This is a genomic window from Lactobacillus delbrueckii subsp. bulgaricus (genome assembly GCF_046938665.1).
Taxonomy (GTDB): Bacteria; Bacillota; Bacilli; order Lactobacillales; family Lactobacillaceae; genus Lactobacillus; species Lactobacillus delbrueckii_C.
This window is the reverse complement of the sequence record NZ_JBKZCD010000001.1, coordinates 113,581-171,251: the sequence shown is the minus strand read 5'-3', so window position 1 is coordinate 171,251 and position 57,671 is coordinate 113,581. Positions and strand designations below refer to the sequence as shown.

At 52.6% G+C, this 57,671-nt stretch carries 53 protein-coding genes and 1 tRNA gene (2 of these 54 only partly in view); 47 read left to right on the top strand and 7 right to left on the bottom strand.

The window, feature by feature from the left end:
- From ACLUXO_RS00845 to whiA, 10 genes are all read left to right on the top strand, one after another.
- Positions 1–516 carry the 3' portion of an NAD(P)H-dependent glycerol-3-phosphate dehydrogenase gene (locus ACLUXO_RS00845; protein ID WP_412135934.1) on the top strand. 501 nt of this gene lie to the left of the window's left edge, so the window shows 516 of its 1,017 coding nt (coding positions 502–1,017); the start codon falls outside the window, past its left edge; its stop codon occupies positions 514–516.
- Between the two features lie 71 nt (positions 517–587).
- The gene (gene trxB, locus ACLUXO_RS00840) at positions 588–1,520 is read left to right on the top strand and encodes a thioredoxin-disulfide reductase (RefSeq protein WP_002879964.1); all 933 of its coding nucleotides are present in this window, start codon (positions 588–590) and stop codon (positions 1,518–1,520) included.
- A gap of 121 nt (positions 1,521–1,641) precedes the next feature.
- The gene (gene uvrB, locus ACLUXO_RS00835) at positions 1,642–3,684 is read left to right on the top strand and encodes an excinuclease ABC subunit UvrB (protein WP_412135933.1); all 2,043 of its coding nucleotides are present in this window, start codon (positions 1,642–1,644) and stop codon (positions 3,682–3,684) included.
- Entirely contained in the window at positions 3,674–6,532 is a 2,859-nt protein-coding gene (gene uvrA / locus ACLUXO_RS00830; RefSeq protein WP_412135932.1) for an excinuclease ABC subunit UvrA, read from the top strand. Before uvrB ends, uvrA begins: the two co-directional genes overlap by 11 nt.
- A gap of 95 nt (positions 6,533–6,627) precedes the next feature.
- Positions 6,628–7,170 carry an HdeD family acid-resistance protein gene (locus ACLUXO_RS00825; protein ID WP_412135931.1) on the top strand — a complete coding sequence of 181 codons (543 nt, stop codon included), beginning with the start codon at positions 6,628–6,630 and terminating at the stop codon, positions 7,168–7,170.
- Positions 7,171–7,284: 114 nt separating this feature from the next.
- Positions 7,285–8,088 (top strand): M55 family metallopeptidase, encoded by an 804-nt coding sequence (locus tag ACLUXO_RS00820; protein ID WP_412135930.1) that lies wholly within the window; start codon positions 7,285–7,287, stop codon positions 8,086–8,088.
- 8 nt (positions 8,089–8,096) lie between these two features.
- Entirely contained in the window at positions 8,097–9,155 is a 1,059-nt protein-coding gene (locus ACLUXO_RS00815) for a DmpA family aminopeptidase (RefSeq protein ID WP_412135929.1), read from the top strand.
- Between the two features lie 101 nt (positions 9,156–9,256).
- Positions 9,257–10,135 (top strand): RNase adapter RapZ, encoded by an 879-nt coding sequence (gene rapZ, locus ACLUXO_RS00810; RefSeq protein WP_412135928.1) that lies wholly within the window; start codon positions 9,257–9,259, stop codon positions 10,133–10,135.
- Between the two features lie 9 nt (positions 10,136–10,144).
- Entirely contained in the window at positions 10,145–11,164 is a 1,020-nt protein-coding gene (locus tag ACLUXO_RS00805) for a gluconeogenesis factor YvcK family protein (RefSeq protein ID WP_412135927.1), read from the top strand.
- A gap of 7 nt (positions 11,165–11,171) precedes the next feature.
- Positions 11,172–12,104 (top strand): DNA-binding protein WhiA, encoded by a 933-nt coding sequence (whiA, locus tag ACLUXO_RS00800; protein WP_270447526.1) that lies wholly within the window; start codon positions 11,172–11,174, stop codon positions 12,102–12,104.
- A 71-nt stretch (positions 12,105–12,175) separates the two neighbouring features.
- On the opposite strand, the gene ACLUXO_RS00795 is transcribed toward whiA, so the two are convergent.
- A complete protein-coding gene (locus tag ACLUXO_RS00795; protein WP_002879977.1) occupies positions 12,176–12,760 on the bottom strand; it encodes an ATP-dependent Clp protease proteolytic subunit in 585 nt (194 codons plus the stop codon).
- 185 nt (positions 12,761–12,945) lie between these two features.
- On the opposite strand from ACLUXO_RS00795, the gene ACLUXO_RS00790 reads away from it, so the two are divergent.
- From ACLUXO_RS00790 to ACLUXO_RS00775, 4 genes are all read left to right on the top strand, one after another.
- Entirely contained in the window at positions 12,946–14,442 is a 1,497-nt protein-coding gene (locus ACLUXO_RS00790; RefSeq protein ID WP_412135926.1) for an SH3-like domain-containing protein, read from the top strand.
- A gap of 358 nt (positions 14,443–14,800) precedes the next feature.
- The gene (trpX, locus tag ACLUXO_RS00785; protein ID WP_412135925.1) at positions 14,801–15,781 is read left to right on the top strand and encodes a tryptophan ABC transporter substrate-binding protein; all 981 of its coding nucleotides are present in this window, start codon (positions 14,801–14,803) and stop codon (positions 15,779–15,781) included.
- An 18-nt stretch (positions 15,782–15,799) separates the two neighbouring features.
- Complete coding sequence (locus ACLUXO_RS00780; protein ID WP_412135924.1) at positions 15,800–16,696, top strand: ABC transporter permease; 897 nt, start codon at positions 15,800–15,802, stop codon at positions 16,694–16,696.
- The gene (locus tag ACLUXO_RS00775; RefSeq protein WP_003614741.1) at positions 16,689–17,453 is read left to right on the top strand and encodes an ABC transporter ATP-binding protein; all 765 of its coding nucleotides are present in this window, start codon (positions 16,689–16,691) and stop codon (positions 17,451–17,453) included. The genes ACLUXO_RS00780 and ACLUXO_RS00775 overlap by 8 nt, the downstream gene beginning before the upstream one ends.
- 85 nt (positions 17,454–17,538) lie before the next feature.
- On the opposite strand, the gene ACLUXO_RS00770 is transcribed toward ACLUXO_RS00775, so the two are convergent.
- A tRNA-Arg gene (locus tag ACLUXO_RS00770) sits at positions 17,539–17,610 on the bottom strand.
- A 296-nt stretch (positions 17,611–17,906) separates the two neighbouring features.
- Between ACLUXO_RS00770 and ACLUXO_RS00765 the strand changes: the two genes are divergently transcribed.
- The 5 genes from ACLUXO_RS00765 to ACLUXO_RS00745 all read left to right on the top strand — a co-directional run bounded on the left by ACLUXO_RS00765 (position 17,907) and on the right by ACLUXO_RS00745 (position 23,094).
- The gene (locus ACLUXO_RS00765; protein WP_013439259.1) at positions 17,907–18,950 is read left to right on the top strand and encodes a sugar-binding domain-containing protein; all 1,044 of its coding nucleotides are present in this window, start codon (positions 17,907–17,909) and stop codon (positions 18,948–18,950) included.
- Positions 18,951–18,987: 37 nt separating this feature from the next.
- Positions 18,988–20,004: a type I glyceraldehyde-3-phosphate dehydrogenase gene (gap, locus tag ACLUXO_RS00760; RefSeq protein WP_201330120.1), complete on the top strand. Its 1,017-nt coding sequence runs from the start codon at positions 18,988–18,990 to the stop codon at positions 20,002–20,004.
- Positions 20,005–20,099: 95 nt separating this feature from the next.
- Positions 20,100–21,311: a phosphoglycerate kinase gene (locus ACLUXO_RS00755; protein WP_412135923.1), complete on the top strand. Its 1,212-nt coding sequence runs from the start codon at positions 20,100–20,102 to the stop codon at positions 21,309–21,311.
- A 21-nt stretch (positions 21,312–21,332) separates the two neighbouring features.
- Positions 21,333–22,091, top strand: coding sequence for a triose-phosphate isomerase (gene tpiA / locus ACLUXO_RS00750; protein ID WP_003618963.1), 759 nt, complete (start codon positions 21,333–21,335; stop codon positions 22,089–22,091).
- Between the two features lie 436 nt (positions 22,092–22,527).
- Positions 22,528–23,094 carry a GNAT family N-acetyltransferase gene (locus ACLUXO_RS00745; RefSeq protein ID WP_013439260.1) on the top strand — a complete coding sequence of 189 codons (567 nt, stop codon included), beginning with the start codon at positions 22,528–22,530 and terminating at the stop codon, positions 23,092–23,094.
- Here ACLUXO_RS00745 and ACLUXO_RS00740 read toward each other — a convergent pair.
- Together ACLUXO_RS00740 and ACLUXO_RS00735 are read right to left on the bottom strand one after the other, a co-directional pair.
- Positions 23,051–23,620, bottom strand: a complete 570-nt coding sequence (locus tag ACLUXO_RS00740) for an LURP-one-related/scramblase family protein (RefSeq protein ID WP_412135922.1) — start codon at positions 23,618–23,620, stop codon at positions 23,051–23,053. The two genes, ACLUXO_RS00745 and ACLUXO_RS00740, sit on opposite strands and share 44 nt — an antisense overlap.
- A complete protein-coding gene (locus ACLUXO_RS00735; protein WP_412135921.1) occupies positions 23,617–24,501 on the bottom strand; it encodes a Cof-type HAD-IIB family hydrolase in 885 nt (294 codons plus the stop codon). The genes ACLUXO_RS00740 and ACLUXO_RS00735 overlap by 4 nt, the downstream gene beginning before the upstream one ends.
- 161 nt (positions 24,502–24,662) lie before the next feature.
- On the opposite strand from ACLUXO_RS00735, the gene ACLUXO_RS00730 reads away from it, so the two are divergent.
- Genes ACLUXO_RS00730 through tsaE form a run of 3 tightly spaced genes read left to right on the top strand, consistent with a single transcriptional unit; the run spans position 24,663 to position 26,852 of the window.
- The gene (locus ACLUXO_RS00730; protein ID WP_412135920.1) at positions 24,663–25,346 is read left to right on the top strand and encodes a uracil-DNA glycosylase; all 684 of its coding nucleotides are present in this window, start codon (positions 24,663–24,665) and stop codon (positions 25,344–25,346) included.
- Between the two features lie 19 nt (positions 25,347–25,365).
- Positions 25,366–26,355, top strand: coding sequence for a phosphate acetyltransferase (gene pta / locus ACLUXO_RS00725; RefSeq protein WP_412135919.1), 990 nt, complete (start codon positions 25,366–25,368; stop codon positions 26,353–26,355).
- A gap of 11 nt (positions 26,356–26,366) precedes the next feature.
- Entirely contained in the window at positions 26,367–26,852 is a 486-nt protein-coding gene (gene tsaE, locus ACLUXO_RS00720) for a tRNA (adenosine(37)-N6)-threonylcarbamoyltransferase complex ATPase subunit type 1 TsaE (protein WP_412135918.1), read from the top strand.
- A gap of 74 nt (positions 26,853–26,926) precedes the next feature.
- Here tsaE and ACLUXO_RS00715 read toward each other — a convergent pair whose 3' ends face one another.
- A complete protein-coding gene (locus ACLUXO_RS00715; protein WP_002879997.1) occupies positions 26,927–27,460 on the bottom strand; it encodes a 3'-5' exonuclease in 534 nt (177 codons plus the stop codon).
- 124 nt (positions 27,461–27,584) lie between these two features.
- On the opposite strand from ACLUXO_RS00715, the gene murB reads away from it, so the two are divergent.
- The 20 genes from murB (at position 27,585) to ACLUXO_RS00615 (ending at position 51,249) form a co-directional block, all read left to right on the top strand.
- Positions 27,585–28,478: a UDP-N-acetylmuramate dehydrogenase gene (murB, locus tag ACLUXO_RS00710; protein ID WP_412135917.1), complete on the top strand. Its 894-nt coding sequence runs from the start codon at positions 27,585–27,587 to the stop codon at positions 28,476–28,478.
- A gap of 40 nt (positions 28,479–28,518) precedes the next feature.
- The gene (locus tag ACLUXO_RS00705; protein WP_412135916.1) at positions 28,519–29,607 is read left to right on the top strand and encodes an ABC transporter ATP-binding protein; all 1,089 of its coding nucleotides are present in this window, start codon (positions 28,519–28,521) and stop codon (positions 29,605–29,607) included.
- A 2-nt stretch (positions 29,608–29,609) separates the two neighbouring features.
- A complete protein-coding gene (locus ACLUXO_RS00700; protein ID WP_270447544.1) occupies positions 29,610–30,422 on the top strand; it encodes an ABC transporter permease in 813 nt (270 codons plus the stop codon).
- Complete coding sequence (locus ACLUXO_RS00695) at positions 30,419–31,222, top strand: ABC transporter permease (RefSeq protein ID WP_412135915.1); 804 nt, start codon at positions 30,419–30,421, stop codon at positions 31,220–31,222. Before ACLUXO_RS00700 ends, ACLUXO_RS00695 begins: the two co-directional genes overlap by 4 nt.
- Entirely contained in the window at positions 31,219–32,301 is a 1,083-nt protein-coding gene (locus tag ACLUXO_RS00690) for an ABC transporter substrate-binding protein (protein WP_412135914.1), read from the top strand. The genes ACLUXO_RS00695 and ACLUXO_RS00690 overlap by 4 nt, the downstream gene beginning before the upstream one ends.
- 31 nt (positions 32,302–32,332) lie before the next feature.
- The gene (gene cdaA, locus ACLUXO_RS00685; protein ID WP_412135913.1) at positions 32,333–33,172 is read left to right on the top strand and encodes a diadenylate cyclase CdaA; all 840 of its coding nucleotides are present in this window, start codon (positions 32,333–32,335) and stop codon (positions 33,170–33,172) included.
- Entirely contained in the window at positions 33,172–34,122 is a 951-nt protein-coding gene (locus tag ACLUXO_RS00680; RefSeq protein ID WP_412135912.1) for a CdaR family protein, read from the top strand. The genes cdaA and ACLUXO_RS00680 overlap by 1 nt, the downstream gene beginning before the upstream one ends.
- Positions 34,123–34,145: 23 nt before the next feature.
- Positions 34,146–35,498, top strand: a complete 1,353-nt coding sequence (gene glmM / locus ACLUXO_RS00675; RefSeq protein ID WP_412135911.1) for a phosphoglucosamine mutase — start codon at positions 34,146–34,148, stop codon at positions 35,496–35,498.
- A 147-nt stretch (positions 35,499–35,645) separates the two neighbouring features.
- A complete protein-coding gene (locus tag ACLUXO_RS00670; protein WP_003617322.1) occupies positions 35,646–36,458 on the top strand; it encodes a Cof-type HAD-IIB family hydrolase in 813 nt (270 codons plus the stop codon).
- A 51-nt stretch (positions 36,459–36,509) separates the two neighbouring features.
- On the top strand, positions 36,510–37,478 hold the full coding sequence (locus ACLUXO_RS00665) for a serine hydrolase domain-containing protein (RefSeq protein ID WP_412135910.1): 969 nt from the start codon (positions 36,510–36,512) through the stop codon (positions 37,476–37,478).
- A gap of 79 nt (positions 37,479–37,557) precedes the next feature.
- Entirely contained in the window at positions 37,558–38,001 is a 444-nt protein-coding gene (locus ACLUXO_RS00660) for a CopY/TcrY family copper transport repressor (RefSeq protein ID WP_412135909.1), read from the top strand.
- Positions 37,995–38,369 carry a cupredoxin domain-containing protein gene (locus tag ACLUXO_RS00655; RefSeq protein ID WP_412135908.1) on the top strand — a complete coding sequence of 125 codons (375 nt, stop codon included), beginning with the start codon at positions 37,995–37,997 and terminating at the stop codon, positions 38,367–38,369. Before ACLUXO_RS00660 ends, ACLUXO_RS00655 begins: the two co-directional genes overlap by 7 nt.
- Complete coding sequence (locus tag ACLUXO_RS00650; protein ID WP_412135907.1) at positions 38,369–40,285, top strand: copper-translocating P-type ATPase; 1,917 nt, start codon at positions 38,369–38,371, stop codon at positions 40,283–40,285. The genes ACLUXO_RS00655 and ACLUXO_RS00650 overlap by 1 nt, the downstream gene beginning before the upstream one ends.
- A 151-nt stretch (positions 40,286–40,436) precedes the next feature.
- Entirely contained in the window at positions 40,437–40,823 is a 387-nt protein-coding gene (locus ACLUXO_RS00645) for a fluoride efflux transporter FluC (protein ID WP_300615200.1), read from the top strand.
- A gap of 4 nt (positions 40,824–40,827) precedes the next feature.
- The gene (gene crcB / locus ACLUXO_RS00640) at positions 40,828–41,187 is read left to right on the top strand and encodes a fluoride efflux transporter CrcB (RefSeq protein WP_412135906.1); all 360 of its coding nucleotides are present in this window, start codon (positions 40,828–40,830) and stop codon (positions 41,185–41,187) included.
- Positions 41,184–41,933: a hypothetical protein gene (locus ACLUXO_RS00635; RefSeq protein ID WP_412135905.1), complete on the top strand. Its 750-nt coding sequence runs from the start codon at positions 41,184–41,186 to the stop codon at positions 41,931–41,933. The genes crcB and ACLUXO_RS00635 overlap by 4 nt, the downstream gene beginning before the upstream one ends.
- Before the next feature lie 229 nt (positions 41,934–42,162).
- Positions 42,163–45,708, top strand: a complete 3,546-nt coding sequence (locus ACLUXO_RS00630; protein WP_412135904.1) for an EAL domain-containing protein — start codon at positions 42,163–42,165, stop codon at positions 45,706–45,708.
- Positions 45,709–45,742: 34 nt separating this feature from the next.
- A complete protein-coding gene (locus ACLUXO_RS00625) occupies positions 45,743–49,957 on the top strand; it encodes an EAL domain-containing protein (protein WP_412135903.1) in 4,215 nt (1,404 codons plus the stop codon).
- Between the two features lie 83 nt (positions 49,958–50,040).
- Complete coding sequence (locus tag ACLUXO_RS00620) at positions 50,041–50,499, top strand: low molecular weight protein-tyrosine-phosphatase (protein WP_412135902.1); 459 nt, start codon at positions 50,041–50,043, stop codon at positions 50,497–50,499.
- A 96-nt stretch (positions 50,500–50,595) separates the two neighbouring features.
- Entirely contained in the window at positions 50,596–51,249 is a 654-nt protein-coding gene (locus ACLUXO_RS00615) for an NAD(P)H-binding protein (protein WP_412135901.1), read from the top strand.
- Positions 51,250–51,338: 89 nt separating this feature from the next.
- On the opposite strand, the gene ACLUXO_RS00610 is transcribed toward ACLUXO_RS00615, so the two are convergent.
- Complete coding sequence (locus tag ACLUXO_RS00610; protein ID WP_412135900.1) at positions 51,339–52,970, bottom strand: APC family permease; 1,632 nt, start codon at positions 52,968–52,970, stop codon at positions 51,339–51,341.
- A 259-nt stretch (positions 52,971–53,229) separates the two neighbouring features.
- On the opposite strand from ACLUXO_RS00610, the gene msrA reads away from it, so the two are divergent.
- Positions 53,230–53,757 (top strand): peptide-methionine (S)-S-oxide reductase MsrA, encoded by a 528-nt coding sequence (gene msrA, locus ACLUXO_RS00605; protein WP_236161122.1) that lies wholly within the window; start codon positions 53,230–53,232, stop codon positions 53,755–53,757.
- A 16-nt stretch (positions 53,758–53,773) separates the two neighbouring features.
- Positions 53,774–54,622 carry a patatin-like phospholipase family protein gene (locus ACLUXO_RS00600; protein ID WP_412135899.1) on the top strand — a complete coding sequence of 283 codons (849 nt, stop codon included), beginning with the start codon at positions 53,774–53,776 and terminating at the stop codon, positions 54,620–54,622.
- An 86-nt stretch (positions 54,623–54,708) separates the two neighbouring features.
- On the opposite strand, the gene ACLUXO_RS00595 is transcribed toward ACLUXO_RS00600, so the two are convergent.
- Positions 54,709–55,590: a metal ABC transporter solute-binding protein, Zn/Mn family gene (locus ACLUXO_RS00595; protein WP_412135898.1), complete on the bottom strand. Its 882-nt coding sequence runs from the start codon at positions 55,588–55,590 to the stop codon at positions 54,709–54,711.
- 106 nt (positions 55,591–55,696) lie between these two features.
- On the opposite strand from ACLUXO_RS00595, the gene ACLUXO_RS00590 reads away from it, so the two are divergent.
- The 3 genes from ACLUXO_RS00590 to comGA form a co-directional block, all read left to right on the top strand.
- Entirely contained in the window at positions 55,697–56,218 is a 522-nt protein-coding gene (locus ACLUXO_RS00590; protein WP_412135897.1) for a VanZ family protein, read from the top strand.
- Positions 56,219–56,300: 82 nt separating this feature from the next.
- Positions 56,301–57,029, top strand: coding sequence for a YebC/PmpR family DNA-binding transcriptional regulator (locus ACLUXO_RS00585; RefSeq protein ID WP_412135896.1), 729 nt, complete (start codon positions 56,301–56,303; stop codon positions 57,027–57,029).
- Positions 57,030–57,187: 158 nt separating this feature from the next.
- Positions 57,188–57,671: the 5' portion of a competence type IV pilus ATPase ComGA gene (comGA, locus tag ACLUXO_RS00580; RefSeq protein WP_412135895.1), read on the top strand. 488 nt of this gene lie beyond the right edge of the window; only the first 484 of its 972 coding nucleotides appear in the window; its start codon is at positions 57,188–57,190; the stop codon falls past the right edge of the window.

Below are 57,671 nucleotides of genomic sequence, written 5' to 3'. Positions count from 1 at the left end.
ATGCAGAAGATTTTTTCAAATGACTATGTCCGCTTCTACACCAGCAACGACCCAATCGGGGTTCAGGTCGGCGGGGCTGTTAAAAACGTCATCGCCATCGCGGCTGGGATCCTGGCGGGGCTGGGCTACGGGGACAATGCCAAGGCAGCCTTGATGACCCGAGGCCTGGCGGAAATCACCCGCCTGGGCGTGGCCTTTGGCGGCCAGCCTTGGACCTTCAGCGGCCTGTCCGGGATCGGCGACTTGATCGTTACTTGTACCTCAGTCAACTCCCGGAACTGGCGCTGCGGCTACCAGCTGGGCCAGGGTAAGCCCCTGGACGAAGTCCTGGCCAACATGGGCCAGGTTGTTGAAGGGGCCACGACCGTCAAGGCCGTGCACGAAATCTGCGACAAGTATTCTTTGGATATGCCGATTTCAGCTTCCATCTACAAGGTTCTCTATGAGGGGGCCAAGATCGACGATGAAATCAAGCTGATGATGAGCCGGCAGATGGGACCGGAAATTAGAATTTAAAAGAGGCTTGCAATCTTTGGAAAATCCTGTATGATATTACTTATAAAAAGTAAGTGGCAAGGAGGCTGTTTATGACCAAAGAAGTTGACGTAGTAATCATTGGTGCCGGTCCAGCCGGCATGACGGCAGCAGTTTATGCGGCCCGGGCCAACCTGAAGACGGTTCTCTTAGACCGGGGGATTTACGGGGGGCAGATGAACAACACTGCCGACATCGACAATTACCCGGGCTTTGTGGAAGTTCAGGGGCCGGAACTGGGCGAAAAGATGTACCAGACCGTGCAAAACGCCGGGGCCAGCTATGAATATGGCGACGTCCAGGCCGTCAAGTTGGAAGGCGACTACAAGCGGGTGATTACGGACAGCGAGGAATACCTGGCTCCAGCCGTGATCATCGCGACTGGATCAGAGCACAAGCACTTGAACGTGCCGGGAGAGGAAACTTATTCCGGCCATGGTGTTTCTTACTGCGCCGTCTGCGATGCAGCTTTCTTCAGAGATGAAGACGTGACGGTGATCGGCGGGGGCGACTCAGCCATCCAGGAAGGGCTCTACCTGGCCCAGTCAGCCAAGTCAGTCACGGTCGTTCACAGAAGAGACCAGCTGCGGGCCAAGCCTGAACTGCAGGAGAAGGCCTTCAAGCACCCGAAGATCAAGTTTGTCTGGAACGCCCTGACTGAAGAAATCGTCGGCGAAGACGGCAAGGTCAGCGGGATCCGTTACAAGGACAAGGTCAGCGGGGAAGAAAAGGAATTTGCCACCAAGGGTGTCTTCATTTACGTTGGCGTTTTGCCAGTGACTAAGGCCCTGGATGGCCTGGACATCCTGGACGAAAACGGCTGGATTCCTACTGACGAATTGATGCGGACCCGGCAGGAAGGGATCTTCGCGGCCGGCGACGTGCGGCCAAAGGATTTGCGCCAGGTAACGACCGCCGTGGGCGAAGGCAGCGTGGCCGGGCAGGAAGCTTACAACTACCTGCAAGCCAAGGGATTTTTGAAATAGCTATTAAAAGCAGCGGACAAGTGGTCGGCTGCTTTTTTCTTTGAGCAAAATATTGTTAGAATCTATGTTCGGGTAGTAAAATAGAATACGACTGATTATTGCAAGTTTAAGGGGGAAAAAAGTGATTAAGCGGCAAGACAATAACAAATTTGAACTCGTCTCACCATATAAGCCGGCCGGCGACCAGCAGCAGGCCATCGACCAGCTGACGGCCGGTTTTCAGGCCGGCGATAAAGAGCAGATTCTCAAGGGGGCAACGGGGACGGGGAAGACCTATACCATGGCCAATGTAATTGCCAAAATGAACAAGCCGACCCTGGTCATTACCCACAACAAGACCCTGGTTGGCCAGCTCTACAATGAATTTAAGGAATTTTTCCCGAACAACGCCGTGGAATACTTCGTTTCCTACTATGACTACTACCAGCCGGAAGCCTACGTGCCCCAGTCAGACACTTACATTGAAAAAGATGCCTCGATCAACGACGAAATCGACCAGCTGCGGCACGCGGCCACCAGCGCCTTGATGTCCAGAAATGACGTCATCGTGGTGGCTTCCGTTTCCTGTATCTACGGCTTGGGTGACCCAAGAGAATACGCAGCCAGCGTGTTAAACGTCTATACTGGCCAGGAATACGAAAGAAACACCCTGCTCAGAGACCTGGTCAACATCCAGTACGACAGAAATGACATCGACTTCCAGCGGGGCCGCTTCCGGGTCCGGGGCGACGTCGTGGAAGTTTTCCCGGCCGGCTATTCTGACCGGGCCTACCGGATTGAATTTTTTGGCGACGAAATCGACCGGATTGTTGAAGTTGACTCCTTGACCGGGGAAGTGCACGGGGTCAGAGACAGCATCTCCCTTTTCCCGGCCACCCACTTCATGACCAATGAAGACCAGCTGGCCGGGGCTATCGACCGGATCAAGACTGAGATGGACGACCAGGTCAAGAAGTTTGAAAAAGAAGGCAAGCTGCTGGAGGCAGAAAGAATCAAGCAGCGGACCACCTACGACTTGGAAATGCTGAGAGAAGTCGGCTACACCAACGGGATTGAAAACTACTCCCGGCAGATGGAAAACCGCAAAGCCGGTGAGCCGCCATACACTCTTTTGGACTTCTTCCCCAAGGATTCCCTGATTTTAATCGACGAATCCCATGCCACCATGCCGGAAATCCGGGCCATGTACAACGGGGACAGAAACAGAAAGCAGACCTTGATTGACTATGGCTTCCGCCTGCCATCAGCCTTGGACAACCGGCCTTTGAAGCTGGAAGAATTTGAGCAGCATGTCAACCAGATCATGTATGTGTCAGCCACCCCGGGTGACTATGAATTAAACCGGACCAGCCGGATCGTAGAACAGGTCATCCGGCCGACCGGCCTTTTGGACCCGAAGATTGAGGTCCGGCCAATTGAAGGGCAGATCGACGACCTGGTTGCTGAAATCAACCTGCGGATTGAAAGAAAGGAACGGGTTTTTGTCACTACTTTGACCAAAAAGATGGCTGAAGACTTGACCGACTACTTGAAAGACCTGGGCATCAAGGTCCGCTACCTGCACTCGGACATTAAAACCCTGGAAAGAATGCAGATTATCCGGGACCTCCGCTTGGGCAAGTTTGACGTTTTGATCGGGATCAACCTGCTTAGGGAAGGGATCGACGTGCCGGAAGTTTCCCTGGTGGCCATTCTGGACGCGGACAAGGAAGGCTTCCTGCGGGCCTACCGGCCGCTGATCCAGACCATGGGCCGGGCGGCCCGGAACGCCAATGGTGAAGTCATCATGTATGCTGACCGGATCACCGATTCCATGAAGCTGGCGATTGATGAAACGAACCGCCGCCGGGCCATCCAGATGAAGTACAATGAAGAGCATGGGATCGTGCCAAAGACCATCATCAAGCCGGTCCGGGACATGATCTCCGTGGTCAAGGCCGACAAGGAAGTAGAAAAGTCAGACTCCTTCGCCGACCTCAACTTCGACGAGCTGACGGCCAAGCAGAAGAAGCAGATGATCGTCAACTTGAAAGAGCAGATGCAAGACGCGGCCAAGCGCTTGGACTTTGAAAGTGCGGCTAACCTCCGCGACGCGATTATCGAGCTGGAAGGCTCAGTAAGAAAACCGATTAAGAAGAAAGGCAAGGACTTCAATGGCAGATAGAAAGATTGTCATCCGAGGTGCCCGTGAGCACAATTTAAAAGACATCGATGTAACCATTCCTAAAGACCAGCTGGTCGTTATTACTGGCTTATCAGGTTCAGGCAAGAGCTCACTGGCTTTTGACACCCTGTACGCTGAAGGCCGGCGCCGCTATGTGGAATCCCTGTCCAGCTATGCCCGCCAGTTTTTAGGGCAAATGGACAAGGCCGACGTCGACTCAATCGACGGCCTTAACCCGGCCATTTCCATCGACCAGAAGACGACCTCCCACAATCCCCGCTCAACGGTCGGTACGGTTACTGAAATCAACGACTACCTCCGCCTGCTCTGGGCCAGGGTCGGCCACCCTTACTGCCCAAACGACGGCACCTTGATCCAGCGGCAGTCGGTTGACCAGATGGTGACCCGGATCCTGGATTTGCCGGAAAGAAGCAAGATCCAGCTTTTGTCCCCGGTCATCCGGGGCAAGCGGGGCGAGCACAAGGAGGTTTTCGCCCGCATCCGCCGGGCCGGCTATGTCCGGGTGATCGTTGACGGTGAGCAGCATGACGCCAGTGAGGAATTTGCTTTAGAGAAAAACAAGCGCCATGACATCGAAATTGTGGTCGACCGTCTGGTCATCAAAGACGGGATCCGGTCCCGCCTCTTTGATTCGGCTGAAGCAGCCCTGCGTCTGTCTGAAGGCTACATGGACGTTGACGTGATCGGGGGCGAGAAGCTCAGCTTTTCAGAATACTACGCCTGTCCTCTTTGCGGCTTTACAGTCGGGGAAATGGAGCCCCGCCTCTTCTCCTTCAACGCGCCTTTCGGGGCCTGCCCGGCCTGCGATGGCCTGGGGATGAAGCTGGCGGTTGACCCGGACTTAGTGGTCCCGGATAAGGACAAGAGCTTGGCGGAAGGGGCCCTGGCTCCTTGGGCAGGGTCAAAGTACTACATGGGGATGCTGGAGCAGGCCTGCGCTGCTTTAAAGATCCCGATGGACAAGCCTTTTAAAAAGCTGACCAAGCGGCAAAGAGACATTATCTTAAATGGGTCTGACAAGGAAATCCACTTCCACCTGGAAGGGGACTTCGGGGTCAACGACACCAAGCAGCCCTTTGAAGGGGTGATCAACAATGTCGACCGCCGCTATGCCAAGCCAATGTCCAAGTTCATGCAGGAAGTCATGGGCAAGTACATGACTGAATTGCCTTGTGAGGTCTGCGGCGGCAAGCGGCTTAATGAGAAGGCCCTGGCCGTTAAGGTCAATGGCAAGAACCTGGCTGAAGCCAGCGACTTGTCAATCAAGGACGGCCTGGCCTTTTTCAAGGCAGTTGACTTAAGTGAGCAGGAAGCTGCTATCGCCAAGCCGATCCTAAAAGAAGTCTGCGACCGCTTGAATTTCCTGGTCAGCGTCGGCCTGGACTACTTGACCCTGTCCAGATCAGCCGGGACTTTATCCGGCGGGGAAGCCCAGCGGATCCGCCTGGCCACCCAGATCGGGTCCAACCTGTCCGGGGTTATGTATGTCTTGGATGAACCGTCTATCGGCCTGCACCAGCGGGACAACGACCGCTTGATCGCGTCTTTGAAGCGGATGCGGGACCTGGGCAACTCCTTAATTGTCGTTGAACACGACGATGAAACTATGCGGGCTGCTGACTACTTGATCGACATGGGGCCAGGGGCCGGCAGCCAGGGCGGGGAGGTTATGGCGGCCGGAACGCCGGAAGAAGTCATGGCCAATCCGAAGTCTTTGACTGGCCAGTACCTGCGGGGAGAAAAGTTCATCCCGGTACCATTGAAGCGGCGCAAGGGCAGCGGCAAGAAGCTGAAATTGACCGGAGCGGCGGAAAACAACCTGAAGAATATCAGCGTCGAATTCCCATTAAGCGAATTTATGGTCGTGACCGGGGTTTCCGGGTCCGGCAAGTCCACCCTGGTCAACCAGATTTTAAAGCGGGTCCTGGCCCAGAAGCTCAACCACAATTCTGCCAAGCCAGGCAAGTATGACAAGCTGACTGGCTGGAAGAATATTGAAAAAGTGATCGACATCGACCAAAGCCCGATCGGCCGGACCCCGCGGAGCAACCCGGCGACCTACACCAGCGTCTTTGACGATATCCGGACCCTTTTTGCCCAGACCAATGAAGCCAAGATGCGGGGCTATACCAAGGCCCGCTTCTCCTTCAACGTCAAGGGCGGGCGCTGCGAAACCTGCCACGGGGACGGGATCCTCAAGATCGAAATGAACTTTCTGCCGGACGTCTACGTTCCTTGTGAAGTCTGCCATGGCCAGCGCTATAATTCTGAAACTTTGGAAGTGACTTACCGGGAAAAGAATATTGCCCAGGTCCTGGACATGACGATCAGTGAAGCCTGCGACTTCTTTGTCAACATTCCCAAGATTCACCGCAAGCTGCAGACCATCGTCGACGTTGGTCTGGGCTATGTCAAGCTGGGCCAGCCGGCCACCACTTTGTCCGGCGGGGAAGCCCAGCGGATGAAACTGGCCAGCGAACTGCAGAAATTGTCGACTGGGAAGAACTTCTACATCCTGGATGAACCAACTACTGGCCTGCACACCGACGACATCAAGCGCCTTTTGGAGGTCCTCCAGCGCCTGGTGGACCAGGGCAACACGGTTTTGGTGATCGAACACAACCTGGACGTGATCAAGACGGCTGACTGGCTGATCGACCTGGGCCCTAACGGGGGCGAGCGGGGCGGCCAGGTGGTCTGCACGGGGACGCCGGAAGAAGTGGCAGACTGCCCAGAGTCCTGGACTGGCAAGTATCTCAAGCCAGTTTTGGACCGGGACAAGGCTTTGACTGAAAGCAGTCTTGCAAATAAAGAAAAAGAATCTTAATCACGCCCTAAACCTTTTCTAGAAAATATTGTAAAATGAAAGCGGAAGCCAAATAATTGTCAGAATTTTTACTTTAGTGTGAAAGGATGATTTTTATGTTTGATTCCGGCTACAACGAAAAACGCGGCTTTGACTGGGGCGTCTTCATCGCTGGGGTCATCTCCGTCGTTTTGAGCATTTTTCTCTTTGCCAACCCTGGCAAGGGCTTGCGGGGCCTGGTTATTATTCTGGCTGTCTTGTCGATCATGCAGGGGATCGCTTGGATTTCCATGTATGCCGGCTTTCACGGTATCTTTGGTCCGTCTTGGACGACCCTTTTATCGGGGATCTTTGACATTTTGATCGGGATCTTCTTCCTGTGGAATAACAAGGTCGGGGCATACACGATCGCGATCGTGGTGGCCATCTGGTTCATCGTCGACTCGGTGATCGGGATCGTCTTTGCCTGGCACCTGCGTTTCTTTGAGACCGGCTGGTATTTCTTCTTCAACCTGCTCTTGAACATCCTGGGCCTGGTTGTCGGGGTCATGCTTCTGTTCAGACCGGTTATCGCGGGGATGAGCACGGTCTACTTGATCGCGATCTACCTGATGGTCTTCGGGATCAATGAGATTGCTTTGGCCTTTATGCACCGTTAAGCATTTTAAACTGCCGATACTTAACAGATTGTTTAAGTGTTGGCAGTTTTTTTAATGGTAAAATGAAAGTAAGCAGTAAAAAAGTGTAAGGAAAAAGCAGGGAGGCAAGGGAAAATGGAAAAAAAGATTTATATTTCCTGCGACATGGAGGGCTGCGCCGGCGTTACCAGCTGGGAGCAGACCCATTATGGCCAGAAGGGCTATGACCTGGCTTTAAAAGAGATGACCCGGGAAACCGTGGCCGCGGTCAAGGCCTGCCAGCAGGCCGGCTACCAGGTGACCGTCAAAGACGGGCATGAGGATGGGATCAACCTGGATCCGGCCCTGTTGCCGGCGGGCACGGAACTGATCCAGGGCTGGGACTCTTCCCCAGAAGAAATGATGGCGGGAATTTCCGCCGACTATGCCGGGGCCATCCATATCGGCAGCCACTCTCCGGCCGGCTCCAGCGAAACGCCCTTGGACCATACGGTGGAACATGGCTGGTATTCCTGGGTCAAGCTGAACGGGGAATTGGCCTCGGAATTTACCTTCAACAGCCTCTGCGCGGCCCAGTATGGGGTACCCTCACTTTTCCTGGCCGGGGATGCCGGTATCTGCCGGCGGGCTGAGGACTTTTGCCCGGGAATCGTGACTTACGCCACTAAAAAAGGGGTAGGCAGCGCGACCGTCAATATGAGTCCCCAGGAAGTTGAAGCGGGCATCGCGACCGGGATCAAGGAAGCCTTGGCGGGGCCCGGCGGTCTGCCGCTTTTAGCTGACGAATACCTGCTGGAATTCTGCTTTTCTTCAGCAGGCCGGGCCAGAGCCGCTTCTTTTTACCCAGGAGCTGAACGAGCCGGCGAGCGGGTCGTTTCTTACCGGGCCAAGAGTATTATGGAACTCTTGACGGCGAAAATGTTCATGACGGAAATCTGAGGTGGAAGATGGGCTTAAAAGGAGAACTGTTTTTGCCCCGGGCTTATCAAACCGGAGAGAAAAACGACATAACCGATGTTCCGGGGGTCAAGGTGGGCCAGGTGACCCTGCGAAAGGGCGGGGTTAATACCGGTGTCACGGCAATCTTGCCCGGGGATAATATTTTTAAGCAAAAAATGCTGGCCAGCGGCCAGGTGATCAACGGCTTCGGTAAAACGACCGGCCTGGTTCAAGTGAGTGAGCTGGGCACTTTGGAGACTCCGATTCTCATGACCAATACTCTGGCCGTGGGGACCTGCTGGACGGCCTTGACCCGCTACATGCTGGACCGGAACCCGGAGATCGGCCTGACAACCGGGACGGTCAATCCGGTCGTGATGGAGTGTAACGATGGGGATTTGAACGATATCAGGTCTCTGCCGGTTAAAGAGAGCGATGCTCTGACGGCTTTAGCTTTAGCTGAGGGTAATCCGCCCCTGCTGGAAGGTAATGTCGGTGCCGGAACCGGGATGCGCTGTTTAGGTTTTAAGGGCGGCATCGGGTCAGCTTCACGGCTTTTGGACCTGGCTGGGAAAAAATATCACGTGGCCAGCCTGGTCTGCGCCAACTTTGGGGCTTTTGGCAAGTTGCGGGCCGGCGGCCGCCTTTTGGGCCAGGAATTAAAAGCCGCCGTTTTGGCCCGGGCGAAAGTAGAAAATAACCAGCTTTATGCCCGCTATCAAAAAGACCAGGGGTCAATCGTGATGGTGATCGCCACCGACCTGCCCCTCTCCAGCCGGCAACTAGGCCGCCTGGCCCGCCGGAGCGCGGTTGGCTTAGCCAGAACCGGGTCGTATATCGGCGATGGTTCTGGCGACATTGCCCTGGCTTTTTCCACGGCGCAAAGGGTCAGCCATTTCGCCAAAGAAGCGGAAAGCTTTAGCTTTTTGCCGGACAGCCAGCTGGACCCGGTCTTTGAAGCCGGGGCGGAGACAATCGAAGAAGCGGTCTTGAGTGCCCTGGTCCACGCAGAGACCTTGACCGGTTTTCAAGGGAGAAGGGTCTACGGCTTAGGGGATTTTTTATAAAAATAGTAGAGAATAGGAATGCAGCTAGGACGAAATGATTGCCAAGACGCGGCACGCCCGGTATGATAGAGTTTAACGTTTTATGGGAGCAATACGGAATCATGCATGAAAAATACAAGAAACAGCTGTTGATTTTGACGGGGATGAGCGGGGCCGGCAAGACGGTCGCCGCCCACTCATTAGAAGACATTGGCTACTTCGTGGTTGACAACCTGCCCCCGGAATTGCTGGGCAATTTCTGGGACTTGATGAACACTTCGGAAGACTTTGAAAAAGTTGCCGTGGTGATTGACCTCAGAGTCAAGTCCTTTTACAAGGACCTGATCGACGAAATCAACTCCCTGGAAGACAGCGGCCAGACCCAGGCCACGATTGTCTTTTTGGAAGCTTCTGACGACACCCTCGTGGCCCGCTACAAGGAAACCCGCCGCTTGCCGCCTTTAGCGGAAAACGGCCGCCTTTTAGACGGGATCCGGGATGAACGCCGCCTTTTGACTCCGGTGAGAAACCGGTCTAATTACATTTTGGACACCTCCAAGATGACGACGAAGGAATTGAAGCAGAAGCTGCAGAGCAAATTCGGGGAACTCCACAAGCCAAAATTTGGGATTGAGGTCATGTCCTTTGGCTTTAAGTACGGAATGCCGATTGACGCCGACATCGTCATGGACGTCCGCTTTTTGCCTAATCCCTTCTACATTCCGGAACTGCGTCCTTTCACGGGGCTGGACAAGCGGGTCTTCAACTATGTCATGGACAAGGATGAAACCAAGGTCTTCTACGACAAGCTGCTGGACCTCTTGCTGACAGCAATTCCCGGCTACATTGACGAAGGCAAGGAAAAACTGACAATCGCCATCGGCTGCACGGGCGGTCAGCACCGCAGCGTCTCGATTGCCCAGCAGCTGGCGCGCGACTTGTCTGAAAAATATCCGGTTGACATTACCCACCGGGAAATCAGCCGTTATCTCAGAAAGTAGGAATTCAGCATGTCAATTGGCGAAAACAAGATCATCCGCATCATCAAGCGCCGCCGGCCCCGGGTGGTCGTCATTGGCGGGGGGACCGGCCTGCCGGTTATTTTGCAGGCCTTGAAAAAGCAGGACGCGGAGATTACGGCGATCGTGACCGTCTCTGACGACGGTGGTTCATCCGGGATCATCCGCAACTACATCAACGTCGTTCCCCCGGGTGACATCCGCAATGTCTTGGTTTCCTTGAGCGACCTCTCGCAAGAAAAAAAGCAGATCTTCCAGTACCGCTTTGAATCAAAGGACTCCTTTTTCTCCGGCCACGCCATCGGCAACTTGATCATCGCGGCCTTAAGCGAGATGCAGGGGAATATTTTTGACGCTGTCCAGACCTTATCAGACATGATGGAGGTCGATGGTCACATTTATCCTTCGGCTAACGAACCTTTGACCTTGAACGCGGAATTCATGGACGGCAGCCAGAGCAGCGGGGAAGTGGAAATTACCAGCCAGCACAAGCAGATCAAGCGGGTCTGGGTAACAGCTGATGACGGTGAGCCGGCAGCTCCCAGTCCGGTGATCGAGGCCATTATGCAAGCCGATGCTATTGTCCTGGGGCCGGGGTCCTTGTTTACCTCGATTCTGCCTAACTTGATGATCCCGAATGTTGGCCAGGCAGTCCGGGAGACCAAGGCTGAAGTGGTTTACGTCTGCAACATCATGACCCAGGCCGGGGAAACGGTGGGCTTAAGCGATGCCGACCACGTCCGGGTCATCAACCAGCACCTGGGCGGCAATTATATCGACACCGCCCTGGTCAACGGGGCCCAGATCGACATGACCAAGTTCCATCCGGAAGACTATGATGAGTATTTAAAGCCGGTCGCCAACGACTTTGCCGGCCTGCAGGAACAGAACTGCCGGGTGATTACGGACGACTTTATCGACCAGAGAAGCGGCCTGGTCTTCCATGATGGCGACAAGGTGGCCAGGGAAATCATTGACCTGGCCCTGCAGGAAATGTTTAAGAGAAAGTAGGAAGTTAATGGCGAGTTATGCCAGTGAGGTAAAAAAAGAACTGACTTCAATCGAGGTTCATCCCGAGCACGCTAAGGCGGAACTGGCGGCCTTTTTGCGGATGAACGCGGTTTTGAGCCGGCATGACGGGCAGATGAGCCTGGACATCGTGACGGAAAACCCGGCCATTGCCCGGCGGATTTTTTCCCTGATCAAGACGGCCTACGGCTTTGAGCCCCAGCTGATCGTGACCCGGAAGATGAAGCTGAAGAAGAACCACCAGTACCTGGTCAGAGTGGCCCAGATGGTCAGCGAGATTATGGCGGATTTAGAGATCTATTCCCCGGAAAAAGGCTTCATCACCGGGGTGCCGGACAAGATCAAGCATTCCGAGCAGCGGTCAATGTCCTACCTGCGGGGGGCCTTTTTGGCCAGCGGCAGCGTCAACAATCCGGAAACCAGCCGCTACCACCTGGAAATCTACTGCACTTATGCCAACCACTGCCAGGACTTGCAGGAGATCATGAACAAGTACTTTGACCTCAATGCCAAGGTGACGGCCCGCAGAAGCGGCAGCATCGTCTACTTGAAAGAAGCGGAAAAAATCGGCGACTTCCTCCATGTGGTCGGGGCGGTCAATGCCATGCTGGCCTTTGAGGACCTGCGAATCATGCGGGACATGCGCAATTCCGTCAACCGCCTGGTCAACTGCGACACGGCCAACCTCCGCAAGACGGCCAGCGCGGCCGCCAAGCAGGTGGAAGACATTGAATTGATTGACCAAAAGCAGGGCCTGGAGTCTTTGCCGGAGAAGCTGGCCAGCCTGGCCCGCTTCCGCCTGCAGCACCCGGAACTTTCCCTCAAGGAACTGGCTGAGCAGGTTCCCGACGGGCCGATTTCCAAGTCCGGGGTCAACCACCGCTTGAAGAAATTGCATGAGATCGCGGAAAATCTCCGCTAATAAATAATAAGACAAGAAAAAATCCAGACGGCTATTTCAGTCGTCTGGATTTTCTTTTTCCGATAAGCGGATTACTTGTTTTGGTTGACCATGATGTCGTCAATCAAGCCGTAGTCCTTGGCTTCCTGAGCGGTCATGTAGTGGTCGCGTTCAGTGTCGCGCTTGATGGTTTCGATGTCCTGGCCGGAGTCCTTGGCCAAGATTTCATTGATCATCTTTCTGGTCTTCAGGATTTCTTCAGCGGCAATCTGGATTTCCGTGGCTTGCCCTTGTGCCCCGCCCAAAGGCTGGTGGATGAGGACAGTAGCGTGCGGCAGGGCAAAACGCTTGCCCTTTTCGCCTTCAGCCAAAATGATTGAGGCCATGGAAGCTGCCATACCGGTGGCAATGGTGGAAACTGGTGACTTGATGAAGTTCATGGTGTCCACGATAGCCATGCCGGAAGTGATCACGCCGCCTGGTGAGTTGATGTACATGTAAATGTCTTTAGTATTGTCTTGCGCGTCAAGGAAAAGCAGCTGGGCAATGATGGAGTTGGCCATTTGGTCGTTAACTTCACCGCTCAGCATGATGATCCGGTCCTTCAGCAAGCGGGAGTAAATGTCATAAGCGCGTTCGCCGCGGGCCGTTTGTTCAATAACTGTAGGTACTAACATAATTTTCCTCCTAGTGATTGGATTAGCACTCATTTGGATACAGTGCTAATTAAAACACTCCTGGCCGGGTCTGTCAAACTTGGCGCACTCTTTTTAAAAAAATAAACTGGTGCTATAATTTCCTTGTGTAAAAAGGCTTTTTTAGCTGGAAAGAATCTAATTTATGTAGAAAGAGGAAAAAAGAAATGGATAAGAAACTGCTCTGCTCTCTGTTGCTAGCGGCGGCCTTTATTGGCCAGGCCCAAACGGCCCAGGCGGCCACGGTCAGCAAGATGCCGGGGACAAAAAACATGGGGATCTATGCCAAAGTAACTAAGAAGGGCGCTAGCAAGAAAGTGACGACCACTAAGTACTTTAAGTACAGCAAGATCCAGTCAACGGCCAGCAAGAAGACCAAGAAGGGGACCTACGACTACATTTATGCCAATGGCCGCCCTTTAGGCTGGGTTAGTGAAAAGTGGTTTGCCAGAAACAAGATTTCCGCGGCCAAGCAGATTTACCTGGTCAAAGATGACAACCGCTTTAACTATAAGGACGCCATCAGCTATGTAACCGACGCTCACGGGACCATGGTGGACCCGGCTAATGGCGCGGTTAAGGCCAGTCTGTCCGGGGACAAGCTGACTTTTACTTATGGCAAGGCCAAGACGACCGTTAAATTGGTGAAGATGGCCAACCCGAACCGGGGCCTTAAGCCGGCAATTTCTGCCAAGAAGGGCCCTAAGGAAGTGGCCAGCACGAGAAAGCACTCCGGCAGCTCCAAGAACTGGAACGCCGCCCACCGCTACGGCACAGAGACCAGCAGCAACCGCTGGACCAGTGGCGGCTTGACCTTGGCCACCCAGCTTTGGGAACCTCGCAACTTGAGCCTGGAGACCAATGACTGGCAGCAGGTCGGCCCCGTTATGGAAGGCTTGGCCGTAAATGGCGGCTGGGCTTACAGCAGCTGGTACCGGTCAGCTGCCGCCAGCGACCAGCTTAAGGGCAACATCGTGGCCTTCAACATGAAGAAGCTGAACAAGTACCAGGCCCAGTACCTGTCACCGCGCAGCTACCTTTACAAGAAACTGAGTTTTGGCAAGTTTAAGAGCTACTCCCAAAATGTCAAAGTGAGCCCGTACCTGCGATTAGGCCACGGCCAGTCCCTGGGGGCAAGTTCAAAGTACATCTACGTTCTGGCCAACGAAAACAAACTGCCAGGCGGAGCAAGCAACGGTTTTTACTCGGAAGAAATCCTGCAGCTGAAGAAGAGCGACTTGACTATTAACAAGGTCTGGAGCATCCGGGTTGATGTCGGCACGTCTGGCCGCTACTTCCACAACGCCGCTTTTGCCGGCGACAATACCATGTACGGGGTCTTCCACAACGCGGCCTTTGGCCGTTATGAATTCTGGCGTCTTAACCTGGTCAACAACCGCTGGCAGGTCAGCCAGGTAACGGCAACCCAGAGCCACTTTGTTAAGCAGCAGGCCGGCAATTCTCCGGTCCAGGGCTTCAGCGTGGGCGGCGGCAACATGTACCTGGCCTTCAACAACTTGATCTTCAAGTTAAAGACTGACGGGACTTATCAAAAGACCTGGAAGCATGTCTCCAACCGGGAAATCGAAGGCCTGGCCAGCGATGGCGGCCAGCTTTACGCTCAATTGGCCCAAAGAGGGGAAATTCTTTCCGGCCGCTGGTAAAAAGCTGAAAAATAGCCTTGACAGAGGAAAGGCTTTCCAGTAAGATTAGTTAAAAATAAATTAAATGTTAACCGAGAGGTAAAAAAGATGAACTTTCAAGCAATGGTAAAAGAAAGCTGGCAATTCAAGTAGAGATTGTTTCGCGGGGCGATTCAATCTGTTTTGGCTTGAATCGCTGTCTGAATTGCTGAAAGTTGATCAGGGTCCGGATAGTAAATAAATCTATCCGGATTTTTCTTTTAGAGACAGAAAAGGAGGATCCAGGCGGATCCTCCTTTTTATTTTGCTTTCGGTTCGTTTGTTATTTTTTCTGTATTTACAGTACTTTAGTTTTTGCTTTAATTTGCGAGGTAACAGAATGAAAAAGGTGCTCGCGGCCTTTGCCGCAATCTATCTCTTTTTAGCAGCTGCCCTGTTTATCAATATCAAGCCGGCGGCCCAAAAGAGCAAGGAAGTCAGAGTGGGGGTCTTGACCCTGATGCGCCACCCGGCCTTGGACGAAATCTACCGGGGCTACAAGGCCGGCCTGGCAAAGTCGGGCTACAAGGTCAAGATCGACTATCAAAACGCCAACAATGACCAGAGCAATCTGAAGACCATGGCGGAAAAGCTGGTCAACAGCCAGGACCAGGTCCTCTTCGGGATCACCACCCCGTCTTCCCAGGCCCTGGCCAACGCGACCAAAAAGAAGCCGATTGTCTTAGGGGCAGTGACTGACCCCAAGGGGGCGGGCCTGGTGAAAAACAACAAGCGTCCCGGCGGCAACATCACCGGGGTCAGCGACCGGGCGCCGATCAAGCAGCAGCTCAAGTTGATCCAGCGCTTTTTGCCCAAGCTGCAGACCCTGGGGATCATCTACACCTCAAGCGACAGCTCAGCCGTGTCTGGCTACAAGCAGATCGTCAGCTACTGCAAGCAGATGGGGATCAACTACAAGGCCTACTCCATTTCCAACAGCAATGACTTAAACCAGGTCTCCCAGCAAATGCTGACCCAGGTTGACGCGGTGATCGTGCCGACTGACAACACGATTGCCGGGGCCATGCAGACCCTGGTCAAAAACGCCAACGCGGCTAAAAAGCCGGTCTTCCCGGCCGCCGGGACCATGGTTAAAGACGGGGGCCTGGCCACCTACAGCGTGGACCAGTACCAGCTGGGCTTGATCGGGGCCAAGATGACCGTCCAGATCTTGCAGGGCAAAAAGCCGGGCGACATGGCCATCCGTTATGTTGAACACGGCACCCCGTATCTTAACCTCAAGGAGGCTAAGAAGCTGGGCATCAAGGTTCCGGCCAGCTTCTTGAAAGAAGCCAAGTCCAAGGGCACCATCTACAAGTAGTTTACAAGGAGGATTTTTATGAATTTGATCGTATCGGCAATCGGCCAGGGCTTCTTATGGGGGCTCCTGGGCCTGGGCCTCTTTCTCAGCTTCAGAATCATGAACACGACGGATATGACCGTGGAAGGGACCTTCCCTTTAGGCGCGGCCGTTTCCGTCAGCCTGATCGTGCAAGGGACCAACCCCTTTTTAGCCACTTTGGCCGCCTTTGGGGCGGGGGCTTTAGCCGGCCTGGTCACGGCCCTTTTGATCACCAAGGGCAAGATTCCCAGCCTTTTAGCCGGGATTTTGACCATGACCGGGATCTACTCTATCGACTTGATGGTTATGGGCAAGTCTAATGTCTCCCTTTTAGGCAAAAAGACCATCTACTCCCTGGCCTTTTTGCAAAAACTGCCCCAGTACTTTGACAGCGTCGTTGCCGGCACCATCTTGATGGTTCTGGTCACCTGCGCCTTGATCTGGTTCTTGTCAACCGACTTTGGCCAGGCCTTTATTGCCACGGGTGACAACCCGCAGATGGCCAAGTCTCAGGGGATCAGCCCCCAGCAGATGACGGTGGCAGGCCTCATGATTTCCAACGGTCTGGTTGGCCTCTGCGGGGCGGCGGTCGCCCAAAGCAACGGCTACGCCGACGTGAACATGGGGATGGGGACGATTGTTATTGCCCTGGCCTCCATCATCATCAGTGAGGTTGTCTTCAGAAACCTTGGCCTGGCCAGCCGGTTATTCGCGGTCAGCCTGGGCAGCATTATCTACCGCCTGCTCTTATTGGCAGTTCTCCAGGTGGGCCTGTCTTCAAACAACTTGAATTTGATTTCTTCACTGGTTCTGGCCGCCTGCATGATGCTGCCGCAAGTTGAAGAAAAACTCCGCCTCAAGCAGACTTTTATGAAAGGAATTAAGCATGACTAGTCAAAATTTACTGGAACTGACCGATTTGGAAGTGGTCGTAGGCCGCGGCACAAGCGAGGAAAACAAGATCCTGGGCAAGCTCAGCCTCAAGATCAAGCCAGGGGACTTCATCTGCCTGCTGGGCGGCAACGGGGCCGGCAAGAGCACCCTGCTCAATGTTTTGGCCGGGGCCATCCAGCCGACCAGCGGAAAAATCCTCCACGCCGGCAAAGACATCAGCAAGGAAAGCGAGGTCAAGCGCAGCAGCTACATCGCCCGGGTCTTCCAGGATCCCAAGCTGGGGACGGCGCCCCGGATGACGGTGGCTGAGAATCTGCTTTTGGCCGCAAAAAGAGGGCAGAAGCGGGGGCTGAAGCTGCGCCGGCTGAAGGAAAACATTCCGGCCTTCAAAGAAGCCCTGGAGAAGGTCAACCCCGACCTGGCCGGCAAGCTGGACCTGCCGGTCGACCAGCTCTCAGGCGGCCAGCGGCAGGCCCTGAGCTTCGTCATGGCTACCTATAATAAGCCGGAGCTTCTGCTTTTAGACGAGCATACCGCGGCGCTTGACCCCAGATCCAGCCGCAAGCTGATGGAGGCAACCGATGAACAGATCCGGGCCAAGAAGATCACCGCGGTGATGATCACCCACCATATGGAAGACGCTTTAAAGTATGGCAACCGCCTTTTGGTTTTAGACCATGGTCAAATCAGCCACGACTACCAGGGCCAGGCCAAGCAGGACTTGACCCTGCAGGACTTAGCTGCCTTGTTTGACTGATAAAGAAGAGGCAAAACAGACAGAAAAATAAAACGAAAAAAGACAAAAAGAAAACCGCTGCTGAAAAGCAGCGGTTTTCATATGATGGACCCCCTGGGAGTCGAACCCAGATTTCAAGAACCGGAATCTTGCGTGCGATCCATTACACTAAGGGTCCCAATCACAGTTATTAATTATAGCAGAGATTCAGAGAATGGGAAGGGGTTAAAGCAAAAAAATTGTAAAAACTTGTAAAGTATCTGCGAAAAAGGCTAAGAAAGTTATAAAACAGGCTTTTCGCCCGGGCTGGGTCAGAAAAAAACTTGCATACGGAGCGAATTCTGTTATACTAAGAGTGTCGAGAGAGAAATGGAGATTGAAGCGAAGTCTTGTTTCTCTTATATTTTTAAGCAATGTGGGACAGGGAACGACAACAGTGTGGTCGGGAAGCGTCCCACTAGAAGGATGGTTACTTTGAACACGGATTTATCCCTGCTCGAACTGCTTGTTCCCGATGCTTTAAAGATCTTTCGACAAAGATATCTCATCCTTGAACAGATCAGCCTGCATGCTCCGATCGGCCGCCGGACGGTGGCCAGGCAGCTGGGGCTGAGCGAGCGGAACATCCGGACCGAAACTGATTACTTGCGTGACCAGGGTCTGATCGAAATCAAGAATTTCGGGATGTTCTTAACTGAAAAAGGAGAGAGTGTTGTAAAAGATGCAGCACCAATTGTTGATCGACTTTTTAATGCCAGCCAAGCAGAAGTATGGTTGGCCCAGGCTTTAGGAATAGATCGGACAATTATCGTAGCTGGCGACGCGGACCTGCAGAGCCGGGTTTATGACCTGGCTGGCGAAGAGCTGAATTCAGCCTTGAATCTGCTCTTGCCCCTGGCAGACTGCATTGTCACCGTTATGGGCGGCAAGACGATCGCCAAAGTGGCCAAGAAGCTGAACCGCAGCTTGAGTGAGAACCGGAGCTTGATCTTCGTCCCTGGCAGAGGGGCATTGGGCGGCCGGGTCAACACGGAAAGCAACGCGGTCGTTCAAGAAATGGCCCGGGCGACCGGCGGCAGCTATGAATCCCTCTTTTTACCGGAACATGTTTCCAAGGACGCTTACCGGTCTTTGGTCCGGGATCCGGAAATCAGCGGGGTGCTGCAGGATATCTCCCAAAGCGATGTCGTGATTCACGGCATTGGCCTGGCCAGTGAAATGGCCAGGAGGCGGGGCTACGATTCAGTTGCCCTGGCACGTCTGCGGGAGAACAAGGCCGTCACCGAATGTTTTGGATGTTTCTTCGATGAAGAAGGCCACGTTGTCGAACGCATCAGACAGGTTGGATTGCAGTTCGAGAACTTAACGAATGTCCCGCATATTCTGGCAATTGCCCTTGGCACGAGAAAGGCCAAGGCCATCAAGGCCTATATGCGCAACGCTCCTCATCAAACCTGGCTGATTACTGATGAGGCAGCCGCAAATCAGATTTTAAACGGGTCATCCCGCTTAAAATAAAATGTTGTTTATAGTTCTTAAGGAGGACTTTTCGAATATGACAGTTAAGATTGGTATTAACGGTTTTGGCCGTATTGGTCGTTTGGCATTCCGTCGTATCATGGACTTGGGTGAAGAAACCAAGGACATCGAAGTTGTTGCTATCAACGACTTGACTACTCCAGCTATGTTGGCTCACCTGTTGAAGTATGACTCAACTCACGGCACTTTCGACCACGAAGTTTCAGCTACTGAAGACTCACTGGTTGTAGACGGCAAGAAGTACCGCGTATACGCTGAACCACAAGCTCAAAACATTCCTTGGGTTAAGAACGATGGCGTTGACTTCGTTCTTGAATGTACTGGTTTCTACACTAGCAAGGCTAAGTCACAAGCCCACCTTGACGCTGGTGCAAAGCGTGTCTTGATCTCAGCTCCAGCCGGCAACGACTTGAAGACTATCGTTTACTCAGTAAACCAAGACACTTTGACTGCTGACGACACTATCGTTTCAGCTGGTTCATGCACTACCAACTCACTTGCTCCAATGGCTAACGCTTTGAACAAGGAATTCGGTATCGAAGTTGGTACTATGACTACTATCCACGCTTACACTGCAACTCAAAAGGTTTTGGATGGTCCTGACAGAGGCAACAACTTCCGCAACGCCCGTGCCGCTGCTGAAAACATCATTCCTCACTCAACTGGTGCTGCTAAGGCCATCGGCCTGGTATTGCCAGAATTGAACGGCAAGCTTGATGGTCACGCACAACGTGTCCCAGTTAAGGACGGTTCAGAAACTGAACTTGTTACTATCTTGGACAAGAAGGTAACTGCTGAAGAAGTTAACGCAGCTATGAAGAAGTACGAAAGCCCATCATTTGCTTACAACGCAGACCAAATCGTTTCTACTGACGTATTGGGCATGACTGCTGGTTCAATCTTCGACCCAACTCAAACCCAAGTTATCACTGCAGGCGACAAGCAACTTGTTAAGACTGTTGCTTGGTACGACAACGAATACTCATTCACTTGCCAAATGGTTCGTACTTTGTTGCACTTTGCTACTCTTTAATTTAAAGTTCTCTAAATTGAATTAGTAGTGTGAAAGAAGGCGGAGGGAAATTTCTTCCTTCCGCCTTTTTTCGATGAATATAGGAGATTTTTTCAATGGCTAAATTGATTGTTTCTGACGTAGACGTTAAGGACAAGAAGGTTTTGGTTCGCGTTGACTTCAACGTGCCGATTAAGGACGGCGTTATCGGCGACGACAACCGTATCGTGGCTGCTTTGCCAACTATCAAGTACATCATCGAAAACGGCGGCAAGGCTATCTTGCTTTCCCACCTTGGCCGGATCAAGAGCGATGAAGACAAGAAGAGCTTGAGCCTGGCTCCAGTTGCCAAGCGTTTGGGCGAATTGCTTGAAAAGCCTGTAACTTTCGTACCTTCAAACGAAGGCAAGGAAGTTGAAGACGCCATCAACAACATGAAGGACGGCGACGTAGTTGTTTTGGAAAACACCCGTTTCCAAGACATCGACAACGACTTCGGCAAGCGTGAATCAAAGAACGACCCTAAGCTGGGCGAATACTGGGCATCATTGGGTGACGTTTTCGTAAACGACGCCTTCGGTACTGCTCACAGAAGCCACGCTTCAAACGTTGGTATCGCTACGGCCATGAAGGCTGCCGGCAAGCCAGCAGCTGCTGGTTTCCTGCTTGAAAAGGAAATCAAGTTCCTGGGCAACGCTGTTGCTAACCCAGTTCACCCATTCGTAACTATTCTTGGCGGGGCTAAGGTTTCTGACAAGATCGGCGTTATCACCAACTTGATTCCAAAGGCTGACCACATCATTATCGGTGGTGGTATGGCTTACACCTTCCTTAAGGCTCAAGGTCACAGCATCGGCAAGTCCCTGGTTGAAGATGACAAGGTTGAATTTGCCAAGGAATTGTTGGAAAAGGCTGGCGACAAGCTGGTTCTGCCAATCGACAACGTAGCCGCAACTGAATTCAACAACGATGCTGCTTCAGAAGTTGTTGGCCAAGATATCCCAGACAACGAAATGGGCTTGGACATCGGTCCTAAGACTGTTGAACTCTTCAAGAAGACTCTTGAAGGTGCCAAGACTGTTGTTTGGAACGGGCCAATGGGCGTCTTCGAAATGCCAAACTTCGCCAAGGGTACTTTGGAAGTTGGCCGTGCTTTGGCCGACTTGCCAGACGCTACTACTATTGTCGGCGGTGGTGACTCAACTGCTGCTGCTAAGCAATTGGGGATCGCTCCTAAGTTGACTCACATCTCAACTGGTGGTGGCGCATCTCTTGAATACCTTGAAGGTAAGGAATTGCCAGGTATCGCTTGCGTTTCAGACAAGTAGTTTAGTAGGAGGATTTTTCAAATGTCACGTACCCCAATTATTGCTGGTAACTGGAAGCTGAACATGAACCCAAAGGAAACTGTTGAGTTCGTAAACGCTGTTAAGGACCAATTGCCAGACCCATCAAAGGTTGAATCAGTGATTTGTGCACCAGCAGTTGACTTGGACGCCTTGCTGAAGGCTGCCGAAGGCTCAAACCTGCACGTCGGTGCAGAAAACTGCTACTGGGAAAACTCCGGTGCCTTCACTGGTGAAACTTCTCCAGCAGTTTTGAAGGAAATGGGCGTGCAATACGTCATCATCGGCCACTCAGAACGCCGTGACTACTTCCACGAAACTGACGAAGACATCAACAAGAAGGCCAAGGCTATCTTTGCCAACGGCTTGACTCCAATCCTTTGCTGCGGTGAATCATTGGAAACCCGGGAAGCCGGCAAGGAAAACGAATGGGTTGTCAGCCAAATCAAGGCTGGCCTGGAAGGCTTGACTAGTGAACAAGTTTCCAAGCTGGTGATCGCTTACGAACCAATCTGGGCGATCGGCACTGGCAAGACTGCTTCAAGCGACCAAGCTGAAGAAATGTGCAAGACTATCCGGGAAACTGTTAAGGACTTGTACAACGAAGAAACTGCTGAAAACGTCCGCATCCAATACGGCGGTTCAGTAAAGCCAGCCAACGTCAAGGAATTGATGGCTAAGCCAAACATCGACGGTGGCTTGGTTGGTGGTGCATCATTGGTACCAGACTCATACCTGGCTTTGGTAAACTACCAAGACTAATTTTTGACTGTCATATCAAAAAACGCTCCTTCGGGAGCGTTTTTTCTTTGTTTGGTATTCTTGCTTTTAAAACTTTTTTCTAAAAAATCTCAGTCTATCAGTTGACAACGCTTACAAAGGTGGTATTATATAAGTGTAAACAAAAGAAAAGAGTTAATATTCAAGGAGGATACTCCACCAGAAAGTTTAGCTTAAATTCGCAGAGCATCACTAAATTAGGCTCGGGAAAGGACTGAGACCACCATAAAATGCAGTCGACAATTGAAGATAGAAGAAGTTCCTAACGGTTAAGTACGTGAGTAGATTAACTGTTAGGAACTTTTTGTTTGCCCGGAAAGGGCGCTTAATTGTCATTTTTCTCCTGACTATAGTAACATGAATTGTAGGAAAACAATTTATATAGAAAAATAATAAGGAAAAGGAGAAAGAAGGATAAATGATCCGTAAGGCAAGAAAAAGTGACTTTGAAGCGGTTTACCCGATTTTGAACCAGATTTTTGACGAGATGGACATGGATACCATCAACCGCCTGCCGGAGAGCCAGTTCTACGACTTGATGCGGCTGGGTTTCATCTCGGAAAACTACCGTTATTCCTACAACCGGATCTGGGTCGAGACTGACGAAAACGACCGGGTCCGGGGGATGATCTGCATGTACCCGGACAAGGCCCAGGGCATTATTGACGTGGTACTCAGAAAGGAAATGGCCAAGGTCGGCCTGCCAATGACCACCGATATCTTTACCGACAAGGAAGCCCAGAAGGGGGAATGGTATATCGATGCCTTAGCTGTCTCTCCGCGGGACTGGGGGAAGGGGATTGCCAGCCGCTTAATGGAACTGGCCCCGAAACTGGCCAAGAAGCACGGCTACAAGAAGGTCAGTTTAAACGTGGATCTAGAAAACCCTCGCGCACAGCAATTATACTTGCGCAAGGGTTTCAAAACGACTAATTCAATGACTATTGGCGACCGCGTTTACGACCATATGGTAAAAGAAGTTTAAAGAAGCTGGCCGTGCTGGTCGGCCGCCGGTTGAGATTTGGAAAAAGGTCCGGCAGGTTGAGCGGGGTGACGTGCCACTGGGTGAAAAGGACCGCGATCAGCAGAATAAAGGGGGTATCTTCCTCCCGGCTGATCTGGCAGGTCAAGGTCACCCCCTTGTCGGCTACCACGGTGTCAACGGAAGCCACCTTCTTAAAACCGTCCCGGAAGGAATAGCTGCCCTGCTTGATGCTGCCATTGACCCAGTAATTGAGCCGGGTAATGTAGAACAAGTTGGTCTGGGGGCTGTTGACCTTCTTGACGTGGACCAGGGAGTGGTGAACCACATCCAGGGTGTAAGAAGCGATCAAGCCGGTGCCATCGCTGAACAGGCGGCCGATTTCATTGCCGCTGGTGTCCAGCAGGTAAAGGGTGTGGTTGGGATTGTCCAGCCGGCCGCGGATGGAGCCAAAGGGCTTGCCCTCCTCATCGGTGATTGGAATCTGGCCCGTGCGGCCTTCCTGGGTCAGGTAGAGGGTGTAAATCATTGGTCCTGCTCTTTTTGATTGTCGGCAATGATCTTGTCGATAGCCCAGGCTACCCCGTCCTCATTGTTGCTCTTGGTGACGAAGCTGGCAATCGTCTTGATCTGGGGAACGGCATTGCCCATGGCTACGCCGGTGCCGGCAGCCTGGATCATGCTTTCATCGTTCAGGTTGTCGCCGATGGCCGCGATTTCTTCACGCTGGATGCCCTTGGCCGCCGCGTAGTCCAGCAGGGACTGGCCCTTTTGGGCGCCGGCGGCGTTGATTTCGATGTTGTCGGCCGCGCTGGAAGTGATGGACAGCTTGTCGATCTCTTCGATTTTCTTGATGACATCGGTGAAGGCGTATTGACCCCGGGAGTCAAAGACTAAAATCTTCATTACTTCCGTACCTGGTTCGTCCATCAAGTCTTCGTAGCTTGGCACCTGCTGGATGCTGACGATGGCCGGCTTGCTGGCTGAAACCAAAACAGCCTCCTTGAAGGTCAGCATTGGATTCAGTTCCACCATTAAGTGGGCCACGTTGGTAATTCGCTGGCTCAAGTCTTCTGAGTAGACGTGGTTGCTGGTAACCAGTTCGAAGTAAAAGCCTTCCTTCTTAAGCAGGCGGCAGATCTTCTTGGCCGTTTCCAGCTTCAAGGGATTCTTGACGATCAAGTTGCCGGCCGTGTCAAAGACCAGGCCCCCGTTTAAGTTGATAAAGCCGCAGTCGATCCCGTATTCTTTAAGCATTGGCTGGGATTCATGGGGTGCCCGGCCGCTGGCCACCATGAATTCGATGCCGTTTTCTTGGGCGCGTTTAATGGCTTGAACATTGGCGTCAGAAATTTCCATAGAAGAGTTCAGCAGGGTCCCGTCCAAGTCACAGGCGATCAGTTTAATCATGTTATTTCCTCCTTGTTGTTATCGATTTCATAATAACATAAAGGAGGAAGTTTGATTACTGCAAAGCGTTTCTTTATTTGAAAAAAGTTGTCGTGAATTATTTCACTAGTTTCTTTAAATCAAGGGGCAATCATGGTAAGATTGACTAAGGTGAATTACAGATGAAACATTTTATTGGAAATGATTGGGACCAGGTGCTTGCCCCGGTTTTTGAAAGTGATGAATATCACACGTTGCATGATTTTTTGAAAAAAGAATACCAGACCAGGCAGATCTACCCGGACATGTACCATATCTTTACGGCCTTCAAGCTGACCCCTTTTAAAGACACCAAGGTTGTCATTTTGGGCCAGGACCCCTACCACAATCCCGGCCAGGCTAACGGCATGAGTTTTTCTGTCATGCCGGGCACGCCCCTGCCACCGTCCTTGCGCAATATCTATAAGGAGCTCTATGACGATGTTGGGGCCCAGCCGGTCAACCACGGCTACCTTAAACGCTGGGCCGACCAGGGCGTTCTCTTGCTCAATGCCGTTTTGACCGTGCCATACGGCCAGGCTAACGGCCACCAGGGCAAGGGCTGGGAAATGGTGACAGACGCCGCGATTAAGGCCTTGAGCGAGCGGGGGCGGGTTGTCTTTATCCTGTGGGGCCGCTTTGCCCAAAATAAGATACCCCTGATCGACCAGGACAAGAATGTCATTATCAAGTCAGCCCACCCGAGTCCTTTTTCGGCCAACCGTGGCTTCTTTGGCTCCCGGCCCTTTTCAAGATGCAACGCGGCCTTAAAGGAGTTTGGCCTGGCCCCGGTTGACTGGCAATTGCCGCCTGACCCGGAAGCATGATTTTTTGAGGAGATTATTGATGGAAGTTTTTGAACAATTAAAGCAATTGATTAAGCAAAAAGACAAGCAGCGGATCGTTTTCCCGGAAGGGGAGGACCCGCGGATCCTGACGGCGGTCAGCCGCTTAAAGCAAGATGACTTGGTTGAACCGATCGTCCTGGGGCAAAAGGACCAGGTCCTGGCTTTGGCGGAAAAAGCCGGCTTGGACATGACCGGGATCGAAATCGTGGACTACCAAAACAGCCCGGACTTTGGCGAGATGGTGGAAAAGTTCCATGAACGGATGGCCGGGGGCAAGCACTTCCAGACCATGGAAGAAGCGGAAGCTGCCTTGCGCGACGCTAACTTCTACGGGACCATGCTGGTTTACACCGGCCAGGCCGACGGGATGGTGTCCGGGGCGGCTCACTCAACGGCCGACACGGTCCGGCCAGCCCTCTTCATTTTGAAGACCAAGCCGGGGATGCACCGGATTTCCGGTTCCTTCATCATGGAAAGAGGGGAAGAAAAGTATGTCTTTGCTGACTGCGCGATTTCCATCGACCCGACCAGCGACCAGCTGGTTGAATTCGCGGCCCAGTCAGCTGCTACGGCCAAGATGATCGGGATTGACCCCAAGGTGGCCTTCCTCAGCTTCTCAACCCACGGCTCAGCCAAGGGCCCGCAGGTAGACAAGGTGGCCCAAGCGGCCAAAATGTTCAAGGAAAAGTACCCGGACATCCCGGCGGACGGCGATTTGCAGTTTGACGCGGCCTTCGTGCCGGCAGTTGCTGAACTTAAGGCACCTGATTCAGCCGTTGGCGGCCGGGCTAATGTCTTTATCTTCCCGGAACTGCAGTCAGGCAACATTGCCTATAAGATTACCCAGCGCCTGGGCAACTTTACGGCCATCGGGCCGGTTTTGCAGGGGATTGCCAAGCCGGTCAACGACCTCTCCCGGGGCTGCAGCGCTGATGACGTCTACAAGATCGGGATTTTGACGGCAGCTCAAGCCGTTATGGAAGGTTAAAAAAGAAAGTGATGACAGAATTAGCAATCAATTCCGCTGCTGACATGCAGGCCTTTGGCGCCGCCCTGGCCCAAAGCGCTCAGCCCCACGACCTTTTGCTCTTAAAAGGGGACCTGGGGGCCGGCAAGACCACGCTGACCCAGGGCTTCGGCCGGGCTCTGGGGATAAAGCGGCCAGTCAAGAGTCCGACCTTTACCCTGGTCCGGGAATACCGGGAAGGGAAGCTGCCCCTTTTTCACATGGACTTTTACCGACTGGAAGGCGATGACCTGGCTTCAATCGACTTAAATGACTACCTGGCTGAAGAAGGCGTGGTCATCATTGAATGGCCCCAGGTGATCCAGGCCGACTTGCCCAGCGACTTTTTAGAGCTGGTTTTGACCCGGGTGGACGATTCCTGGGATTCAACCAAGCGCCTGCTTGAACTCGTCCCGCACGGGCAAAGAGCGGCTGCCTGGGCAGAGAACGCCTGCCGCCTCTACCAGGAAAAGCAGTAAAGCAAAAATAAAAGCAGAAGTAAAAGTAAAAACAAAAGAAAAATGGATCAGCTTGCTGCTGATCCATTTTTTGCCTAGACTTGGTAGACAAATTTTTTCAAAAGCTCGCTGCCCCGTTTCTCCTCTTCTTTTAAGAGGATACCGGCGCAGGCTTCGCTGTCGCTTAAGGCATTGTGGTGGTGCCAAAGCTCCACGCCCAAAAGGTCAGAGACAGTGTTGAGCTGGTAGTTATCCAGGCCCGGCTCCAATTCCCGGCTGACCTTGAGGCTGTCTAAAACCAGGTAGTGGGGCTCGGCAATCCCGTAGCGGGCCAGGGACTGCTTCATTACATTGCAGTCAAAGCGGGCATTGTGGGCTGCCACCAGCATCCCCGGCTGAAAAAGGGGCTGGATCTTGGGCCAGACCTCGGCCATGGTCGGGGCTCCCGCCACGTCTTCAGCCGTAATGTCGTGGACCTTGACCTGCTGGGCGTCAAAAGCCATCTGGGGGTTGATGACCGTGTAAAAGCGGTCGATAATCTTGCTCTCCCGCACTAAAACCAAGGCCAAAGAGCAGGCGCTGGCCGGGTGCTGGTTGGCAGTTTCAAAGTCCATGGCGACGAAATTCATCATAAGCAAAAGCCTCCGTTTGCGTGTAAGTCAAATTAAGCCAAGCAAACTTGGTCCAAGCTAGTATAACACAGCGTGAATGCGGTAAAATATCAAAAGGAAGATTTAGAGGAGGCAATTTTAATTGAAGCTGTATGACTTAAAAGCGCAAGGACTTGATTTGCAAGAAAACATTCCTTTGAGCCGCTATACTTTTACCCAAACCGGGGGACCGGCAGAATACCTGGCTTTCCCCAAGACTTTGGCAGAATTGAAAGAACTCTTGGCCGCGGCCAAGGAGGAGCAATTGCCAATTACGGTGATCGGCAACGCGTCCAACTTGATTATCCGCGACAAGGGGATCAAGGGCCTGGTGATCATTTTAACGGAAATGAAAGAGATTAAGGTCGAAGCTGACAAGGTCCACGCCCAAGCCGGGGCCAGAATCATCGATACCTCTTTCGCTGCTGGGGAAGCCGGCCTGTCCGGCCTGGAATTTGCCGCGGGCATCCCCGGCTCAGTCGGCGGGGCGGTCTTCATGAACGCCGGGGCTTACGGCGGTGAAACCAAAGACTGCCTGGAAAGCGCCACGGTCGTCACCAGAGACGGTGAGGTCAAGACCTACACGAACGCTGAGCTGCATTTTTCCTACCGGCATTCCCTTTTGCAGGAAAATGACGAGATCGTTATCGCGGCAACTTTTGCCTTAAAAGCAGGTGACAAGGCAACTGTTTTGGACCAGATGAATTACTTGAATGCGCTCAGAAGCTACAAGCAGCCCCTGGAATACCCGTCCTGCGGTTCAGTCTTCAAGCGGCCGACCGGCCACTTTGTCGGCCCGATGATTATCCAGGCCGGCCTGCAGGGCAAGCAGATCGGCGGGGCCCAGGTATCAACCAAGCACGCTGGCTTTATTGTCAACAAGGGCGGGGCCACGGCAACCGACTACCTCAATTTGATCCACTATATCCAAAAGACGATCAAGGAAAAGGATGGGATTGCTTTGCAGACGGAAGTCCGCATAATTGGCGAAGAATAATGGCTTAGGATTAAGAGAAAAAGAAAAATGGGAACAGCAAATGGAAATTATTAAGTTAGATCACATCACCAAGCAGTATGATGATGGCTTTGTAGCCTTGAAGGACATCAACCTTGAGCTTGAGTCCGGCAAGTTCTACTCTTTGCTGGGGCCATCAGGCTCGGGTAAAACAACGATTTTGCGGATCATTGCCGGCTTTACGGAAGCGTCAGCTGGCAAGGTTTATTTTGACGGCCAGGACATCACCAATCTTGACGCCTCAAAACGACATATCAATACGGTTTTTCAGAATTATGCTCTTTTTCCGCATTTGAATGTCTATGAAAATGTTGCTTTTGCCTTGAAACTGCGCCGGCGGCCGGAAAGCGAAATCCGGGAAAAGGTCAAGGAGGCCCTCCACACTGTCCGCCTGGACGGCTACGCCAACCGGGAAATTTCCGAACTCTCCGGGGGCCAGCAGCAGCGGGTGGCGATCGCCCGGGCGATCATCAATGAACCTAAGGTGCTGCTTTTGGATGAATGCCTGTCAGCTTTGGACAAGCGCCTTAGAAAAGAAATGCAGTTTGAACTCCGGGCCATCCAGAAGAAGCTGGGCATCACCTTTATTTTTGTCACCCACGACCAGGAAGAAGCCCTGGCCATGAGTGACGAGATTTTTGTCTTAAACGACGGGGAGATCCAGCAGAGCGGGTCACCGGTAGACATTTACGATGAGCCGGTCAACGACTTTGTTGCCCGCTTTATCGGGGACTCCAACATTTTGTCCGGCCGGATGATCCGGGACTTTGCCGTGGAATTTGCCGGCAAGGACTTTGAATGTGCCGACGCCGGGATCACCCCGGGGGAAAAAGTCGAAGTCGTTTTGCGGCCAGAAGATTTGGATATTACGGCTCCCGCTGCTGGCAAGCTCCTGGTGACGGTGCAGAGCCAGCTTTTCCTGGGCGACCACTTTGAAATCAAGGCCATCGGCCAGGACGGCTTTGAATGGCTGATCCATTCCACTAACGGGGTCCAGATCGGCCAGGAAGTCGGCATCTTCTTTGACCCGGAAGACATCCACGTCATGCGGCTGGGCGAAACCGAAGAAGAATTCGACGCCCGCCTGGAAACTTATGAAGGTGAGGACTAGCCATGAAAAAGAACCGGCTTTTATTTCTTTTGCCTTACCTGCTGTGGATCGGCCTCTTCGTCATCGCCCCCCTGGTTTTGATTCTGGGCTATTCACTGACTGATGCCCACAGTCATTTGACCCTGCAAAACTTCGCCGCCTTTTTCTCTGGCGGCACCTTTTTGCGGATGATGGCCAATTCCTTTTGGTATGCCCTCTTGATCACCTTTTTCTGCCTGCTGGTCTCTTATCCGGCAGCCCTGGTTTTGACCAGGCTGAAAAACCAGCAGTTCTGGCTGATGCTGATCATTTTGCCGACCTGGATCAACCTTTTGCTCAAGGCTTACGCCTTCATCGGGATTTTTTCCCGGAGCGGGATGGTCAACCAGTTCCTGGGCCTCTTCGGTATTGGCCCGGTTGGGATCATGTTTACCGACTTCGCCTTTATTTTCGTGGCGACCTATATCGAGATTCCCTTCATGGTTATGCCCATCTACAACTCGCTGAAGGAAATTGACCCGGCTCTTTTAAGTGCCAGCTCAGACCTGGGGGCCAGCTTTTGGCAGACCTTCCGCTACGTGATCTGGCCCTTGTCCTGGCCAGGCGTTGAATCGGGCATCCAGGCCATTTTCATCCCGTCTCTGTCCCTCTTCATGCTGACCCGCTTGATCGGGGGCAACCGGGTGATCACCTTAGGGACGGCGGTTGAAGAGTATTTCTTGACGACGATGAACTGGAATATGGGGGCAACGATCGGGGTTATCCTGATCGCCTTGATGTCGATTGTAATGCTGCTGACTTCACGCAAGCAGCACAAGAAGGAAATTGAATTATGAAAAAGACCATTTGGGGCAGGGTATACTTTGGCCTGGTGCTGCTGATCCTCTACCTGCCGATTTTCTACCTGATCTACTTTTCTTTCTCCAGCGGCTCCAGCATGGACCACTTCCGGCATTTTACCTGGGAGCACTACCAGACCTTGTTTGCTGACAAGCGCCTTTTGGCTATCTTGCTGGAGACGATCATGCTGGCCCTTTTGTCCAGCCTGGCGGCAACCGTTCTGGGGACCTTTGGGGCCATTGCCATCCAGCGCAGCAAGGAGGCCTCCCGCAATCTTTTGCTGTCTTTGAACAATATCTTGATCGTGTCACCCGACGTTATTATCGGGGCCAGCTTCTTGATTCTTTTTACCGCCCTGGGCTTCAGCCTGGGCTTTGCCTCCGTCTTGCTCAGCCACATCGCTTTTTCAGTGCCGATCGTGGTCTTGATGGTCCTGCCTAAGCTGAAGGAAATGGACAACTCCCTGGTCGACGCGGCCCGGGACCTGGGGGCTAACAACTACCAGGTCTTCAGCCAGGTCCTCCTGCCGGCCCTTACGCCAGGGATCCTGTCAGGCTTCTTTATGGCCCTGACTTACTCTTTGGACGACTTCGCGGTTACCTTCTTCGTGACCGGGAACGGCTTTACCACCTTGTCCGTTGAAATCTATTCCCGGGCCCGGCAGGGGATCGACCTGGAAGTGAATGCTTTAAGCACAATCATCTTCTTCTTTGTCCTCCTTTTGGTCGGGGTCTACTATTTCTTGACCAAGCGGCAGGGTAAGAAGGCGAATAAGCTGGGAGGTCTTCTGCGATGAAAAAAATCCTCTCCGCGGCCCTGGCCATCCTTTTGGTCAGCTTGGGCCTTTACCTGGGCGCCCAGCAGCTGGACAGCTCCAGCGGCGGCTCTGCCTCAAGCAAGAAAGATTTGATCATTTACAACTGGGGGGATTATATCGACCCGGATTTGATTACCAAGTTTGAAAAGCAGACGGGCTACCATGTCATCTATGAGACTTTTGACTCAAACGAAGCCATGTATACTAAGATCAAGCAGGGCGGGACAGCCTATGATTTAGCGGTGCCGTCGGATTACATGATCACCAAGCTGCGCCGGGACAATCTTTTGGACAAGATCGATACCAGCCGCTTGAGTAATTTCAAGTACATCGGCAAGGAATTTTTGCACAAGTCCTTTGATGAGAAAAACGAGTACTCAGTGCCTTACTTCTGGGGAACCCTGGGGATTGTCTACAACGACCGCTATGTCAAAAAGGGCGAGATCAAGACCTGGAATGACCTCTGGAAGAAAAAGTACCAAGGGCAGATCCTGCTGGTTGACTCAGCCCGCGATATCATGGGCATGTCCCTGGTTTCCATGGGCTACTCCATGAACGACACCAACTCTGCCCACCTTAAGGCCGCCAAGGACAAGCTGGACAAGATCGGCAAGAACGTCAAGGCAATCGTGGCTGACGAACTGAAGATGTACATGGTGCAAAATGAGGCCTGGATCGGGGTTACCTATTCCGGGGAAGCCGCGACGATGATGGATCAGGATTCCCACATCCATTACGTGGTGCCGGCCCAAGGGTCCAACTTGTGGTTTGACAATATCGTTATCCCGAAGACTTGCAAGAACAAGGAAGCCGCTTATCAGTTCATCAACTTCATGCTAGAGCCAAAAAACGCGGCCCAAAACGCCGAATACATCGGCTACTCGACCCCGAATACCGCGGCGCAAAAGCTCTTGCCCAAGTCCGTCCGGGAAGACAAGCAGTTTTACCCGCCAATGTCGACGGTCAAGAATTTGGAAGTTTATCGGGATCTGCCAAGCAGCAAGGTGCAGGAATACAATGACCTCTTCCTGGAGTTCAAGATGTATGCCCGCAACTAGCTGACAGAAAATTTTAGAAAGGGAAAATTTCATGCAGTTTGATTTTGCAAGTCTGTGGACCTGGCATACCTTGTCGGTGGTTCTGGATGTCTTGATCACCTGGTATTTCATCTACCACTTGACCCTTTTGATCAAGGGGACCAAGGCTGTCCAGCTGGCCAACGGGATCATTTTGATCATGGTGGCCCGGGTCTTGGCCGGCTGGGCCCAGCTGACGACCGTTACTTTTATTTTGGACCAGATCGTTTCCTGGTCAGTCATCGGGATTATCGTCATCTTCCAGCCGGAAATCCGCCGGGGCCTGGAGCGCCTGGGCCGGGTCTCCCTGTTTTCTGATTCGGAAAACAGCGAGCGCGAGCAGCAGGAAAAGCTGGTCAAGGAGCTGGACAAGGCGATCCAATACATGTCCAAGCGCCGGATCGGGGCCTTGATTACTTTGGAACAAAGGACCGGCCTGGAAGAATACGTGGAAACCGGGATCAAGCTCGATGCCCTGGTTACTGGGGAATTGCTGATCAATATCTTCATCCCCAACACTCCTTTGCACGACGGGGCGGTCATCATCAAGAACAACCGGGTCCAGGTGGCTTCCGCCTACCTGCCCCTGTCTGACAATGCCATGATTCCCAAGAGCCTGGGGACCAGACACCGGGCAGCCGTCGGGATTTCTGAAGTAACTGACGCCATCACCGTGGTCGTTTCCGAAGAAACGGGCGGGGTGACGATCACCAGAAACGGCCAGTTCATGGTTGACCTCAGCCAGCAGGAATACCTCAAGTACTTGCGGGCTGAACTGGTCACTGAAGAAAAGAAGAAGCAGCCATGGCCAATCCGCCTGGCCCGGGGCATCTGGAACTGGGGGGATAAATAATGCACAAATTGATTGAGCAAAAATGGTTTTACAAGCTTTTTTCCCTGCTCTTAGCCATCGTCCTGGTTGCCTTCGTTGACAACACCCAGGTTAATACCAACAACCAAACCAAGGTCCAGGAAACGGCCAGCACTGAGCAGATCTTGAAGATGGCCCTGCAAGTGTCAGTGGACACTGACAAGTACTACGTCACCGGCTACCCATCCAAGGTCAAGGTGACTCTAGAAGGACCGAATGCCCTGGTTACTTCCGCCGTTAACACCCAGAACTTCCGGGTCTACATTGACTTGAGCAAGCTGGGGGTCGGCAGCCACCAGGTGCCAATTAAGGTTAGCGGCTTGCCCAGCCAGGTTTCCTACAAACTTTCGCAGAAAAGCGTGAAAGTCAACATCCAAAAGCGAAAGTCCCGCACCTTGCCGGTCCAAATAGGTTATAATAAGAATGCTGTTGCTCAAGGCTATGACATCGGCACGCCGACAGTCAGCCCGGAGACGGTTGAAGTCACCGGGGCCCAGAGTGAAGTAAAAGCGATCGACCACGTGCAGGCCCAGCTAGTCGTGCCAAACGGCAGCACCCAGACGGTGCGGCGGAACGTTCTTCTGGCCGCATACGATGCCAAGGGCCACCAGCTCAACGTGGTGATCAGTCCGGCAACGGCCCGGGTAACCCTGCCCTTGTCGGTCTCTAAGAAGACGGTTAAGCTGAAGCTGAATGCCAGCCATGGCTCAAGCAAGAAAGTTTACTCCTTGACTGCCAAAGAGGAAAAAGTTACCCTCTATGGGCAAAAGGAAGCCCTGAAAAAGATCAGTTCCCTAACTTTGGATGTTGATCTGACTGATATCAAGTCTTCGGTCACCAAGTCCTTCCGCCTGTCAGTTCCAAGCGGAGTTGCCTGGATTTCACCAGGCAGCGTGGACGTCCAGATCGAAGTCAGCGATTCGAACAACTAGAAAAAAGAAAGGTTCTTTGCAACATGCTTAAATATTTTGGTACTGACGGTGTCCGCGGTGAAGCGAACAAGGTTTTGACCCCGGAAATGGCCTTTAAACTGGGCCGGATGGGCGGCTACGTGCTGACCAAGGAAAAGGAAGACGGCGGCCAGGCCCGGGTTCTAGTTTCAAGAGACACCCGGATTTCTGGTGAAATGCTGGAATACGCCTTGATTTCAGGCCTTTTGTCAGTCGGCATTGAAGTTTTGGAATGCGGGGTCATGACCACACCTGGCCTGTCCTACCTGGTCCGGGCCCAAGGGGCCGACGCCGGCGTGCAGATTTCTGCTTCTCACAACCCGGTTGAAGACAACGGGATCAAGTTCTTCGGCAGCGATGGCTTGAAGCTGTCTGACGCCAAGGAAGAAGAAATCGAAGAACTGATCGACGCTAAGCAGGACATGCTGCCGCGGCCATCAGCAGAGGGCCTGGGCACGGTAACCGACTTCCGCGATGGCAGCAACAAGTACATCCAATTCTTGGAAAACACTATTCCGGAAGACTTGAGCGGGATCAAGGTCGTAATCGACGGGGCCAACGGGGCAGCCAGCGCCTTCATCTCCCGTTTGTTTGCCGACCTGGATGTTGACTTTACTACTATTTCAACCCACCCGAACGGGCTCAACATCAACGACCACTGCGGGGCTACCCACACTGCCCGCCTGCAAGAAGAAGTTGTCAAGCAAGGTGCCCAACTGGGCCTGGCCTTTGACGGGGATGCCGACCGCTGCATCGCGGTTGACGAAAACGGCAATGAAGTCGACGGCGACCACATCATGTACGTGATCGGCTCCTACCTGGCTGACCATGGCCGCTTGAAGAAGGACACGATCGTGACGACCGTCATGAGCAATCTGGGCTTCACCAAGGCTCTTGAGCGCCGGGGCATCAAGAATGTCCGCACTCAAGTCGGTGACCGCTACGTATCTGAAGAAATGCGGGCCAACGGCTACAGCCTGGGCGGGGAACAATCCGGCCACGTGATCATCAGCGACTACCACAACACTGGTGACGGGATGCTGACCGGGATCCACCTGATGCTGGTCATGAAGAAGACTGGCAAGTCTTTAACTGAACTTTTGGCTGACTTTAAGGAATACCCGCAAGTTTTGGTCAACGTTCCAGTTAAGGACAAGAACAGCTGGAAGAACCACCAGGCAGTAATTGACGCGATTGACTCCGTTGAAAAGGACATGGCTGGCGACGGCCGAGTCCTGGTCCGTCCTTCAGGTACCCAGGAGCTGCTCCGGGTTATGGCTGAAGGCCCAACCCAGGAAATCACCCAGGAATACGTTGACCGAATCGTCAAGGTCGTTACGACGGAAATGGGCGAATAAAAAAGCAAGTTAAAAGCTGTAAAGCTGAGAAGAAGGAAAGTTCAAATTGAGCTTTCCTTTTCTTTTGGCTGATTTTTTCCTTTTTTTGCGGAAAAAATTTTGCAATAATTAAGTAAGAACAGGCTTTGGACTACATAGGAGGAAAATATGGCGATTAAAATGCTGGCCATCGACTTAGATGGCACCCTGCTGACTGACAGCAAGACGATTCTGCCCGGGACCTACAAGGCCCTGCAGGAAGCGAAAGCAGCCGGGATCAAGATTGTGCTGACTTCTGGCCGGCCCTTGTCGGGTATCAAGGGCTACGCGGAAGAATTAGGCTTAAGCGGCAGTGAAGAGTACGCGATCCTCTTCAACGGGGCGGTAGTGCAGAACTTAGACGGCCGGGTCCTGATCAGTCATGATCTGGACTTTGGCGACTTCAACACCCTCCTGCACATGCAGCGGCTCAGCGACGTCAACCTGGACTTTGAAACCCCGGACCGTTTTTACACTTTAGACAAGAAGATTTCTATCCGCCTGCAGATTGACGGGGCGGAAACCAAGAACCAGCTCTGGATTCAAGACAGAAGCGACTTCAAGAAGGACTTTACCTTTGCCAAGGCAGTCTACCAGTGCGATGACCCGGACCAGGTCGACCGCCTCTGGAACCGGCTGCCGGACTGGTTCTTCCAGTCCTACGCGGTTGTCCGCAGCTGGCCGGAAGTCGTTGAAGTCGGGTCGCTGGCCGCTTCGAAGGGCTACGCGGTTAGCGAACTGGCCTCAAGACTGGGCCTGTCAAACAGTGAAGTCATGATCTTCGGTGACCAGGGCAATGACCGGTCCATGTTTGAAATCCCTGACTTCAAGCGGGTGGCCATGGGCAATGCCATCGACGAGATCAAGGACCTGGCTGACTACGTCACCGACACCAACGAGCGCGACGGGATCGCCAAGGCCCTGCGGAAATTAGTTCTATAAGTGAAGAGGACAGATCTGCGGATCTGCCTTTTTTCTTTTTCAGGAGGAAAAATGACTACGGCAGAAATTGAAGAAAAAATCACCGGAATTTTTGCGGAGGCAATCCGGCAAAAGACCGTAAATGGCGTCTCTTATGCCCTGGTTGACCAGGGTGGGGTCAGCCGGCACTACCTGGGCCAGGCTGAGCCGGGGCAATTCTATGACCTGGCCTCCTTGACCAAGGTGGTTGGGACGGCCAGCGGGATTTTTAAGGAAATGGCTGCAGGGAAAATCAGCTTGAAGGACCGGGTGGGAGACTTTTTCCCGGCGGCTTGTTCAGCTGTTACAGTAAAGGACCTGCTTCTGCACACCAGCGGCCTGCCGGCGGACTTGGATGATGTCTGGCAATACCAAAGGCCGGAGGAAGTCTGGGAGGCGGTACTAGCAACTAAGCCCCTTTATTTACCTGGCCAGGAGTCAATCTATTCCGACCTCAACTTCATTATCTTGGGCAAAATTTTAGAACAGGTCAGCGGACAAAACTTGAGCAGCTTTTTGCGGGAGGAGATTTTTGCCCCTTTGGGGATGCGGGAGACTGGTTTCCTGCTTAAGGGAAAAAGAGACAACTTTGTCAAAACGGAAATAACTAAGGAGAGAGGGCAGGTCTGGGGGAACGTCCATGACGAAACCGCCTGGCAAATGGGCGGATTAGCCGGCCATGCCGGCCTCTTTTCCACGCTAGATGACCTGGCCCGCTTCAGTTCCTTTTACCTAACGACAGCTAGTCCGCTTGTGTCCAGCCTGTTTGACTATGACTGCTTTGAGCGGACCCTGGCCTGGATTCGCTGGCAAAAGGGCCGCCGCTTTCTCTGGCATACCGGCTTTACCGGTCCGGGATTAGGCCTGGACCTTGAAAATGGGCGCGCCCTGGTCATTTTGGCCAGCTCCGTTTACCCCAAGCGGGGCAACGAGGCCTGGCTGCTGACCCGCCGGCAGGCAGCCAAGACTTTTTTCGGTTGCGGTTACCGGGAAGAAAATTAAGCATAGATTGTTGACAAATGTAAACGATGCTGTAAAATGGTTTTTGTAAAGGTTACAGATGTAAACGAGGGAGAAGGAAATGAACGAAGATTGCCGGATTTCAGACGCAGAATGGCAGGTTATGCGGGTCGTCTGGACCCTGGGCCAGGCCAATAGCAGCGAGATTATTGAGCAATTAGCGGCAAAATGTGCCTGGAGCCCGTCAACGGTCAAGACCTTGTTGCGGCGCCTGGAAAAGAAGGGCTTTTTACTGGTTGACCGGCAAGGTCACCGCTTCGTATACCGGGCGGCTAAAGCTGAAAGCGAAGCGATGCATGAGAGCTTGACGGCCGAGTTTGCCGCAATGTGCGATATGCACAAGGGGGAGATGCTCCTCCGGCTGTTGGATGACCTGCCTTTAAGCAGAAGCGACCTTGAAGCGATTGCCAAAAAGGCGGCCGAAAAGGCGAAGACGGCTCCGGAAAAAGTTGGTTGCAATTGTTTAAGTACTTGTGAGCATATGGAAGGTGAACGGGAATGTTAGTTAATGGATTAGTAGTTTTGGCCACGGCAGCTTTGATCGGCTTGATCATCTGGTGGTTTTTCGGCAATTTCCAAAAGAGCAGCCAGCAGGCAGGTCTCGCCAATGGCCGCCAGGAAGGGCAGGTAGTCGTCAAGGGCGGCTATGAGCCAGAAGTGCTCTACTTAAAGCAGGGCGTGCCGGCGGAAGTAACTTTTAAGATGGAAGACAAGACGGCCTGCCTCAACCGTTTGGTCTTTTCTTCTTTGGGCGTTGACAAGGACCTAAGCAAGGAAAAGCTGGCCAAGGTCCAGATCCCGACCGACAAGGCCGGGGAGATCGACTATGCCTGCGGCATGGACATGTTTCATGGGAAGATCGTGATTAGATAATGAAATTGACTAATTGGCGCCGTTTCTGGCTGTCCTTGCTTTTAGCCCTGCCTATGCTGGCCCAGATGCTGCTCATGATCTGGGGAATCATGCTGCCAGGGATCAAGCCCTATTCGCTGGTTGCAACCAGCTTGATTATGCTAATTGGGGCAGGACCCTATATTCAAAGCGCCTGGGCAGCTTTGAAACGCCACCAGGCCAACATGAACAGCTTGATCGCCATCGGCACCAGCGTGACTTATGTCTACAGCCTCTTTGCCTACTTCACTGGCCGGCCGGTCTACTTTGAAAGCGCGGCTTTTATCTTGATTTTTGTCTTGCTGGGGGATGCCCTGGAAGAAAAAATGCATGACCGGGCAGCAGCTTCTTTGAATAAGTTACTGGAACTCCAGGCCAGTGAAGCTGAAGTTAAGCGGGGAGAAAACTTTGTTAAAGTACCCCTGGACCAGGTCAAGGCCGGCGACATAATCAAAGTGCGGCCGGGCGGCAAGGTACCGGTTGACGGCCGGCTTGTATCCGGGCAAAGCAGCGTCAATGAAGCCATGGTGACTGGGGAGAGCATGCCAGTCGCGAAAAAGCCCGGTGATAAGGTGATCGGGGCAACCATCAACGGCAGCGGCAGCTTTTTGATGGCAGCTGAGCAGGTCGGGGAAGAGACCATGCTGGCCCAGATCGTCCAAGTGGTTAAGCAGGCCCAGAACTCCCGGGCCCCGATCCAAAAACTGACTGACAAGGTGGCCAACTACTTCGTGCCGGCGGTATTGATCGTCAGCATCCTGGCCTTTGCTCTCTGGGATGTCTTCAGTCCCGTGGGCCCGGTTCAAGCCATGCTCTACGCAGTTTCCGTCATCGTGATCGCCTGCCCGTGTGCCTTGGGTTTAGCTACCCCGACGGCCTTGATGGTGGCCAGCGGCCGCAGCGCCCGGATGGGGGTTTTGATCAAGGACGGGGAAATCCTGGAAGCAGCCGCGAAAATCAAGACCATTGTTTTTGACAAGACCGGGACATTAACGGTCGGTCAGCCCCAGCTGGTGGACCAGGTGGGAGAGGCGGAAAGCCTTAGCCTGGCGGCCAGTTTGGAAGCCAATTCTGAACACCCTTTGGCCCAGGCCATCGTGACCAGGGCTAAAGAAGGCGGCCAGCCTCTCTTGCCAGTCAGCGATTTTTCGGCTGAAGAAGGCAAGGGGGTAGAAGGCAAGGTCGCCGGGCACTTAGTCAAGGTGGGCCGGGCTGACTACGTCAGCGCTCCAGACGCTTGGATTAAGCAGGCAGAAGGTTTGGCGGAAGCCGGCAAGACGGTGGTTTATGTCCAAAAAGATTCTGCCGTCATTGGCCTCTTGGCCCTGCAGGATGCTCCCCGCCCAGAAGCAAAGGCTGTCCTCAGCGAGCTTAAAAAGCGCGGAATCAAGACGGTCATGTTAACTGGCGACAACCAGCAGCTGGCTGAAAAAATCGGCCGCCAGCTGGGCATTGACCAGGTCGAAGCGGGACTTTTGCCCGGGGAAAAAGCTGACCGCTTGGCCAAATTGCAAGAAGCAGGGCCGGTGGCCTTTGTCGGCGACGGGATCAACGACGCGCCGGCCTTGTCACTAGCTGATGTCGGCATTGCCATGGGCAGCGGGACTGACGTGGCCAAGGAAGCCGGCGGCATCGTCTTGATGACCAGCAGCTTGACCGGGGTTTTGCGGGCGCTTGACTTGTCCAAGCAGACCTTCACGCGGATCAAGCTGAACCTTTTCTGGGCCTTGATCTATAACTTGATCGGGATTCCGGTCGCAGCCGGCCTCTTCTCCTTTATTGGGGTCAGCCTCAGCCCGGAACTGGCCGCTTTGGCCATGGCTTTCAGCTCTGTCTCAGTCTTGCTCTCATCTCTCATGTTGAACTGGACTAAGATTGCCGGGGCGGGCAAAAGCTGATAGAGTAATTATGAAATAATGGAATAAGGCTTTAAATAGAAGTGCCGGGCTGGTGCTTCTATTTTTTGTTTGCTTTTGAAGCGCTTTCTGATGTAATCTTATAATTAGTGCGTTAATTTACGATCTAGGAAGAGGCAAAAAGAGGCAAACAATGGATACAGTAAAAAATTATCTCAGCGTGGCTTTTTTTGCCTTTTGGGGCGGCCTGGCCCGCTATGGCTTAACGGAAGCACTTTCCTTTTACGGGACGGTGATTGCCAATCTTTTGGGCTGCTTTCTCCTGGCCTTCCTGACTTACTTTTTCCTAAGAAAGTCCACTAGCCGGGCCTGGCTGACCACGGGCCTGGGTACGGGCTTCGTGGGAGCCTTTACGACTTTCTCCAGCTTCAACCTGGATGCCTTCAAGCTGCTGCTTGGCGGGCAAAATTTTGGAGCTTTGCTTTACTTTACCGGCACGATCGCGGCTGGCTTCCTCTTTGCCTGGGCAGGCAAGCAGGCGGCTAACTTCGCCGCGGACAAACTTTTGGAAAGGGGGTAACAAGATGATTTTCGCGGTTGGATTCGGTGCCAGCTTGGGGGCTGTGGCCCGCTACGGCTTGACCAGTTATGGCAAGAAGCACTGGATGCAGGGGACGGCCTTTCCCCGGCCGACTCTTTTGATCAATTTGACAGGGGCCTTTTTCCTGGGCCTGGCCTTTGCCTTGCGGCTGCCGGCTAGCGTCTATGCCTTCTTGGGTACCGGCGTCTTGGGCGGCTACACGACTTTTTCCACTTTGAACACGGAAATGGTCTCTTTGGCTGAAAACGGGCAAAAGCACGTCCTCAAGCGCTATTTGCTGACCAGCTATTTGGGCGGGGCGGTCCTTTTAACTTGCGGATATTATCTTGGAAGCCTGCTATGAAAAAAAGCCAACTGATTCTGCGCAAGAGCCTGTGCAGCCTGGCAGCCATAATTTCCCTGGTCGCTCTTTTGAGCAGCCCTGTCACCTTTAAAATGTATGAGGTCAAGGACTATGCGTCCAGTTTGATCGACACTTTTGCCAACCAAAGCGATGGCAGCGCCATGTCGATCGCGGCCAAAGCCGCGGTTGAATCGGGCCTGAAGCAGGACCTGGTTGACCAATTGCCAGACAAGGTGGAGATTAGCGAGTCCTATCTCAGCCTCTACCGGCTGGTTTCCCGCTACCGGCAAAACAAGCGCCTGCAGTCCAGCGATTTAAAGCTGCCAGCCAAGAACAAGGTCCAGCTTTTTATGGATGACTTGACCCTCTATTTGGTCAACAGTGAACTGAAGGTGCATGAAGGGGAATTGCAGCAGATTACGCAAATCTACCAGCTCTCCTTGTGGATCATCTGCGTCCTTTACTTGCTGGGCGTGGCCCTGCTCCTCTTCAACCGTTACTGGTCCTGGCTGCCTTTTGTGCTGGGAGCGGCCAGTGCCTTTGGCTTCCAGGTCTTTATTACCCATACCTTGACGGGAATGGTCCAAAAGGAAGTTTACTCCAAGATGCTGTTTACCTATTCTTGGGGCAGCTGGGCCGGCTTTCTTCTGGCCTTGGCCCTGGCCGGCTACCTTTTTTATCTGGATGTTTGCCGTTATCGGGCGAAGGGGAAGGCTAATAAGAATAAAGAAGCGAAAAATAATTAAAAAACTATGTTAAGAGTCAAGACGGCTAGTCTTGGCTTTTTTCATGCTGGGAAAAGCCCCGCATTTTCTTATAGGAAAGCAGTCCTAGCTTGCTCTGCTATAACAACTTTTATATAATATAAAGAATGGGTTAACACCAACCCGCCTCTGCAGCTTTAAATACAAATTAATTTATGCTTAAAGCTTTTTGCCGGTTTGCAGGCAAACTGTGTTTATTAGGAGTGGTTTTATGAAAAAAATAGCGAAGCAGGCTGAGCTGGATAAAATCGCGCAGAGCGAAGCGCCAATAGCACTTTATCAATCAAAAAATAAGCAGATCAAAGCCATAGCCGTGTCTAAGGGCCTGTGTGAGCTCTATGGTCTGCCAGTGGCTGAGCTTAAACAGCTGCTGGACCAGGACTTGTTCGCGGGTCTGCATCCTGACGACCAGCCAGGCGTACAGGCCGACCTAACCTCTTTCATGAACCGGGACAGCAGCGGCTACCAGAGCATCTACCGGATCAAGCTGCCGGGCCAGGAAGACTACGTTTTGTTGCAGGCCCAGGGGAAGTTTCTAAAAGACAGTGACTGTATCCTGGTCTGGTATACGGAAATGTCGACCAGCCGCCTGCAGGAAGTAGATACGGTTGACCAGAGGACCAAGCACCTCCGGGATGACTTGACCGACCTGCCCAAAGCCGCTTACTTTTACGAACTGGCCGAGCTTGGCTGCCAGCAGCTTTTTAGGGCTGGCAAGCAGCCAGTCATGCTGGCCTTTAACTTGATTGGCTTCAGCCACTTCAACCAACGCTATTCTTATGTTGAGGGCAACCGCCTCCTGGTCGCCTTCGCGGACTTGCTGAAGCGGTACTTTGGGGAAGCCGCCTGCGGCCACTTTACGAAAGACAACTTTTATGCTTATACGGCCCATGACCATTTAGAAGAGCGGCTGAAAGATATCCTCAAAGAAAGCCGGCAAATCAATGAAGGCCGCAACCTGGCCATCCGTATCGGGGTCTATGATGCCAGCAGCCTGGTTTACGAAGACATTAAAAATGTCTGCGAGTATGCCATGGTAGCCTGCAATAACAACCGCAAGGACGTTAAGGCCCACATTTCCTGCTTCACCAGCCAGAACCGGCAGAAGCTGGAACTGGAAAGCTACATTTTGTCCAATTTCGACCAGGCCTTGAGAGAAGGCTGGATTGAGCCTTTTTACCAGCCAATTGTCCGCATTTTAAACGGACAGAGCGGGAACTGGGAGGCTTTGGCCCGCTGGCGCAAGCCAGATAACGGGATGCTGCTGGATGAGCAGTTTATCCCGACTTTGGACCGGGCCGGGATCCTTTACCGGCTGGACTTGTACATGGCTGACAAGGTGATTGCCGATCTTAAGAAAATGCAGGACAGGGGCCACTTGGAAATCGCGGTCTCCCTCAACTTGTTCAGCTCAGAATTTGACCAGTGTAATATGGCTGAAGAGATTACCAAGAAGGTAAAAGAGAGCGGACTGCCACCGGAATTCCTTGTTATCGAGATCAGCAACGATACCCGCAATCTCAATGTCGACAAGATCCGGGAACAGATCGCCTTGTTCAAGCAAAACGGCTTCTCCGTCTGGGTGGATAATTTTGGCGAGGGCTACTCCTCAATTGGCTTAATCAAAGACAATGCCCCTATTTCCTGCATTAAGTTTGATGCCAGCTTTATCAAGGACCCTGACCAAAAGCGGTCAAGGATTGTCTTGAAGAAGATGGTGGAACTGGCAGAAGAATTGGGAATTGACACACTCGTTGAAGGGGTAGAAAATGCCGACCAGCTTCTGGCCCTAAGGGAAATTGGCTGCGCGGCGGCTCAAGGCTACTACTTCGGCCAGCCTCTGCCTTTTGACCAGGCCTGGAAGAAGTGGGTCGAGGGCCCGGAAGCCAACCTGGAGCGCTTCAGCGAGTCAGACTACTACAACAGCGTGGGGATGATGAGCCTGGAGCGGCCCCACTTCCTCCAGGAAAGTTACAACAATGACTTGACCTTTGATGATCCGGACCCAGTTTTGGACCGCTACTTTAAGGGGACTCCGCTGGGCTTTTTGGAATACAGAAACGGCAAGCTCTACTACTTAAGGGGTAACGAGGGCTACACCCGCTACCTGCTCAGCTGTGGGTCGGTCACCAAAGAAGAGATGGAAGAGCATCCCTTCGCCACTGAGCTCAAATCAGTCGGTCCGCAGTTTTTCAAGGATCTCAAGGGCTGGATTGCTGAAGAATACTGGAAAAATCATAAGACTGAGTGGCATTATAATGTTCACAGCTATCCCAACAACCTTTATGTTGAGGGCTATCAGCGGATTCTGTCCTACAACCCGCACACGGATGCCTATGCCTTGATTGACGTTTTGACTTCTTACAATGCCAACCAGGTTTACCAGGACCAGCCACGCGATGACCTGGGGGTAACAGCCAATTTCAGCTTGAGCGCCGACCAGTACCGGGACATGCCGATCCCATTCATCATCCTGGCGCCAATCTACCGGGAAAAGAAAATTGTTGACATGCAGTATATCTATGTCAACCAGGCCTATGCCGAAATTATGAACCAGAGCCGGGAAACTCTGCTGGGCAACAAGATGTCGAATTTCGTCAAGCAGAAGCTGGACTTCTGGATTAAGGTGATTTTTGGCGCTAGTGACGGCGAAATCCGTCAAGGCACCTTCCATTCAAGGACGGGCCACTGGTATGAATACATTACGGCCAAGTCTTCAGTGCCGGAGACCCGGTCTTTAGTCATGATCAACATTGACGAGCAAAAGAGAAGCCAACATGAGATCAAGCAGAAACAGAATACGACCAATGAAATCGTCCAGCTGTCAGAAATCCTGAACGTTGAAAATGACAAACTGGAAACAGCGATCAGCAAGGGCCTGGCCAAGCTCGGCACAGACCTTGCTGCTGACCGGGTCGTCGTGATGGAAGGCGAGGGGCAGTATGCTAAAAATACTTACAACTGGATCCGGCCTGGCTTAGCATCGGTGCAAAAGAAGCAGCAAAAGATCGATGTAGCCAAGCTAAAAGTTGAGCTGCAGGGGCAGCTAAACCATGACAGCATCTTTTTGACTGACCAGGCTGAAATTGCCAAACGTTTTCCGGAAATTATCGCGACTTATGACGATGACTACCAACTGGAAAATGTCCTTTTGGCGCCATTTTATGAAAGTGGCCGGGTCCGCGGGGCAGTTGTAGTTGAAAACTTTGATGCCAGCTTAAATATGGACTTTAACAATTTGATTGAACTGATAGCTGACTTCGTTGGCGCTAAAGTAATGGGCCGGAAATTGGAGCAGCAAAGAGATACTGACGTCTTGACCAAGCTGAATGACCGTCACCCTTACCTGGCCAAGCTGAACTACTATAAGAAAGCCAAAGCCTCAAGGACAGTCGGCGTGGCCTTCATGGACTTGAATGGCTTAAAAGAGGCCAATGATGAATTTGGCCATGATGCCGGAGATGAACTCTTGATTTCTGCCGGCCAGATCATCAGCCAGGCCTTTGGCCACGACCATGTCTACCGGGTTGGCGGGGATGAATTCGTGGTTTTGGATGACCAGAGCAGCCGGATAGAATTTGAGGCTCACTGCGCAGCTTTTGAAAAGAGCATGACCGTGCCTGGGACTCCGTCGATCTCAATTGGGGCTGAATGGTGCCCGGACTCCCACTATCTGCAAGAGGCGGTCGAGAGAGCCGACCGGAAGATGCAGCGGCAGAAAAAAGGCTTCTACAAGTCCCACAAACGCTATCGCTGATGTTGCCTAGGAGCAAAGAGGAAGAGGTTTAGTGATGAAGAAAAATAACCGTGCCATGTTTTATTCGCTGATCATGGCCTTAATTATGCTTGCTTTAGGCAGTGTCAGCTTCTGGGGCCGGAACCAGGGCATCTTTGGCGGGATTTACGCGACTGCCCCTTTGACCAGCGCGAAAACAAACTGGACTGACAAGAAGGGCAAGGCAGTTGATTTAACAGAGCTGAAGCCGGATAAACAGGGAACGCTGACGATCTACTACCGCCTGCCTGAGAAATTGAACAGGCAGGATAAGCTCATCTTTTTCTCCAGATATATCAAGCAGATTGACGCTTATATCGGGAAAAAGAAAATCTACCACAGCCATCCGGAAATCGCGGCTGACTGGCTGAGCCTGACTGAGCACTATGAGAGTTTTACCAACAGCATTGAGCTGCCGGCAGAAGCGGCCGGCAAAACGGTCCGCTTAACCTTGCAGGGCTTTTACCAGCCGGCTGGCAAGCTTACCGCCTGCAGCCTGGGCAATGACGGGGCCTTTCTGGCCAACTATGTCAGAAAGAATGCCCTCCGGGTAGGGCTGGGCATCGTTTCTGTCGTTATGGGCCTGACCCTGCTGCTTTTTTCCATCTTCGCGCCTTTAACCAGCGCGTTCAAGCGCAGCCTGGGTTACTACTCGGTGGCCTCGGTTTTATTTGCCGTCTTGCAGATGCAGGAAGAGATGCAGCTGACGGTGCTTTTTGGCCACTACCATGTCTGGCGCCTGTTTACCTACCCGGTCATGATGCTCTTGCCATTTTTGCTGATTATGACCATCAACGCGCAGCTGGAACATCCCAAGCTGGCTTACACTAACGCAGCTTTCGCCTTAAGCATGCTGGATTTGGCCTATGTCCTCTGGCGCTATTGGGAGAAGGGGAAAGACTTTGTCAGCGACAGCCGCTTTTTAATCAATGTGATTATTGCTGCTTTTGTCGGCGGGATTACCATGATTTTTGCTGATCTCTACCAGACCCGCAAGGCGGAAAATGAAGCAAAGGCAGAAGAATTGAGCGAATCCGAGCAGGCCGCTTACAAGAACAGACTGCTGATCCATTGGTCTTACTTGGTGACTTATGTCATCATCCTTATCTGTATTGCCATCGACGGTTACCGCTACCTGGTGCTGAAACAGGGGACTGATGATTTCGCGATCCTCCGCTATGGCTTCTTCTTCACCCAGATTTTCATGTTTAGACAATACTTCTTGTCCGAACTGAGCAATATGGAGCAAAAGGGCCAGGACGACACATATGTGAAGATGGTCAACTACGACCGTTTGACCGGCCTTTATACTCAATACTACCTGACTCAGAAGATCAGCAAGGAGCGGGAAGAAGACCCGTCAATCATGCCGGCTATCGTCTATATCAACTTGGCCAAGTTCAAGCTTTACAACGTGATCAACGGCCACGAAAAAGGTGACGAATGCCTGAAGCAGGTTGCCGAAATCCTGCGGGATATTTTCGGCCCGGACAACCTGGCCCGGTTCGGGAATGACCACTTTGTCGTCTTTGACCAGGATGATGACGGAGTCATGGACCGGATTGAAGAAGCCAACCGGCAGGTAGGGCAGATTGACTTGTCCTTCAAGCTCTACTTAAAGGCCGGGATCTACTATTCAGATGGCAGCAAGAGCATCGAAACTGAATGTGACTATGCCAAGACGGCTTGCGACGAGGTTAAGGACGGGGCAGAAAAATGCTACCGGGTCTACACCGATGAATTTAGTGAGCAATCAGCTTACACCAAGTTTGTGGTTGACCACATTGATGAAGCGATTGCTAACGGTGACATCCAGGTCTACTACCAGCCGCAAGTCCACTTGATGAACGGCAAGTTGTCCGGCTTGGAAGCCCTGGCCCGCTGGAACGACCAGACCAGGGGCTTCATGTCACCGGGCCGTTTCGTGCCGGTTCTGGAAGACAGTAATTTGACCTACAAGCTGGACTTGTACGTCTTAGAAGAAGCAGCCAAATTGATCCGCCGGCAGCTGGACAGCGGCGGCAAGATCGTACCGATATCCTTCAACCTTTCCCGGACTGACTTCGTGACCAGCGACCCCAACCAGGTTCTCCTGGATTTGGTTAAAAAATACGATATTCCCCGGGAAATGCTGCGGGTGGAAATCACCGAAACCATCCTGACAGAAGACCCGGTCAAGATCAAGAAGGCCATCGACCGCTTCCATGCCAATGGCTTCCAGGTTTTGATGGATGATTTCGGCAGCGGGGCCTCCTCTTTGAACACCTTGAAAGAGTATGGCTTTGACGAAATCAAGCTGGACATGATCTTCATGCGGAAGTTTGACGACCGGAGCAAGAAGGTTATCAAGCCTTTGATCTCCATGGCCAAGAGCCTGGGTGTCCACACCTTGTGTGAAGGGGTGGAAAGCAAGGAGCAGATTGCCTTCTTGCAGGACGTAGGCTGTGAAGTAATCCAGGGCTACTACTATGGCAAGCCAAATACCTTCCAAGAAGTTGTTGACCGCTTGGAAGAACTGGGCGTTGAGTGGGAGGGGCTGGATGAAAGCTCCTACTTTGAAACCGCCGGCCTGGTTGACGTCAATGTTGACCAACCCCTGGCCATAATTGACTATGACCGGGAAAAGGAAGGCTTTGAGGCCTTTTATCTCAATAGTGCCTTCCGTTCTTTTGCCGCCCAGATCGGGGTGGTTTTGGCTGATGATAAGCAGCTTTCCTGGCATGACCAGGCCAGCCAGGCAAAGATGCTCAACTTTGCCAGATCAGCTGCCCGGTCTGCCCATGAGCAGCTGACCAGCTTAAACGTTTCTGGCCAGGAATACCAGCTGAGCTTTAAGATGGTGGTCAACGCCCATGACCATACCCTCTTTAAGGTCCTGCTTTTATCCAGCCAGGCTGAAGAGAAAATGACCAGCTCAACTAGCTATGAAGACCTGCCTTTGCCTTATCTGGTTGTCCGGCCATTTTATGATAAAGCCAGCCAGCAGGCGGACTGTGAATTTGTATCCGTTAACCAGGTCTTCAGTCAGCTCCTGCAGCTGCCGAAAAATGAAATATTGGGCAAGAAGCTGACGGCGGCCTTGCCGGGCGAAGAGGTCCAGTGGTCCAGTCTGCCTTTGGAAGTTCTCCGGACTGGCCGGGCCAGCAGCCACCGCCTGTACAGCAAGCATATGGCGGCCTGGTGTGAATTCACGATTTTGCCGGCTGCCCAGCCGGCCTGCGTGGCCCTGGCCTTTACCAAGATAGAAGACAATGCTCCGCGCTTGGCCGCCCTTAAACGATCAGGCAGCCTGGCTGCCCAAAGCGCGGCCTTGGCCCGGACTTTGAATGGGCCGGAAGACCATGCTTCTGAAATCAACTTCTCCTTGGTTGAAGTGGCCAGCTTGATTGCGCCAGAAAGAATCTACATGTTTTCTGCCGGCCAGGAAAAGGCGGAACTTGAATACGAATGGACCCGGAAGACTAGTCTCATGGGCAGGGTTTCCGATGCTTTAGCAGAAAAAATTATTGCTTACTGTGAACAGCGGCGGGGCCAGCAGCCATATCTTTACATCAGTGATATGGAGAGCCTCCGCTTTGACCGGGAACTTTACGAGCTGAACCGGAAGAATGTCCGCATCCTCTTATATCCGCTCTTTTCGAGCAAGACCCTCTTAGGCTATCTGGGGGTGGAAAACTTTGACGCTGACCAGCTGGCTTATGCCAAGGACCTGCTGGGCGAATACTCCCGCTATCTGGCGGCCAAGCTGAGCGTAGTTAACCGTTTGCGGCAATTGCCGGATCCGGCTGCCAGCGACCACTTGACTGGTCTTGGCGGGGCAAGTGCCTACCAGGGCAAGCTGGAAGAGCTGAAGAGTGACCGGCAGCCGGCAGCTTTGGTCTACCTGGACCTCTATAATTTGCGGGACTATAACGCTGATCACGGCCCGCAGGAAGGGAACCTGCTTTTGCAGCAGACCGCAGACTGGCTGGGGGGAAGCTTTGCTGTTTCCCAGCTCTACCGGATCAGCGGGGAAGAGTTCGTGGCTGTCTTGCCGGGAGCCAGTGAGGCAGAACTAAAGGCCAAGCTGGAAGAAGTTAAGGACCGGCAGGCCGGAGAAGACCGGATCAAGCTGATCTGGACCGGCAAGGTCTGTGACTACCCAAGACATATCCTGGACGCGGCCAAGCAGCTGGACCAAGCTTTAAATGAGCGGAAATCCGAGCTCTACGCGGCTGCTAAGCAAGATTAGAAGGAGACGCCAAGGCGTCTCTTTTTTCTTTATAAAAGCTGCATGCTATAATATTTCTTACACTTTAGGGAAAGGTGACAAAAATGCGGAAAATTTTATTTTTATGCCATGGCAACATCTGCCGGTCGCCGATGGCCGAATTTATCATGAAGCAGCTCCTGGCTGAGGCCGGCAAGGCTGACCAGGTGGAAGTTGCTTCCGCGGCCGTGACCGGCGATGAAATCATTGGTGGGGTTGGCAATCCAATGGACCCCCGGGCCCAGCGGGAACTGGCCAAAAACGGGGTGCCATTTAGCCAGCACCGGGCCCGGCTTTTGACCCGGGAAGACTATGACAAGTATGACTACTTGATCGCCATGGACAGTGAAAACTTCATGGCCATGAACCAGATCTGCGGTGGTGACCCGGAAAGAAAGCAGTACAAGCTGCTCCAATTTGCCGGCAGCTTCGATGACATTGATGATCCCTGGTATACAAATGACTTTGACTTGGCCTTCCAAGAGATCAGCCGGGGCTGCCAGGGCCTGTTAGAGCAGCTTTAGGTGGGGAATTTACGAAAACGCTTAAAGCGAGTACAATTAAGGGTGTAAGTTGTAAGAAAAGTTTTAATTGTTTCTAGCAATAGTAAGGATTTGTTTATGAAAAAGTATGTTATTTTGCACCCAACCGGTCGGATCTCCCGCCTGGTCATCAAGCACTTGCTGGCTGACCCCCAGTTCAGCGACGTGGAGCTGAAACTTTTGACCCAGCGACCGGAACTTTTGGCTGACCTGAAGAGCGACCGGATCAAGCTGACTGAAGGAGCGGCAACTGACCTGGACAAGATCCTGGCAGTTACCAAGGATGCTGACCTGGTCTTCTTGGGCAAGGTTGACGACAAGAAGTTCACGGTGATTAGCAAGAACCTGGTCAAGGCAAGCCAGGAAAACGGCTTTGACCGGGTTATCGAATTAAGCCTGGCCGGCCTTTACTATGAAATTCCTGGGGAATTCGGCACCTGGGTTGATGAATGGGTGGGTTCGGGCCGCTTTTTGCCAGCCAGAGAAGCTGCCCACCGCCTGGAAGAAGCTGACCTGGACTACACCTTGATCAGAATGCCAGCCTTGACCGACTGGCCAGATGTCAAGTACTCCTTGACTGGCCGCTATGACGAATTCGTCGGCACCTCTGTTTCAAGAGCCAGCGTGGCTGACCTGGTCTTAAAGATCATGGTTGATCCAAGCCAGTACTCCCGGACCAGCGTTGGCATCTCCCAGCCGGAAACGGCGGGTTACGTCCGGCCAGTTTACTAAAATAAGCCGAAGAAAAAGACCTGCACGCGCGTGCAGGTCTTTTTGGTTTAAAAATATTGCATATTGTTGTTTTTTAGCCGTTATTGCCTTTACTTGCTGGCTTTTGCCCCTTTTGGCAGGCGGCGGCCAATCAGCCAGACAGCCAGGAGGGCGATGACTGATTCAATGACAATGTAGAGGGCCCGCAGTTTGATCGTGGTCCCGCCTAGCCAGACATTGAAGACGATTGAGCCCAAAACCAGGGCAATCATCCAGGTCCACTGCTGCTTGTCAAAGGCCAGGCCGTATTCTTCTTCTCTTCTGCGGATGCCTGGGAAGATCCCGCCCAGGCCGATCAAGACCAGGCAGGCTACAATGTTGATGGAAAGTTCATACCACCAAACCCAGCTGCCTTCCTTGACGTCTTGCGGCATGAAGCCTAAGACCGTAGCGACAGCCGTGACGGCCAGGAGGGCAAAGCCGACCCACCAGGCGAAGGTGTCGTTTTTAATGTAGCGGTAAACTGACGGGTACTTGGAGGAGTTTTTGCCCCGGACCTTCATGAAGGAGTAGAAAATCCAGCAGGTAACGGCTGGAGAGATGATCCCGTTCAAGTTCAAAAGCCAGTTGAAGATGTCGTTCATGTCTGGCAGGAAAATCCCCAGAACCATGATGAAGCCGCTCAAAAAGACAGTCAGAATGTAGCCGTTGATCGGCAGGCCGTCCTTATTGGTCTTCTTAAGGAACTTCGGCATGTACTTGTCACCGGTGTCGGAGATCAGCATTCTGGTCATGGCGTCCAGCAAAACGGACAAGAGGGCCACATTGTAGAAGAAGGAGGCCCAGGCGTAGATGTAGACAAACAAGTTGCCCACGCCGAATTGCTTGCCCATGGCGCCGAAGACATAGTATTCACCGTTCATCTTCAAGTCGTTTGGCATGTGGTTGGCATCGATGTAGATGCCCAGGGCAATTGAGCCGAAGATGGTCAAAAAGCAGGTCATGAGGGCCAGGGCGATCATGGCCTTAGGGAATTCCCGCTTCGGGTCCTTCATCCGGGTCACGTAAGGGGCGACCAGCTCAGACCCGTTGACGGCATAGATCAGCATCCCCACGGTTGAGAAGTATTTAAGGTCAAACTTGGGGATGATGGTCTTCCAGGTAAATGGCGTCGCGGTCTTGCCGCCGGACTTGGCCAGGCCGGCAAAGGCCAGAAGCACGAAGAGGATGGTCATGATGAACATGGCCCAGCCCCCGATGTTGGACAAGACTTCCATTGATTTGGAGAATTTGTGTTCCAGCAGGGTCAAAAGGATGAAAATGACAAAGGTGATGGCCGTAAACATGGCCGTTGAGAGGAATTTCGGGTCCTCAAACTCGTCAGTCCCGGTCAGCCCCCAGCCAACGTCAACCAAGAGGCAGTTGGCCGTGTCGACCACGTAAGGAATCGAAGCGGCCCAGTAGGTCCAGGCCGTGAAGTAGCCTAAAAATTCGCCGTCAGTGGCTCTGACCCAAGAGGAGAGGCCGCCGCCTTCATGGTTGAAAACTGAACCCAAGTGGCCAACGATCAAAGCGTAAGGAACCACGTAAAGGAACATCATCAAAACCCAGGAGGTGATCACCGCCATCCCTTGGTTTTGGAAGTTGTACATGATGTCTTCCAGCCCGATGACCGTGACAAAGGCCATCATGGCTAAAGTCTGCCAGGAAATATAATTTCCCTTCTTATCTAATTCGTCCATAAAAAATCCTTCCTGTTAATCAAACTGTCCTAACAAGAAGTCTGGCCCGGGGACTTGTTTAGCGATACCATTTCCATCTCCAATCTAGCAATTATTAAGCTTTTTTAAAGCAAAATCTATTTTACAGTACTTATAAGGGGAAAAACAGTCTTTTAACCATGATAGCGGTTCCTGGACGAATGTTTTCTGAGCAGAAGATTTCCTATCTGTTTTCTTTGGAGTACAATGAAAGGCAAGTTGAATTTGACGAGGTGATTTTATGGAGAAAAAATTAGACAGCGCGATTTTCGCGGGCGGCTGCTTTTGGTGCATGGTCGCTCCTTTTGATACTTTGCCAGGTATTGAGAGCGTCACGGCGGGCTACACGGGCGGGCACGTGCCTAATCCGACTTATGAACAAGTTTGCAGCCATACGACTGGCCACACGGAGGCGGTCAAGATCGTCTTTGACCCGGACCTCATGTCTTATGAGGACTTGCTGGGCTACTACTGGCAGGTGACGGACCCGACCGACGCCAGTGGCCAGTTCCAGGACCGGGGGGACAACTACCGGCCGGTGATTTTTTACAATTCACCAGAGCAGAAGGCGGCAGCGGAAAAGTCCAAGCAGGAACTGGCGGAAAGCGGCCGCTTTGATGATCCGATCGTGACCAAGATCGAACCGGCAGCGCCTTTTTATGAGGCGGAAGACTACCACCAGCAGTTCTATTTAAAGCATCCAGACCGCTACGCGGCTGAAGAAGCCGGCGGCCGGGCCCAGTTTATCAAGGAGCACTGGGGCAAGTAGGCATAAGGGGGATGGCATGAAGAAAGGTTTAGTGATGGAGGGCGGCGCCATGCGTGGCCTGTATACGGCTGGGGTGACGGACGTCCTCATGAAATACGGGATCAAGTTTGACGGGGCGGTTGGCGTTTCAGCCGGAGTGGCCTTTGGCTGCAACTACAAGTCCCTGCAGCCCGGGAGAGTTTTACGCTACAACCTCCGCTATGGCAGCCGGCCCCAGTTTAAGAGCTGGCGGTCCTGGCTCAAGACCGGGGATCTTTACGGGGCGGACTTTTGCTACTATACCCTGCCGGAGGTACTGGATCCTTTTGACACGGCAGCTTTTGCCAGAAACCCTATGGATTTTTGGTGCGTGGCAACGGACGTGGAGACGGCCCAGCCGGCCTACCACAAATTGACCACCGGCAAAGGGCGGGACGTGGCCTGGATCCGGGCTTCGGCCTCGATTCCTTTTTTTGCCCGGCCGGTTAAAATCGGGGGCCGCGCTTACTGGGATGGGGGAGTCAGCGACTCCATCCCGGTCCGCTTTCTTTTGGACAAGGGCTATGACAAGGCAGTGGTCATTTTGACCCAGCCGGCTGGCTATCAAAAAGAGCCATCGCGTTTGCAGCCAGTCGTTGACCGGGTCTTGAAAAAGTACCCGGCTGTCGTGGCGCGCCTAAGGCAGCGGCATTTGGAATATAATGCCTGCCTGGCTTATATCGCCAAAGAGGAAGCAGCCGGCCGCCTCTTTGTCTTCCGGCCCAGCCAAGACATCGGCGTCAGCGCCATGGAAAAGGATCCTGGCCGCCTTAAGGCGGTCTACCAAGTCGGCATGAGGGATGCCAAGCGGCAATTGGCGGCCTTGAAGGAATTTTTACAAGATTAAGCATAAAAAACGGTGACTGAGCCCTGGCTCAACCACCGTTTTAATTTGCACTTGTTAAGTGTTCTCTCTTTATTCTCTTTTTCTTTCTAGTCGCCGAACTTGGCCAGCTTCTGGTAGTTGGCCAGCATCCAGTCGGCATAGCTGACCTTGTTTGGCATGGTTTCGCGGACTTCCACGATCGGGATGCCCTGCTTCTTGGCCTTCTTGACGAAGGACTTGACCGTGTCGGAGCTGGCCTGGGTGTTGTTGACGAAGAAGGCAATCTGCTTTTTCTTGATGGCTTCATTCATCTTGGCGATCACGGCCGCACTCGGGTCGGTTTCCTTTTCAGTAGCTTCTTCAAAGTTCTTGTTGCCGATCTTGAAGCCGGTCCGCTCTAAAGCGTAGTCAAAAACTGGCTCGCTGACGAAGACCGGCTTGGCCTTGCTGCCCTTGATTCCGTCAGCAACTTTTTCGATCTTGGCGATCTTCTGCAAATACTTCTTGCCTTGGGCCTGGTAGTAGCTGGCGTGCTTTTTGTCAAGCTTGCTGAGCTTCTTGACCAGGTAGGCGACGTACTTTTTCGGCATATTTAAGTTGTACCAGATGTGAGGGTTGGCGCTAGAATCCAGCTGCATCAAGTCTTCCCCGACCTTGACGGCTTTCTTCCCATTAGAGGCGGCCAGGTTGCCCATCCAGCTGTCATAGCCCATCCCGTTGGCAACGATGATGTCGGCGTCAGCCACCGTCTTGGCCGCATTGGTCGTCGGCTCATAGTCATGGGGGTCAGAGTTGCCGTTGGCGATCAAGGCGGTAGCCTTACCATACTTGCCAACGATATTTTGTGCGATGTCGGCATAAATGTTGGTCGAAGTTACAATCTTGATCTGGCTCTTGGAAGTTTGTTCATCCTTGGCGCAGCCGGCTAAAAAGAGAGTGGCCAAAAGTAAAATTGGCCAGATAATTAACTGTCTGTGTGTTTTCTTCATGTCTTTTCCTTTCAAGATCTGCAGCTTGCCTGCAAATCATATTAGAATACGGGAAAAACAGCCAAAAGTCAATAAGAATGACGAAAATAATGGTAAAATAAACGACATGAATGATTTTAAGTTTAGCAAAAGAGAAAAGATTTACCTCCTCCTGGCCCTGGCCGTCTTGGTCATGCTCTTCATTTCAAGCTCGATGACTTACCATGAGCAGAAGATGAAGGCCGGTTTTATCCATACCTACCTGGGCTGGCTGGAAGATTTGATTCACCGGCTCAATATCTATTACGGCGGAGTCTGGCACAATGTCAAGACTGACGGGGCAGCTGGCTTCACCCAGTTCGTGGTCCGGAAGCTGGCCCACTTTACCAGCTACTTCTTCTATGGCCTTTTTGCCTATCTGGGTCTGCGGCGAGTTTTTGTCATCAAATGGACCGGCCCCTTCTTTGTCTGGGCCAGCGCCTTTGCCTTCGCGGCCATGGATGAGTTCCACCAGTTCCTGACCGGGGACCGGACCCCCAGCGTGCATGACGTGATGCTGGATGCCAGCGGGGCCTTGCTGGCCATTGTTTTTGCGGTGATTTTTTATCAAGTCAAGCAGGGCAGGGAGCGAAAAAAGTCGGCCATTTAGGGGCTGAAACCGTTGAATTTCTGCCCTTCCTGAGTTATTATAAAAAAGTTGATTATATTAATTACAGAAAGAAGGATCCTAAATGTCAGGACATTCAAAATGGCACAATATTCAAGGCCGCAAGAATGCGCAAGACGCTAAGAGAGGGAAGGTTTTCCAAAAGCTCTCCCGTGAAATTTACATGGCTGCAAAGAGTGGTGGTCCTGACCCTTCAGGTAATCCAAGCTTGCGTTTGGTCATGGACAAGGCACGGGCTGCCAACATGCCAAAGGACAACATCCAACGGGCCATCAAGAAGGCTGAAGGCAACTCAGACGAACACTACGATGAAGTAACTTACGAAGGTTACGCACCGGGTGGTGTTGCCATCCTTGTTGAAGCCTTGACCGACAACAAGAACCGGACTGCCTCATCCGTACGCGTGGCCTTCACCCGCAACGGCGGCAGCCTTGGTGCTACTGGGTCAGTTGCCTACATGTTCGACCGCAAGGGCTACATTGTAATCGACCGGTCAACTACTGACGCGGATGAAGACCAAATGCTGATGGACGTCATGGAAGCCGGCGGCGACGACCTGCAAACCAGCGACGACGCTTACGAAATCTACACTGACGCCAAGAGCTTCACTGCTGTCCGCGATGCTTTGGAAAAGGCCGGCTACAAGCTGGCAGTTTCTGAACTGACTATGGTGCCGCAAAACACCACTCCAGTTCCAGCAGACAAGAAGGAACAATTCGAAAAGCTGGTTGACGCTTTGGAAGACGACGATGACGTTTCCAACGTTTACACCGCTGCAGCTGACGAAGAATAATTAAGCTGTAAATAAGTTATACAAAACGCGACTTTCTGAGGAAAGCCGCGTTTTTTTATGCTCTTTTGCGATTTTTTTGAAAAAAGCAAACTTCTCAGAAAAAAATCGCCACTTTTGGCGTACTAGTAAGTGGAGGAGGAAAAAGAAAGGAGGACCTTGTGGAAGTTGCAGACAAAGCCCGGCAAATGCTGGAAGAAGCAGTTAGGATCCGGGCCAGTGACATCTTTTTCCTGCCGAAAAAGGGCGGCTATAAACTTCGCCTGCGGGCCGGGGATTTGGAGGAAAGGCCAGACTTGACCCGGGAGGCGGGAAATGAACTGATCAACTGGTTTAAGTACCAAGCCGAAATGGATATTGCTGAACACCGCCGCCCTCAGGTCGGCAGCATGGCTGTTAATTTGGCGGGGCAAGACTACTGGCTCCGCCTCTCCAGCGTGGGTGATTACCGGGGCGAGGACTCATTGGTCATCCGGATTATCTATGCTTTGGGGGAGAGCCGGTACTTTTTCCCGGACCAGTTCAGGGACCTGGTGGACCTTTGCTGGCGGCGGGGGATGATCGTGACCAGCGGGCCAACGGGGTCGGGCAAGACCACGACTATGTATGAACTGGCCAGAAAGCTCAGCCAGACGAAAATGGTGA

Coding starts and splice junctions, on each gene's coding strand:
- tsaE (WP_412135918.1), top strand. CDS start 26,367: ATGACAGAATTAGCAATCAATTCCGCTGCTGACATGCAGGCCTTTGGC.
- ACLUXO_RS00635 (WP_412135905.1), top strand. CDS start 41,184: ATGAAAAAAAGCCAACTGATTCTGCGCAAGAGCCTGTGCAGCCTGGCA.
- ACLUXO_RS00585 (WP_412135896.1), top strand. CDS start 56,301: ATGTCAGGACATTCAAAATGGCACAATATTCAAGGCCGCAAGAATGCG.
- ACLUXO_RS00670 (WP_003617322.1), top strand. CDS start 35,646: ATGGCGATTAAAATGCTGGCCATCGACTTAGATGGCACCCTGCTGACT.
- rapZ (WP_412135928.1), top strand. CDS start 9,257: ATGCATGAAAAATACAAGAAACAGCTGTTGATTTTGACGGGGATGAGC.
- glmM (WP_412135911.1), top strand. CDS start 34,146: ATGCTTAAATATTTTGGTACTGACGGTGTCCGCGGTGAAGCGAACAAG.
- ACLUXO_RS00815 (WP_412135929.1), top strand. CDS start 8,097: ATGGGCTTAAAAGGAGAACTGTTTTTGCCCCGGGCTTATCAAACCGGA.
- ACLUXO_RS00660 (WP_412135909.1), top strand. CDS start 37,558: ATGAACGAAGATTGCCGGATTTCAGACGCAGAATGGCAGGTTATGCGG.
- ACLUXO_RS00700 (WP_270447544.1), top strand. CDS start 29,610: ATGAAAAAGAACCGGCTTTTATTTCTTTTGCCTTACCTGCTGTGGATC.
- ACLUXO_RS00695 (WP_412135915.1), top strand. CDS start 30,419: ATGAAAAAGACCATTTGGGGCAGGGTATACTTTGGCCTGGTGCTGCTG.
- ACLUXO_RS00650 (WP_412135907.1), top strand. CDS start 38,369: ATGAAATTGACTAATTGGCGCCGTTTCTGGCTGTCCTTGCTTTTAGCC.
- ACLUXO_RS00775 (WP_003614741.1), top strand. CDS start 16,689: ATGACTAGTCAAAATTTACTGGAACTGACCGATTTGGAAGTGGTCGTA.
- ACLUXO_RS00730 (WP_412135920.1), top strand. CDS start 24,663: ATGAAACATTTTATTGGAAATGATTGGGACCAGGTGCTTGCCCCGGTT.
- tpiA (WP_003618963.1), top strand. CDS start 21,333: ATGTCACGTACCCCAATTATTGCTGGTAACTGGAAGCTGAACATGAAC.
- ACLUXO_RS00610 (WP_412135900.1), bottom strand. CDS start 52,970: ATGGACGAATTAGATAAGAAGGGAAATTATATTTCCTGGCAGACTTTA.
- ACLUXO_RS00615 (WP_412135901.1), top strand. CDS start 50,596: ATGAAAAAGTATGTTATTTTGCACCCAACCGGTCGGATCTCCCGCCTG.
- ACLUXO_RS00600 (WP_412135899.1), top strand. CDS start 53,774: ATGAAGAAAGGTTTAGTGATGGAGGGCGGCGCCATGCGTGGCCTGTAT.
- trxB (WP_002879964.1), top strand. CDS start 588: ATGACCAAAGAAGTTGACGTAGTAATCATTGGTGCCGGTCCAGCCGGC.
- ACLUXO_RS00755 (WP_412135923.1), top strand. CDS start 20,100: ATGGCTAAATTGATTGTTTCTGACGTAGACGTTAAGGACAAGAAGGTT.
- ACLUXO_RS00620 (WP_412135902.1), top strand. CDS start 50,041: ATGCGGAAAATTTTATTTTTATGCCATGGCAACATCTGCCGGTCGCCG.
- ACLUXO_RS00780 (WP_412135924.1), top strand. CDS start 15,800: ATGAATTTGATCGTATCGGCAATCGGCCAGGGCTTCTTATGGGGGCTC.
- gap (WP_201330120.1), top strand. CDS start 18,988: ATGACAGTTAAGATTGGTATTAACGGTTTTGGCCGTATTGGTCGTTTG.
- ACLUXO_RS00790 (WP_412135926.1), top strand. CDS start 12,946: ATGGATAAGAAACTGCTCTGCTCTCTGTTGCTAGCGGCGGCCTTTATT.
- ACLUXO_RS00705 (WP_412135916.1), top strand. CDS start 28,519: ATGGAAATTATTAAGTTAGATCACATCACCAAGCAGTATGATGATGGC.
- trpX (WP_412135925.1), top strand. CDS start 14,801: ATGAAAAAGGTGCTCGCGGCCTTTGCCGCAATCTATCTCTTTTTAGCA.
- ACLUXO_RS00630 (WP_412135904.1), top strand. CDS start 42,163: ATGAAAAAAATAGCGAAGCAGGCTGAGCTGGATAAAATCGCGCAGAGC.
- ACLUXO_RS00805 (WP_412135927.1), top strand. CDS start 10,145: ATGTCAATTGGCGAAAACAAGATCATCCGCATCATCAAGCGCCGCCGG.
- ACLUXO_RS00795 (WP_002879977.1), bottom strand. CDS start 12,760: ATGTTAGTACCTACAGTTATTGAACAAACGGCCCGCGGCGAACGCGCT.
- ACLUXO_RS00680 (WP_412135912.1), top strand. CDS start 33,172: ATGCACAAATTGATTGAGCAAAAATGGTTTTACAAGCTTTTTTCCCTG.
- ACLUXO_RS00745 (WP_013439260.1), top strand. CDS start 22,528: ATGATCCGTAAGGCAAGAAAAAGTGACTTTGAAGCGGTTTACCCGATT.
- crcB (WP_412135906.1), top strand. CDS start 40,828: ATGATTTTCGCGGTTGGATTCGGTGCCAGCTTGGGGGCTGTGGCCCGC.
- pta (WP_412135919.1), top strand. CDS start 25,366: ATGGAAGTTTTTGAACAATTAAAGCAATTGATTAAGCAAAAAGACAAG.
- ACLUXO_RS00825 (WP_412135931.1), top strand. CDS start 6,628: ATGTTTGATTCCGGCTACAACGAAAAACGCGGCTTTGACTGGGGCGTC.
- ACLUXO_RS00735 (WP_412135921.1), bottom strand. CDS start 24,501: ATGATTAAACTGATCGCCTGTGACTTGGACGGGACCCTGCTGAACTCT.
- ACLUXO_RS00595 (WP_412135898.1), bottom strand. CDS start 55,590: ATGAAGAAAACACACAGACAGTTAATTATCTGGCCAATTTTACTTTTG.
- ACLUXO_RS00655 (WP_412135908.1), top strand. CDS start 37,995: ATGTTAGTTAATGGATTAGTAGTTTTGGCCACGGCAGCTTTGATCGGC.
- ACLUXO_RS00645 (WP_300615200.1), top strand. CDS start 40,437: ATGGATACAGTAAAAAATTATCTCAGCGTGGCTTTTTTTGCCTTTTGG.
- whiA (WP_270447526.1), top strand. CDS start 11,172: ATGGCGAGTTATGCCAGTGAGGTAAAAAAAGAACTGACTTCAATCGAG.
- ACLUXO_RS00740 (WP_412135922.1), bottom strand. CDS start 23,620: ATGATTTACACCCTCTACCTGACCCAGGAAGGCCGCACGGGCCAGATT.
- ACLUXO_RS00590 (WP_412135897.1), top strand. CDS start 55,697: ATGAATGATTTTAAGTTTAGCAAAAGAGAAAAGATTTACCTCCTCCTG.
- uvrA (WP_412135932.1), top strand. CDS start 3,674: ATGGCAGATAGAAAGATTGTCATCCGAGGTGCCCGTGAGCACAATTTA.
- ACLUXO_RS00820 (WP_412135930.1), top strand. CDS start 7,285: ATGGAAAAAAAGATTTATATTTCCTGCGACATGGAGGGCTGCGCCGGC.
- cdaA (WP_412135913.1), top strand. CDS start 32,333: ATGCAGTTTGATTTTGCAAGTCTGTGGACCTGGCATACCTTGTCGGTG.
- ACLUXO_RS00665 (WP_412135910.1), top strand. CDS start 36,510: ATGACTACGGCAGAAATTGAAGAAAAAATCACCGGAATTTTTGCGGAG.
- ACLUXO_RS00625 (WP_412135903.1), top strand. CDS start 45,743: ATGAAGAAAAATAACCGTGCCATGTTTTATTCGCTGATCATGGCCTTA.
- msrA (WP_236161122.1), top strand. CDS start 53,230: ATGGAGAAAAAATTAGACAGCGCGATTTTCGCGGGCGGCTGCTTTTGG.
- ACLUXO_RS00690 (WP_412135914.1), top strand. CDS start 31,219: ATGAAAAAAATCCTCTCCGCGGCCCTGGCCATCCTTTTGGTCAGCTTG.
- ACLUXO_RS00715 (WP_002879997.1), bottom strand. CDS start 27,460: ATGAATTTCGTCGCCATGGACTTTGAAACTGCCAACCAGCACCCGGCC.